Annotated in this window: 56 protein-coding genes (2 of these 56 running past the window's edge); 30 read left to right on the top strand and 26 right to left on the bottom strand. The window is 62.0% G+C overall.

What is annotated here, in order from left to right; translation table 11 throughout:
• The 6 genes in view from TR36_RS12595 to TR36_RS12570 are tightly spaced (at most 55 nt apart) and all read left to right on the top strand, a layout consistent with a single transcriptional unit that may run on beyond the window.
• A protein-coding gene (locus TR36_RS12595; protein WP_045392858.1) for an ABC transporter substrate-binding protein crosses the window boundary here: on the top strand, positions 1–782 show its 3' end. Its footprint begins 838 nt before the window's first position; the window shows 782 of its 1,620 coding nt (coding positions 839–1,620); its start codon lies off the left edge, out of view; the stop codon is at positions 780–782.
• A gap of 55 nt (positions 783–837) precedes the next feature.
• Complete coding sequence (locus TR36_RS12590; RefSeq protein ID WP_045392861.1) at positions 838–1,860, top strand: ABC transporter permease; 1,023 nt, start codon at positions 838–840, stop codon at positions 1,858–1,860.
• Complete coding sequence (locus tag TR36_RS12585; RefSeq protein ID WP_082714966.1) at positions 1,853–2,716, top strand: ABC transporter permease; 864 nt, start codon at positions 1,853–1,855, stop codon at positions 2,714–2,716. The genes TR36_RS12590 and TR36_RS12585 overlap by 8 nt, the downstream gene beginning before the upstream one ends.
• Positions 2,713–3,672 (top strand): ABC transporter ATP-binding protein, encoded by a 960-nt coding sequence (locus TR36_RS12580; RefSeq protein WP_045392864.1) that lies wholly within the window; start codon positions 2,713–2,715, stop codon positions 3,670–3,672. Before TR36_RS12585 ends, TR36_RS12580 begins: the two co-directional genes overlap by 4 nt.
• Positions 3,669–4,661: an ABC transporter ATP-binding protein gene (locus TR36_RS12575; RefSeq protein WP_045392867.1), complete on the top strand. Its 993-nt coding sequence runs from the start codon at positions 3,669–3,671 to the stop codon at positions 4,659–4,661. The genes TR36_RS12580 and TR36_RS12575 overlap by 4 nt, the downstream gene beginning before the upstream one ends.
• Positions 4,661–6,079 carry an amidase gene (locus TR36_RS12570; RefSeq protein WP_153010563.1) on the top strand — a complete coding sequence of 473 codons (1,419 nt, stop codon included), beginning with the start codon at positions 4,661–4,663 and terminating at the stop codon, positions 6,077–6,079. Before TR36_RS12575 ends, TR36_RS12570 begins: the two co-directional genes overlap by 1 nt.
• Positions 6,080–6,139: 60 nt before the next feature.
• On the opposite strand, the gene TR36_RS12565 is transcribed toward TR36_RS12570, so the two are convergent.
• From TR36_RS12565 to TR36_RS12525, 10 genes are all read right to left on the bottom strand, one after another.
• Positions 6,140–7,915 carry a chloride channel protein gene (locus TR36_RS12565; protein ID WP_062763392.1) on the bottom strand — a complete coding sequence of 592 codons (1,776 nt, stop codon included), beginning with the start codon at positions 7,913–7,915 and terminating at the stop codon, positions 6,140–6,142.
• Positions 7,916–8,018: 103 nt separating this feature from the next.
• Positions 8,019–9,497 carry a sulfatase-like hydrolase/transferase gene (locus TR36_RS12560; RefSeq protein ID WP_045392873.1) on the bottom strand — a complete coding sequence of 493 codons (1,479 nt, stop codon included), beginning with the start codon at positions 9,495–9,497 and terminating at the stop codon, positions 8,019–8,021.
• A gap of 11 nt (positions 9,498–9,508) precedes the next feature.
• A complete protein-coding gene (locus TR36_RS12555) occupies positions 9,509–10,717 on the bottom strand; it encodes a sulfatase (protein WP_045392876.1) in 1,209 nt (402 codons plus the stop codon).
• Between the two features lie 10 nt (positions 10,718–10,727).
• Positions 10,728–11,726, bottom strand: coding sequence for an ABC transporter ATP-binding protein (locus TR36_RS12550; RefSeq protein ID WP_045392879.1), 999 nt, complete (start codon positions 11,724–11,726; stop codon positions 10,728–10,730).
• Positions 11,727–11,741: 15 nt separating this feature from the next.
• A complete protein-coding gene (locus TR36_RS15945; protein WP_202814431.1) occupies positions 11,742–11,882 on the bottom strand; it encodes a hypothetical protein in 141 nt (46 codons plus the stop codon).
• A complete protein-coding gene (locus TR36_RS12545) occupies positions 11,879–13,186 on the bottom strand; it encodes a sulfatase (RefSeq protein WP_202814430.1) in 1,308 nt (435 codons plus the stop codon). Before TR36_RS12545 ends, TR36_RS15945 begins: the two co-directional genes overlap by 4 nt.
• A 4-nt stretch (positions 13,187–13,190) precedes the next feature.
• A complete protein-coding gene (locus tag TR36_RS12540; RefSeq protein ID WP_045392882.1) occupies positions 13,191–14,021 on the bottom strand; it encodes a carbohydrate ABC transporter permease in 831 nt (276 codons plus the stop codon).
• Entirely contained in the window at positions 14,014–14,907 is an 894-nt protein-coding gene (locus TR36_RS12535) for a carbohydrate ABC transporter permease (RefSeq protein ID WP_045392885.1), read from the bottom strand. Before TR36_RS12535 ends, TR36_RS12540 begins: the two co-directional genes overlap by 8 nt.
• A gap of 55 nt (positions 14,908–14,962) precedes the next feature.
• Entirely contained in the window at positions 14,963–16,246 is a 1,284-nt protein-coding gene (locus TR36_RS12530; protein ID WP_153010562.1) for a sugar ABC transporter substrate-binding protein, read from the bottom strand.
• A 50-nt stretch (positions 16,247–16,296) separates the two neighbouring features.
• Positions 16,297–17,121: a helix-turn-helix domain-containing protein gene (locus TR36_RS12525; RefSeq protein ID WP_192841355.1), complete on the bottom strand. Its 825-nt coding sequence runs from the start codon at positions 17,119–17,121 to the stop codon at positions 16,297–16,299.
• 880 nt (positions 17,122–18,001) lie between these two features.
• Here TR36_RS12525 and TR36_RS12520 point away from each other — a divergent pair.
• The 9 genes from TR36_RS12520 to TR36_RS15780 are packed head-to-tail and all read left to right on the top strand — an operon-like array spanning position 18,002 to position 25,631.
• Positions 18,002–18,811: a creatininase family protein gene (locus TR36_RS12520; protein ID WP_045392894.1), complete on the top strand. Its 810-nt coding sequence runs from the start codon at positions 18,002–18,004 to the stop codon at positions 18,809–18,811.
• Positions 18,808–19,581: an ABC transporter ATP-binding protein gene (locus TR36_RS12515; protein WP_045393183.1), complete on the top strand. Its 774-nt coding sequence runs from the start codon at positions 18,808–18,810 to the stop codon at positions 19,579–19,581. Before TR36_RS12520 ends, TR36_RS12515 begins: the two co-directional genes overlap by 4 nt.
• Positions 19,559–20,410, top strand: a complete 852-nt coding sequence (locus tag TR36_RS12510; protein ID WP_045392898.1) for an ABC transporter permease — start codon at positions 19,559–19,561, stop codon at positions 20,408–20,410. Before TR36_RS12515 ends, TR36_RS12510 begins: the two co-directional genes overlap by 23 nt.
• Positions 20,400–21,572: an amidohydrolase family protein gene (locus tag TR36_RS12505; RefSeq protein WP_045392900.1), complete on the top strand. Its 1,173-nt coding sequence runs from the start codon at positions 20,400–20,402 to the stop codon at positions 21,570–21,572. The genes TR36_RS12510 and TR36_RS12505 overlap by 11 nt, the downstream gene beginning before the upstream one ends.
• On the top strand, positions 21,569–22,936 hold the full coding sequence (locus tag TR36_RS12500) for an FAD-binding oxidoreductase (RefSeq protein WP_062763387.1): 1,368 nt from the start codon (positions 21,569–21,571) through the stop codon (positions 22,934–22,936). The genes TR36_RS12505 and TR36_RS12500 overlap by 4 nt, the downstream gene beginning before the upstream one ends.
• A gap of 20 nt (positions 22,937–22,956) precedes the next feature.
• Positions 22,957–23,946, top strand: a complete 990-nt coding sequence (locus tag TR36_RS12495) for an ABC transporter substrate-binding protein (protein WP_153010561.1) — start codon at positions 22,957–22,959, stop codon at positions 23,944–23,946.
• Positions 23,947–23,956: 10 nt separating this feature from the next.
• On the top strand, positions 23,957–24,550 hold the full coding sequence (locus tag TR36_RS12490; protein ID WP_045392906.1) for an NAD(P)H-dependent oxidoreductase: 594 nt from the start codon (positions 23,957–23,959) through the stop codon (positions 24,548–24,550).
• A gap of 8 nt (positions 24,551–24,558) precedes the next feature.
• Entirely contained in the window at positions 24,559–25,011 is a 453-nt protein-coding gene (locus TR36_RS12485) for a RidA family protein (RefSeq protein WP_045392909.1), read from the top strand.
• Positions 25,008–25,631: a TetR family transcriptional regulator C-terminal domain-containing protein gene (locus tag TR36_RS15780; protein WP_045392912.1), complete on the top strand. Its 624-nt coding sequence runs from the start codon at positions 25,008–25,010 to the stop codon at positions 25,629–25,631. The genes TR36_RS12485 and TR36_RS15780 overlap by 4 nt, the downstream gene beginning before the upstream one ends.
• Here TR36_RS15780 and TR36_RS12475 read toward each other — a convergent pair.
• Positions 25,628–26,758: an aromatic ring-hydroxylating dioxygenase subunit alpha gene (locus TR36_RS12475; protein ID WP_062763385.1), complete on the bottom strand. Its 1,131-nt coding sequence runs from the start codon at positions 26,756–26,758 to the stop codon at positions 25,628–25,630. The two genes, TR36_RS15780 and TR36_RS12475, sit on opposite strands and share 4 nt — an antisense overlap.
• A 262-nt stretch (positions 26,759–27,020) precedes the next feature.
• Between TR36_RS12475 and TR36_RS12470 the strand changes: the two genes are divergently transcribed.
• Positions 27,021–27,323 (top strand): type II toxin-antitoxin system RelE/ParE family toxin, encoded by a 303-nt coding sequence (locus TR36_RS12470; RefSeq protein ID WP_045392915.1) that lies wholly within the window; start codon positions 27,021–27,023, stop codon positions 27,321–27,323.
• A 53-nt stretch (positions 27,324–27,376) separates the two neighbouring features.
• Here TR36_RS12470 and TR36_RS12465 read toward each other — a convergent pair whose 3' ends face one another.
• Positions 27,377–28,513, bottom strand: a complete 1,137-nt coding sequence (locus TR36_RS12465) for an ROK family transcriptional regulator (protein WP_045392918.1) — start codon at positions 28,511–28,513, stop codon at positions 27,377–27,379.
• A 193-nt stretch (positions 28,514–28,706) separates the two neighbouring features.
• Between TR36_RS12465 and TR36_RS12460 the strand changes: the two genes are divergently transcribed.
• The 5 genes from TR36_RS12460 to TR36_RS15935 all read left to right on the top strand — a co-directional run bounded on the left by TR36_RS12460 (position 28,707) and on the right by TR36_RS15935 (position 33,454).
• Positions 28,707–29,684, top strand: a complete 978-nt coding sequence (locus TR36_RS12460; protein WP_045392921.1) for an extracellular solute-binding protein — start codon at positions 28,707–28,709, stop codon at positions 29,682–29,684.
• A 77-nt stretch (positions 29,685–29,761) separates the two neighbouring features.
• Positions 29,762–30,823 carry an ABC transporter ATP-binding protein gene (locus TR36_RS12455; protein WP_045392924.1) on the top strand — a complete coding sequence of 354 codons (1,062 nt, stop codon included), beginning with the start codon at positions 29,762–29,764 and terminating at the stop codon, positions 30,821–30,823.
• A complete protein-coding gene (locus TR36_RS12450; RefSeq protein ID WP_045392927.1) occupies positions 30,820–32,484 on the top strand; it encodes an iron ABC transporter permease in 1,665 nt (554 codons plus the stop codon). The genes TR36_RS12455 and TR36_RS12450 overlap by 4 nt, the downstream gene beginning before the upstream one ends.
• Before the next feature lie 11 nt (positions 32,485–32,495).
• Positions 32,496–32,810, top strand: a complete 315-nt coding sequence (locus TR36_RS15940) for a hypothetical protein (protein ID WP_062763383.1) — start codon at positions 32,496–32,498, stop codon at positions 32,808–32,810.
• Between the two features lie 26 nt (positions 32,811–32,836).
• Entirely contained in the window at positions 32,837–33,454 is a 618-nt protein-coding gene (locus TR36_RS15935; RefSeq protein WP_202814429.1) for a hypothetical protein, read from the top strand.
• A gap of 42 nt (positions 33,455–33,496) precedes the next feature.
• Here TR36_RS15935 and TR36_RS12435 read toward each other — a convergent pair whose 3' ends face one another.
• The 4 genes from TR36_RS12435 to TR36_RS12420 all read right to left on the bottom strand — a co-directional run bounded on the left by TR36_RS12435 (position 33,497) and on the right by TR36_RS12420 (position 37,151).
• The gene (locus tag TR36_RS12435) at positions 33,497–34,123 is read right to left on the bottom strand and encodes a TetR family transcriptional regulator C-terminal domain-containing protein (RefSeq protein WP_045393189.1); all 627 of its coding nucleotides are present in this window, start codon (positions 34,121–34,123) and stop codon (positions 33,497–33,499) included.
• 86 nt (positions 34,124–34,209) lie between these two features.
• Positions 34,210–34,890, bottom strand: coding sequence for an isochorismatase family protein (locus tag TR36_RS12430; protein WP_045392933.1), 681 nt, complete (start codon positions 34,888–34,890; stop codon positions 34,210–34,212).
• Positions 34,887–35,972, bottom strand: a complete 1,086-nt coding sequence (gene rutA, locus TR36_RS12425; RefSeq protein ID WP_045392936.1) for a pyrimidine utilization protein A — start codon at positions 35,970–35,972, stop codon at positions 34,887–34,889. Before rutA ends, TR36_RS12430 begins: the two co-directional genes overlap by 4 nt.
• 252 nt (positions 35,973–36,224) lie before the next feature.
• Positions 36,225–37,151 carry a nucleoside hydrolase gene (locus tag TR36_RS12420; RefSeq protein WP_045392938.1) on the bottom strand — a complete coding sequence of 309 codons (927 nt, stop codon included), beginning with the start codon at positions 37,149–37,151 and terminating at the stop codon, positions 36,225–36,227.
• 185 nt (positions 37,152–37,336) lie between these two features.
• Here TR36_RS12420 and TR36_RS12415 point away from each other — a divergent pair, with 185 nt between their 5' ends.
• The gene (locus TR36_RS12415; RefSeq protein WP_045393192.1) at positions 37,337–38,077 is read left to right on the top strand and encodes an SDR family oxidoreductase; all 741 of its coding nucleotides are present in this window, start codon (positions 37,337–37,339) and stop codon (positions 38,075–38,077) included.
• 79 nt (positions 38,078–38,156) lie between these two features.
• Here TR36_RS12415 and TR36_RS12410 read toward each other — a convergent pair whose 3' ends face one another.
• Together TR36_RS12410 and TR36_RS12405 are read right to left on the bottom strand one after the other, a co-directional pair.
• Positions 38,157–39,407: a GAF domain-containing sensor histidine kinase gene (locus TR36_RS12410; protein WP_045392941.1), complete on the bottom strand. Its 1,251-nt coding sequence runs from the start codon at positions 39,405–39,407 to the stop codon at positions 38,157–38,159.
• Between the two features lie 226 nt (positions 39,408–39,633).
• Positions 39,634–40,083, bottom strand: coding sequence for an RES family NAD+ phosphorylase (locus tag TR36_RS12405; RefSeq protein ID WP_052362663.1), 450 nt, complete (start codon positions 40,081–40,083; stop codon positions 39,634–39,636).
• A 225-nt stretch (positions 40,084–40,308) separates the two neighbouring features.
• Here TR36_RS12405 and TR36_RS12400 point away from each other — a divergent pair, with 225 nt between their 5' ends.
• The 5 genes from TR36_RS12400 to TR36_RS12380 all read left to right on the top strand — a co-directional run bounded on the left by TR36_RS12400 (position 40,309) and on the right by TR36_RS12380 (position 45,174).
• Complete coding sequence (locus TR36_RS12400) at positions 40,309–41,265, top strand: glycosyltransferase family 2 protein (RefSeq protein ID WP_082714964.1); 957 nt, start codon at positions 40,309–40,311, stop codon at positions 41,263–41,265.
• Positions 41,255–42,286, top strand: a complete 1,032-nt coding sequence (locus TR36_RS12395; protein WP_052362664.1) for an acyl-CoA dehydrogenase family protein — start codon at positions 41,255–41,257, stop codon at positions 42,284–42,286. Before TR36_RS12400 ends, TR36_RS12395 begins: the two co-directional genes overlap by 11 nt.
• Complete coding sequence (locus TR36_RS12390) at positions 42,286–42,966, top strand: PIG-L deacetylase family protein (RefSeq protein WP_045392947.1); 681 nt, start codon at positions 42,286–42,288, stop codon at positions 42,964–42,966. The genes TR36_RS12395 and TR36_RS12390 overlap by 1 nt, the downstream gene beginning before the upstream one ends.
• Positions 42,956–43,525, top strand: a complete 570-nt coding sequence (locus TR36_RS12385) for an SAM-dependent methyltransferase (RefSeq protein ID WP_045392949.1) — start codon at positions 42,956–42,958, stop codon at positions 43,523–43,525. The genes TR36_RS12390 and TR36_RS12385 overlap by 11 nt, the downstream gene beginning before the upstream one ends.
• 257 nt (positions 43,526–43,782) lie before the next feature.
• A complete protein-coding gene (locus TR36_RS12380; RefSeq protein WP_045392952.1) occupies positions 43,783–45,174 on the top strand; it encodes a M20 family metallopeptidase in 1,392 nt (463 codons plus the stop codon).
• Between the two features lie 47 nt (positions 45,175–45,221).
• On the opposite strand, the gene TR36_RS12375 is transcribed toward TR36_RS12380, so the two are convergent.
• From TR36_RS12375 to TR36_RS12350, 6 genes are all read right to left on the bottom strand, one after another.
• Positions 45,222–46,637 (bottom strand): amidohydrolase, encoded by a 1,416-nt coding sequence (locus TR36_RS12375; protein WP_045392956.1) that lies wholly within the window; start codon positions 46,635–46,637, stop codon positions 45,222–45,224.
• Between the two features lie 31 nt (positions 46,638–46,668).
• Positions 46,669–47,673, bottom strand: coding sequence for an ABC transporter ATP-binding protein (locus tag TR36_RS12370; protein ID WP_045392959.1), 1,005 nt, complete (start codon positions 47,671–47,673; stop codon positions 46,669–46,671).
• Positions 47,670–48,656, bottom strand: coding sequence for an ABC transporter ATP-binding protein (locus TR36_RS12365; RefSeq protein WP_045392962.1), 987 nt, complete (start codon positions 48,654–48,656; stop codon positions 47,670–47,672). Before TR36_RS12365 ends, TR36_RS12370 begins: the two co-directional genes overlap by 4 nt.
• The gene (locus TR36_RS12360; RefSeq protein ID WP_045392964.1) at positions 48,653–49,561 is read right to left on the bottom strand and encodes an ABC transporter permease; all 909 of its coding nucleotides are present in this window, start codon (positions 49,559–49,561) and stop codon (positions 48,653–48,655) included. The genes TR36_RS12365 and TR36_RS12360 overlap by 4 nt, the downstream gene beginning before the upstream one ends.
• Complete coding sequence (locus tag TR36_RS12355; RefSeq protein ID WP_045392966.1) at positions 49,558–50,535, bottom strand: ABC transporter permease; 978 nt, start codon at positions 50,533–50,535, stop codon at positions 49,558–49,560. Before TR36_RS12355 ends, TR36_RS12360 begins: the two co-directional genes overlap by 4 nt.
• Positions 50,536–50,608: 73 nt before the next feature.
• Positions 50,609–52,216, bottom strand: a complete 1,608-nt coding sequence (locus TR36_RS12350) for an ABC transporter substrate-binding protein (protein WP_202814428.1) — start codon at positions 52,214–52,216, stop codon at positions 50,609–50,611.
• 142 nt (positions 52,217–52,358) lie between these two features.
• Here TR36_RS12350 and TR36_RS12345 point away from each other — a divergent pair, with 142 nt between their 5' ends.
• Positions 52,359–53,318 (top strand): LysR substrate-binding domain-containing protein, encoded by a 960-nt coding sequence (locus TR36_RS12345; protein ID WP_045392968.1) that lies wholly within the window; start codon positions 52,359–52,361, stop codon positions 53,316–53,318.
• 10 nt (positions 53,319–53,328) lie between these two features.
• Positions 53,329–54,495: an acetylornithine deacetylase gene (gene argE / locus TR36_RS12340; RefSeq protein WP_062763377.1), complete on the top strand. Its 1,167-nt coding sequence runs from the start codon at positions 53,329–53,331 to the stop codon at positions 54,493–54,495.
• Between the two features lie 46 nt (positions 54,496–54,541).
• On the opposite strand, the gene TR36_RS12335 is transcribed toward argE, so the two are convergent.
• On the bottom strand, positions 54,542–55,510 hold the full coding sequence (locus TR36_RS12335; protein ID WP_052362665.1) for an NAD(P)-dependent oxidoreductase: 969 nt from the start codon (positions 55,508–55,510) through the stop codon (positions 54,542–54,544).
• Positions 55,511–55,733: 223 nt separating this feature from the next.
• On the bottom strand, positions 55,734–56,747 hold the full coding sequence (locus tag TR36_RS12330) for a zinc-binding alcohol dehydrogenase family protein (protein WP_045393206.1): 1,014 nt from the start codon (positions 56,745–56,747) through the stop codon (positions 55,734–55,736).
• 110 nt (positions 56,748–56,857) lie between these two features.
• Between TR36_RS12330 and TR36_RS12325 the strand changes: the two genes are divergently transcribed.
• Positions 56,858–57,182: the 5' portion of a helix-turn-helix domain-containing protein gene (locus TR36_RS12325; protein WP_045392973.1), read on the top strand. The gene runs 29 nt beyond the window's last position; the window shows 325 of its 354 coding nt (coding positions 1–325); it begins with the start codon at positions 56,858–56,860; its stop codon lies beyond the right edge, outside the window.

Here is a 57,182-nt window from a genome sequence, read left to right as displayed (position 1 = left end):
CCGAAATGGCCGAAGCTGGTCAGGTGAAGGTCATCGGCAGCCTGATGCAGAACGAGATGTTCTTCGTGGACATGAACACCAAGATCGCGCCGTTCGACAACAAGTTGGTGCGTCAGGCCGTGGCCTATGCCCTGCCCTATGACGCCATCATGTCGCAGGCGCTCTATGATCGTGGAGAGCCCATGTACGGCGCCGATGCCTCGTCGGGCTATGCCCCGGAATGGCCCGTCGCCTCGCCCTATGATACCGATCTGGACAAGGCAAGGGAACTGCTGGCAGAGGCGGGCCTTGCGGACGGTTTTGCCACCGATCTGTATATCGACATGAGCCAGACCACCATTCAGGAACCGATGGCCCTGCTGATCAAGGAACAGCTGGCCAAGATCGGGATCGACATCACCATCAACAAGGTGCCCGGTTCGGACTGGTTCGCGCGGATGGGGTCGCAGACCATGCCGATGGATATCAACTATTTCTACGGCTGGCTGGATTACCCCGAATATTTCTATTTCTGGACTTATGACGGGATCACCAATGCCGTGTTCAACACCCCGGCCTACAACAACCCCGAACTTGACGCGATGACACGTACCGCGCTCAGCCTTGATGGCGGGGCCGAGTATGACCAGACCATTTCCGCGATGAATGCGATCGTGATGGAGGATGTGCCCCGCGCACCAGTCGCGCATCTGTATTCCGACATCGCGATGCAACAGAATGTCGAGGGCTACGTCTACTGGTTCCACACCAACCTCGACTACCGCTTCATCACCAAGAACTAAGCCTGACGGCGGGGCCGGATACGACCGGCCCCGCCCCGTTTCGAAAGGCCGCGACATGACCATGCTGATCACCATCCTGCGCAGGCTGCTATCGGCCATTCCCAGTGTTCTGGGGGTGATTGTGGTCACCTTTCTGCTGGCCCGCGCGCTTCCCGGCGATCCGGCGGCCTTTTACGCAGGGGCCTCCGCCACCCCCGAATCCATCGCCGAGGTTCGCAGCCAGTTGGGGCTGGATCGCCCGCTTCTGCTGCAATTCGCCGATTATGTCGGGGATCTGCTGCACGGTGATCTTGGGCATTCGGTGTCCAGCGGTCAGGCCGTGCTCAGCGATCTGCTGACCCGCCTTCCCGCTTCGGTAGAGCTGACGCTGGCGGCGCTTGTCTTTGCACTGGTGGTCGGGATGCCGCTGGGGGTATGGGCGGCCACGCGGCCCGGTTCGTTCGTGGATCACGCCTGCCGTCTGCTGGTCACGCTCGGGGCTGCCTTTCCCACGTTCTTTACCGCACTGGTTTTCGTCTATGCCTTTTATTACCGGCTGGACATCGCGCCCGAACCCCTGGGCCGCCTGAACGAGATCTATTTCGTGGCTCCGCCTCAGGTGACAGGCTTCATGCTGATCGACACGCTGCTTGCCGGAGATATGGAGGCCTTTCGTTCGGCCTTCGGGCATCTGGTTCTGCCCTCCATCTCACTGGGCCTGTTCGCGCTGGCCCCGATTGCACGGGTCACGCGGGCCGCGATGCTGGAGGCGCTTGGCAGCGATTACTGCCGGACCGCCCGCGCGATGGGGTTGAGCGGTCGGCACATCCTGTTCACCACGGCGCTGCGCAATGCCACGCTGCCCATCCTGAATGTGCTGGGGATGGTGTTCTCCTTTCTGCTTGGGGCGAATGTGCTGATCGAAAAGGTGTTCGCTTGGCCCGGTATCGGGGCCTATGCCGTGAATGCCGTAATCTCGTCGGATTATGCCGCCGTGCAGGGGTTCGTTCTGATGATGGCGCTGTTGTTCATATTCCTCAACCTGGTGGTGGACCTTATGGCCTCCATTGCAGATCCGCGGGTGCGCTACGATGTCTGATCAAACCGTATCCTCCACATTCCTGTCCGACGCGCGCCACCTGATCGGCCAGAACCGGATCACCTTTGCGGCAGGCATCCTTTTGGTGCTGTTCGTGGTGCTGGCGATCATCGGGCCGCTGGTTGCGCCGTTCGATCCGACGGCAACCGATGCCTCCGCATCCCTTGCCGCGCCATCGTGGCGCCACCCTTTCGGAACCGATGCGCTTGGCCGCGACGTTCTCAGCCGCGTGATCGTGGCCACGCGGCTGGATCTGGGCATGGCCTTTGGTGCGGTGGCCCTGTCCTTTGCGGCAGGGCTGATCCTGGGGCCGATCGCGGGGTATTTCGGCGGTTGGATCGATACCGTCATCGGGCGGTTTATCGATACGCTGATGGCCTTTCCGCTGTTCGTTCTGGCAATGGGCATCGTGGCGGCGCTTGGCAACAGCGTGGCCAATATCGTCATCGCCACGGCGATCATCAACCTGCCGTTCTATGTCCGCACAGCGCGGGCCGAGGTGAACATGCGCCGTGATCTGACCTATGTGGAGGCGGCGCGCATGGGGGGAAACCGTCCATGGCGCGTGCTGGCGGTGCATGTCGTGCCGAACATCCTGCCCGCGATGGTGGTTCAGGCGTCGCTCAATTTCGGCTGGGCCATCCTGAATGCGGCCGGCCTGTCGTTCATCGGGTTGGGCGTGCGGCCACCTACTCCCGAATGGGGCATCATGGTGTCCGAAGGCGCGACCTACATCTTTTCGGGCGAATGGTGGACATTCACCTTCCCCGGCATTGCCCTTGTGCTGGCCGTTCTGTGCTTCAACCTGCTGGGTGACGGGCTGCGCGACATCCTCGACCCAAGGAGCCGGACATGAGACCACCCCTTTTATCGATCTCCGGGCTGGATCTGGATTTTCGCACCCGCAGCGGCACCGTAAAGGCGCTGGAAGGGATCGATCTGGATCTGGCGCGCGGCGAAATCCTCGGCATCGTGGGCGAAAGCGGGTCGGGCAAATCGGTACTGTCCTTTGCGATCATGGGGTTGCTGGATGGCGCAGCCGACCTCAGGGTGGCGAACATGACCTTTGGCGGCATGTCCCTTGATGCCGGAACCGTGGCCGAAATGCGCGGGCGCGAACTGTCGATGATCTTTCAGTCCCCCCGCACGGCATTGAACCCGATCCGCAAGATCGGCCGGCAGATAGAGGATGTTCTGGTCCGTCACGGCCCCGTTCCGCGCCGCAAGGCCCGCGCCGCTGCCATCGCGGCCCTGGCGCAGGTGCGCATTCCCGATCCGGAACGCCGCTATGATGCCTATCCGTTCGAACTGTCGGGCGGAATGTGCCAGCGGGTCATGATCGCGATGGCGCTTGCCTGCAATCCGACCATGCTGATTGCCGACGAACCGACGACCGGCCTGGATGTCACAACGCAGGCCGTGGTGATGGACCTGATCCGCGATATCGCGCGGGACCGGCAGATGTCCGTCATGCTGATCACACACGATCTTGCGCTGGCCGGGGAATATTGCGACCGCGTTCTGGTGATGCACGCAGGGCATATCGTGGAAACCGCAGGGGTGGCCGATATTGCCGCGGGTGATCTGCACCACCCCTATTCGCAGCGCCTGTTCGCGGCAACGCCCGCCTCCAGCGACAGTCTGGACGATCTTGCCGCGATCCCCGGAACGCTGCCCGATCTGCGGGGTACGCTGCCCGCCTGCCGCTACATGGGCCGCTGTGACCGCGCTCGACCCGATTGCGCCGAAGGGCCGCTGCCGTGCCACCGCCCCTCGGCCGATCACACCGTCCTTTGCAGGTATCCGCTATGACAGCAATTTTGAAAGCCACCGGATTGCGCAAGCTGTATCCCGTGGGCAAGATGTTCACCAAGGGCCTGCTGCATGCCGTGGACGGCGTGGATCTGACTGTGGCAGCGGGCGAATGCATCGGGCTGGTGGGGGAATCCGGATGCGGGAAATCCACGCTGGCCCGGCTGGTCGCGCGGCTTATTCCCGCCACCGACGGGGCCATCACCTTTCGCGGCAACGATATCGGCAGCCAGAGTCTGCGCCGCTTTGCCGCCGGACCGGAGCGTGCGCGCATCCAGGTGGTATTTCAGGATCCCCATGAATCTCTGAACCCAGGGTTCACCGCGCTGCGTATCGTGGCCGATCACATCCGAACGCTGATGCCGCAGCTTGATCATGGCCAGATCATGGCACGGGCCGAGGCCGCATTCGCGGATGTGGGTTTGCCCCCGGCCCTGTCCCGCCGCTATCCGCACCAGCTTTCGGGGGGGCAAAAGGCCCGCGTGGGCATCGCACGCGCCATCGCGGTGGACCCGGAATTGCTGATCCTGGACGAACCGACCTCGGCCCTGGACGTATCGGTCCAGGCCGTCATCCTGAAGCTGCTGGGAGAGCTGCGGGCAAAACGGGGGATGAGCTATATCTTCGTCTCGCATGATCTGGATGTGATCCGGCTGATATGCGACCGTGTAGCCGTCATGTATCTGGGGCGGATCATCGAAACGGGAACCACCGCACAGATTTTCGACACGCCCGCCCACCCTTACACGCGCGCGTTGATCGACGGCAGCCCAGACCCTGCGCGCCGTGGCATGTCCGTACAACGGCTGGAAGGGTCGGCCAGCAGCCCTGTCAACCCCGATCCGGCCCGCTGCAATTTCATGGGGCGATGCCCGATGTCGGCGCCGCTTTGTGCGGAACGCGCCCCGGCCCTGAAGGAAACCCGCGCCGGCCATCTGGCCGCCTGCCATTTTGCCAGCCCCGAAACAGCGATGCAGAAAGCCGAGTGATGATGGATACCGCAACCTACATATCCTTGGACGCCACCGAAATTGCGGCACGGGTCCGTTCGGGCGCCGTGACGGCCCGCGCGGTGACCGAGGCCGCACTGGCCCGCGTGGCCGAGACAGAGCCGCAGATCCATGCCTTCGCCACGCTGGATGCAGCCGGAGCACGGGCGGCTGCCGATGCGGTGGATGCCGCCATAGCTGCCGGAACATCGCCCGGCCCGCTGGCCGGCGTGCCCGTCGTGATCAAGGATCTGGTCATGACGAAGGGGCTGCGCACCACCTTCGGCTCCAAACTCTACGAGGATTTCATCCCCGAGGATGACGATATTTGCGTGGCCCGCCTGCGCGCAGCGGGGGCGATCATTCTTGGCAAAAGCAATGCCTCCGAATTCGGGTTCGGCGCGAACGGGTGCAATCTGCTTTTTGCCCAGACCCGCAATCCGCTGGACCTGTCACGCACACCCGGCGGTTCCAGCGCCGGATCTGCGGCGGCGGTTGCCGCGCGCATCTGCCCGCTGGCAATCGGCAGCGACGGCGGCGGGTCCATCCGCATTCCGGCCGCGTTTTGCGGCTTGTTCGGGTTCAAGGCCTCCATGGGGCGCGTGCCCGTATGGCCCGGCTGCCGGGATGAACGCTATCCGGGCGCGTCGGGGTGGGAATCCATCGAACATATCGGCCCGATCACCCGCACGGTGGCCGATGCCGCGCTGATGATGTCGGTTCTGGCCGGCCCCGATCCGCATGACCGGCTGTCGATCCCTGCCGATACGGATTGGCTGGGCACGCTGGCCGTACCGTTGCCGCAACGGCTGCGTGTGGCGTGGTGGCCGCGCTGGCATGACCAGCCGATCGATCCGCGCGTTCTGGCGCAGCAGGAGGCGGCGGTGCAGCGTCTGGCCGCACATTTCGGCTTTGATCTGGTGACCGAGGCGCCACCGGATGTGGATGTCGGGCGGGCCTTTCCGGCGATCATCGCCATGGATACGGATCTGACCGGCCTGCGCGCCCTGATCGCAGAAAAGGGCGTGCCCGTCGGCGATGCCCTGCGCGGAGTCCTGGCCCAGAACCTGCCGCTGGAGGCGGTGACGGATGCGATCACCCTGCGCAAGGCCTTTACCAACCGGATGGCCCGCAGGATGGCGGATTGTGACCTGATCCTGACCCCGACGGTCGGTATCCTGCCCTTTGCTTATGATGAAACCGGGCCTGCGGATATTGACGGCACTCCGGTCGGTCCCGAAGCATGGAGCCCGTTCACCTCACCTTTCAACCTGACCGGCCAGCCAGCGGCAAGCCTGCCCTGCGGTGCGGTGGATGGCCTGCCGGTGGGCCTGCAGATCGTGGGCCCCCATCTGGGGGATGCCGCCGTCCTGACGGCCAGCCTTGCGTTCGAACGGTTTCTGGGGGGCGGTGCATGACGCCCGGCCCATTCCCTCCGGCATCGCCACGCGCCTGATGCCTGCCGGTAGTGCGGGGGGTCAATCCCGCACGCCGGTAATATCGCGGCGCTGCTTGTCCAGCTCCTCGCTGTAACGGCGCAGGGTGTGAGCCTCGCTCAACGAACCCACGACACGCCGTTCTATCCGGTCGCTGACCACGGCAAGGGATTCCGCCTGCGTCGCCTCGAAGATACCTGCCGCCTGACGGGCGTTCATGCCGGGCAAAAGCACATCCCCCTGATGGGTAAAGAAATCCGACAGCGCCTGCCTCGGTTCGGCGGCGGCCAGATCGGCCTGCACCTCGGATACCTGCACGGTGGCGCAATAGGCCCCCTGATCATCCGTGACGATGACGCGCTGCGTCGACCCAAGGGGAAAAGCCTCACGGAATTGATCGGGCGTCATGTTGATGTTGGCGGTACGCACATCGCTGCGCATCAGGCGCCCGACGGTCAGGTTGCGGATCCATCCCACATCATGCGCACTGCGGATCGATTGTGCCCGCAGGTGGAACCGCCATGTGGTAAACGAATATCCGAAGGTTTGCCGCACGACCAGCGAGGAGGTGATGGAGGCCGCCAGTGCCAGGGCCGCGATGGGGAATTCGCCGCTGATCTCCATCGCCAGAAACGTCATGGTCAATGGCCCGCCGATCACCGCCACGCCGAACGCGCTCATCCCGATGACGGCCATCGCGGTGGGGGACAGCATTCCGGGCGCAAGCCATTCCAGCGGAACCGCCGCCGCCTTGCCCACAAGGGCCCCCAGCAGCAGCGAGGCAAAGAACAGACCGCCCCTGAATCCCGTCCCGATGGTCAGCGCGGAGGCCGCGGCCTTCAGGCAGAAAAGGCCCAGAAGGGCGGTCCAGGGAATGTCGTTCTCCAGATTGAAATGCATGGCCCCATGACCCGAAGACAGAACCTGCGGCGTGATAAGGGCCACCCCGCCCACAAGGATACCGCCCACCGCAGGCCGCAGCCATGCGGGAATGCCGCTGGCCGAGGCCAACCGCTCGGTCCGGACCACGGTCATCATGATCAGGATGCCAAGGCCCGCACAAATACCGCCCAGCACCAGCGCCGGCAGGAAATCCGGCGCGGTGATCGCACCGATGGGGCCGATCTCTATTTCGAACGACTTGCCGGACAGGCCTTGGGAAATCAGCGTGGCGGTAATGGCGGCGGCGATCACAGGCGCAAGCGATACGGTAGTGTAGCTGCCGATGATCAGCTCGAAGGCATAGAACGCGCCGGTCAGGGGCGCCCCGAAGGCCGCGGCGATCGCGCCTGCCGACCCGCAGCCGACCAGAACGCGAATATCCTCGCGGCGCAGCTTCAGCTTTATGCCAAGGGTAGAGGCGAGGCCCGAGGATAGCTGGGTATAGGCCGCCTCCAGCCCCGCCGACAGCCCGAAGCCGTTGGAGGCAAGGTTCTGTATCGACACCCAGAGGCTGTCCCCCAGCGACATGCGCCCACCATAAAGCGCATTCGCCTCAACCGGATCAACGATCCCGCCACGACGCCGCCGCAGATGCATGAACAGCGATGTCAGAAGCCCGCCCGCCACGGGCACCGCGATCAGCAACAGGCTGCGGGGCAGATCGGCCCCGCTTAGCCCCGCGTCCAGAGGAATTCCGTAAAACCGGTTGTGCAGGAACTGCGAGATGAAGCCGATGGCGCTGACCACGATGCCGGCCATCGCACCGATCAGGATGGCCAGCAGAACGAACCCGATTTCGCTGCCACGCGCGAACAGCCGGCGGCGCAGCCAGCCGATGCGTGCAGGAATGCTGATCCCGTGGCTTTTGTACGGCATTGCAGATGACTTTCGGGCAGAGAGGGTATGGGAAAGCGGGGATCGTCATGTCCAGAAGGGCCCCTGCGCGCAAATGGCGGCAGGGGCCGGATGCGCGGGCCGGTCAGGCCACAGCCGGGCGGTAGGCGCTGCGATCCTCGGTCTGGTGGTACACATCCAGCAGAGCGCGTTTCATCCGTCTTCGGGTTCCGGCATGTCCGGGGCTATCGAACAGGTTATTTAGTTCGGCAGGATCGGTCGCCAGATTGTACAACTCCCCCTCGGGCGGGCGGTCCGTATCGGGGTCACCATGCCACAGGACCAGTTTCCAATCGCCCTTGCGCAGCATCGTGGTCATGATTGCCGGATCCTCGGCAATGCCTGAATCGCGGTATTCGCACATCGCCCAATCACGCCAGCCGGCCGTATCCCCGCCCCTGGCCAGCGGCAGCAGCGATGCCCCCTGATGCTGGGCCATCCGGCCTGCCGCAGCGGCATCCAGACAGGTCGGGGCAATATCCACCCATTGCACGGGCGGCGCAACGACGGTGTCCGTCGCGATACGCAGGGGCCAACGCATAAGCAGCGGCACGCGAACGGCCGCATCATACATCATCGGCCCCTTCATCAACTGGCTGTGGTCGCCCAGCATCTCGCCATGATCAGAGGTGAAGATGACCAGCGTGTTGTCGGCCTGCCCCGATGCATCCAGCGCCGCCAGAATGCGCCCCACCTCATCATCGATGAAGGTGATCATCGCATAATAGATCGCGCGGATTTCACGGATCTCCTCGGCGGTGTAATCCTGAAAACCGGGGGCCTCGCCGCCATAAGAGGTACGCGAATATTTCTCCTGATCGGCGGGCTTTGTCCGCAATTCACCGGCAAAGCCGACGGGAAGCGGAATTTTGGCGGCATCGATACGGTCGCGGTATTCCTGCGGCACACCGAAGGGATGATGTGGATCGAAGAAATTCGCCATCATGAAGAACGGCTGGTCGCCCCGCGGGGTCCGGACGAAATCCACCACCCGCGTTGCAACCCAATGGGTATAATGGGCATGGGGTGGAACCGCATCGATCGGCGTGCCGGTGCGCGACATATTCGCGATATGGGTGTTCTCGTTCGCACCCTTTTCCGGAAAGGCAGCGGAATAGATATCGGGATAGGTCGCATGCAGCCATTTCAGATAGGCATTCTGCACCGACCGGTGGTTCTTGCCGTGCGACCAGTCCCAGACCCTGTAGCCATCATCGCGGCGGGGTTCGGTCTGCCAGCCGTCACAGGCGGCAAGATGCTGCTTGCCGACCATGCCGCAATCATATCCGGCATCGGCCAGTGTTCTGGTGAACATCTGCCGATCCTCGGGCAGGGAAACGCCATTCGCCCACAGCCCGTGATTTCGGACATACATGCCGGTGAACAGGGAGGCGCGCGATGGCCCGCAGATGGGGTTCTGGACATAGGCGTTTTCAAACCGCGCGCCCTGTGCCGCCAGCCTGTCCAGATTGGGGGTGACCGCGCCGATCGCGCCATAGCAGGACAGCGTATCGCGCCGCTGCTGGTCGGTACAGAGGATCAGGATATTGGGTCGGTCAGTCATATGGTTTCTCCTCAGAACCCGCCAAGACGGGGCTGGCTGCGATCCTCGCAGGCGATCAGGCAATCCATCATCCGGTCCATCATCCGTTCCACACGCCCGGCCTGTTCCGGCATGCTTGCCAGATCTGCCAGAAGCTCCGGATCATTCGCCACATCGTACAGCGCCGTGGCGCCGGTGCTATGGTCCAGCGCCAGCCACCACGGCCCTTCGCGATAGACGGAAACATCGGGCATACCTGCATCCGCCGCACCGCGCCGGATCGTGATGGCGAAATCGCGGGGCTGATCGGTCGTGCCGAACAATGCGCGTCCCTGATGGCGGCGACACGGGGGCAATCCGGCCGCCGCGCACAGCGTCGGGGCGATATCCACCGGCATGGCGCGATCCGCTGCGGGTACCGGATGGCCGGGCCAGCGCAGGATCAGCGGGACCCCGGTTCCCGAGGGGGTCAGGTGCTGGCCTTCCACCCCGTTCGAGGTCAGCACGACCAGCGTATCACCCGTCATTCCCCGTTCGTCCAATGCGTTCAGGATCCTCCCAAGCGAATCGTCCAGCCGGCGCAGGGCCGATTGCGGGTCCAGAAACCGCTCCATCTGCAAACCGGCCACCAGAAACCACGGCTGCCCCCTGCCCCGCGGCATGTCCAGAAATGCGGCCGCGCGATCGGCCACCCATGCGTTGAAGGAAAGGCCCGGGGAAAGCCGGGCAAGTTTGTCCAGCAGCTCGTGATCCGGCGCCGTGGCATCGGGATCACCATACCTGCCGAACAGATCCTGATGCACATCGGGCGCCGTCTTTTTCAGCCACGCCATCCATGCGTTCTGCCGCGCGCGATGGGTGGGCGAATGCGCCCATTCCCACAGCCGGTATCCATCATCATCGCGGCGTGCCTCGGTCCGCCAGCCATTGACAGGCGCAAGGTGGTTGCGCCCGATCAACCCGCAGAAATATCCGGCTGCCGCCAGTCTTTCCGACAAGAGCCTTTCGCGCAGGGGCAAAAAGGTCTCGTTCGTCCACAGGCCATGGGCCTGTGGCCAACGCCCTGTCATCAAAGTGGCCCGTGCGGGGCCGGACATCGGGTTGGCCGTCTGGCACGTCAGGGCCTTTCCCGCATCTGCCAGCCGCTGCAGGGCAGAGCCTGCCCCCGCAGCCACCAGCCCGTCGGCCCCCAGATCGGCACAATCGATCAGCAATATGTTCGGTCTGTCTATCGTCGGCATCTGCTGGCCCCTATTTCATCGTCAGGCCATCGGCATCGAACCGGTGCATGATGGCCTCGTTCGGGGTCAGCCAGACGGTATCGCCGTGATAGACGTCGATATCGCCCTGCAGGCGGGCATTCAGCTGGCCATGGTCGGTCTGCACATGCAGGAACGTGTCGGAGCCAAGATGCTCGGCCACCGTAACGCGCCCCTGCCACAGGCCCGCTTCGGTCGATACATCCAGATGTTCGGGACGAACCCCGATCGTATGCGCGCCATAGGCCGCAGCCGGTGCCCCGGAAATGAAGTTCATTTTCGGACTGCCGATGAAACCCGCCACGAACAGGTTGCGGGGGTTGTGATACAGGTCCAGCGGTGTGCCCACCTGCTCTATCCGGCCGGCATGAAGGATCACGATCTTGTCGGCCATGGTCATCGCCTCCACCTGATCATGCGTGACATAGATCATGGTCGATTCCAGCTTGGCATGCAGTTCGGTAATCTCCAGCCGCATGTTGACGCGCAGCGCGGCGTCCAGGTTCGACAGCGGTTCGTCGAACAGGAAGGCCTCGGGCTTCCGCACGATCGCGCGCCCGATTGCCACACGCTGCCGCTGCCCACCCGAAAGCTGGCCGGGCCGACGATCGAGGTAATCGGTCAGGTTCAGGACGCGGGCCGCATTCTCGACCAGACGGTCCTGTTCCTCGGCGGGCATTCCGGCCATGCGCAGCGGAAAGGCGATGTTCTTGGCAACGGTCATATGCGGGTAAAGCGCATAGCTCTGGAAAACCATCGCCAACCCGCGGCGGGCGGGTGGCAGCGCGCTTGCATCCTTGCCGTCAATCAGGATCTGTCCGCCGCTGATATCCTCCAGCCCCGCGATCATCCGCAGCAGCGTCGATTTCCCGCAGCCCGAAGGACCGACGAAAACGACAAACTCGCCGTCCTCGATCTCGAGCGACAAGGGGGGAATGACCTCGGTCGCGCCAAAGGACTTGCGAACTTCTCTAAGTGTAATCTGACCCATCTGGTCCTCCCTAATTCATGCAGGCGCGACGTTGGCACCCGAAAGTGCCTGACGGAATTGTTGTGTTTTCATATCGCTCTGGATGCGCCAGTTCAGGATCCTGTCCAGAAGATCCCGCTTTACGGATGCGCATTCGGCACTAGACCACAGGTTCACCCGTTCCCCGGATCATGGCGCAGGTCGAACAGTTGGCCTTCGGCGGAATCCACGAAATGGACCAGTTTCCATTCCTTTGACCGGACCATCGTCATGAAGGCGGTTTCGGTCAGGATCTTGTCACGGGCGTGTTCGGCAAAGACGCAGTCCCGTGCCGGAGGTGCCGTGTCCCGGAAATAGGGGCAAAGGGATTCCGCCTCCATCCATCCGGGGGGGGTGACCCCTGCTAGCTCCAGAACGGTCGGCCCCAGATCCATCAGGGAAACCAGATCATCGATGCGCCGCCCCCCGGGGATGCCAGCCCCCCAGACCACGGCAGGAACATGGACACTTTGTTCGTACATGTTCCATTTCTGCGAATGGCCGTGGTCGTTCAGGGAATCGCCATGGTCCGAGGTGAACACGATGATCGTATCCTCCAGCACGCCGCGGCGGGCCAACGCGTCGATGATCTTGCCTACCTGCGCATCGATCATGGTGACATTGGCGAAATAGTGTCGGCGCTGTCGGTCAAGCTGCGCCTCGGTCGGGTCGGTCAGGTGGACAACGGCGTCATGGTCGTTCTCCAGATGGTTCTGCCGCAAGGCCCGCAAAGGCGCAGGCTGGCTGTCCAGATCATAATCCAGAATGGCCTTCGGCATGGCAACATCATCATAACGCTCCAGATATTCCGCTGTGGGATCATAGGGCGGGTGCGGCCCCGGAATGCCGATCTGCAGAAAGAACGGCTCCTGCCCCGAATAGCGGTCCAGCCACATGCAGGCCAATTGCGGCACGAAAACATCCGAATGCAGATCCTCGGGCAGATCCCATGTGAAGGCCCCGAGGCTGTCGGCATAGGCCGCCCCCCGCCTGTGGGTCACCCGGCTGGGTTTTTCAAAGCCGCGTGTCCAGAATGCCTTGTCCCAATTGTCCAGATAGAAGGGCAGGTTCGGATGGGCGCGGTCCTTGTTTTCCACCACATGCCGTTCATGGTAGCCAAAGGCACCTTCCACAGGCCATGTGTGCATCTTGCCCACATTCACGCAGCGGTATCCTGCATCGTTCAGGTTCTGCACCCAGCAGGCCGACCACGTCTCGTCGTTCCGGAACACCCCGTTGGTATGCGGATAGGTGCCGGAAAACAGCGACGCCCGTGAGGGGGAGCAGGAGGGAGAGGTGACATAGGCACCGTCAAAGCTGGTCCCCTCTTGCACCAACCTGTCCAGATTGGGCGTTTCGACATGCGGAAAGCCAAGGGCGTTGATCGTGTCGTATCGCTGCTGATCGGTGATGATGAAAACGATATTCGGTTGTTTTTTCATGTTGTTAACCTTTCACCGCACCGCTGAGCGACTGGACAATATAGCGGTTGGCGATGACCATGACCGGGATGATGGGCAGGGTGACACAGATCGCGGCCACCGCGATGGAGCCCCAGTCCACACTGTCGGACGAAATGAAGTTCATGATCGACACAGGTGCGGTAACGGTGCTGCCGCGCGTGATGATCAGGGCAAAGAAGAAGTCGTTCCATGCGATCAGAAAGCCGAGGATCGCAGCCGCAACCACACCCGGACGGGCTGCGGGAATGACCACCAGCACCAGCGCCTTGGCCAGCGATGCACCGTCCATCAGCGCACTCTCGATCAGCTCGTTCGGGATCTGCGCGAATGTCGTCCACATCGACCACACCACCAGGGGCAGTGTCAGCGTCATATAGGCCATGATCAGGCCCGGATATGTATCGATCAGCCCCGCGTTGATATAGATCAGAAACAGCGGGATCACGAAGCCCACAGGTGGGGCCATCCGCAGCAGCAGCAGCACCCATGAGGCCACGAACTTGCCGCGCAGCCTGCTTTTGGCCAGTGCGAAGGCCGCAGGAACACCCACGATCATCGACAGGATCGTGGCGATGCCCGCCGTCAGAAAGCTGTTGAGCAATGCGCGCGGAAAGCCTGAATCGGCAATGCCCCTGAAATTGTCGAAGGTCAGGTTCGTGGGCGATTCCCAGATAGGCTCGAACAGGGCGGTGGCCGGGCGCAGCGACAGGATCAGCACCCACAGTATCGGCAGCACGGCAAAGGCCAGAAAGGCCAGCATCATCGCGATGCCCGAAGCCTTCTTGGCACGATAGGCGAAACTCTTGTCATCCATTGGTCAACCTCACGTTCAACCGGGCCACGTAAAAGCTGACGATCGCGGCGAATACGAAAAGGAACACCGCAATGGCAGCCCCGTAGGACACGTTCGAATTCTGGAATGTCTGGACATAGCCATAGAAGTTCGTGGCCTGCGTCGAACGCCCCGGACCGCCCTTTGTCATCACGAAGATCAGCGGGAAATGTTTGAGCGTGTCGATGAAGCGGAACAGGGTGACCATCAGCAGCGCAGGAAACAGCAGCGGCAGGGTAATGTAGAAAAAGCTCTGGATGCGGCTGGCACCATCAAGGGCGGATGCCTCGTCCAGATCATCGGAAATGCCGTTCAATGCGGCCAGGATCAGCAGCATCACGAACGGATAGGTGGCCCATGTGTCCGCGATCACGATTGCGGCGATGGCACCGTTCTGGGATGTCAGCATCGTGGGCACGGTAATGCCGAACAGATCGAAGAACGCATTGATGGGGGAAAGTGTGGGCGTGAAGATCGAGAGCCACACCAGTGCCACCGCGATATGCGGCACGGCATAGGGGGCCAGAAACAGGCTTCGGGCGAATTTCCACTTCGGCACGATCTTTTGCAGGCCCACCGCCACCGCCGTACCCAGCACCACCTGAAAGGCGACGCCGAGCAGGCTGAGGGCGGCCAGCACATAGACCGAGTTCACGAACCGGCGGTCCTGCCAAAGCCGGAAAAAGTTATCCAGACCGAAGTGGCCACTGGACCCCTTGATAAGATTGTAATCCGTCAACGACAGGGCAAACATCCCCATCAACGGGACAATCCCGAATGCCGTCACCGCAATCAGGGCAGGCAACAGCATGTTCCTGTAGGCGCGCGTGCTTTCAGCGCTGGCGCGACCAGCTGCTTTTGTTGTCATGATTTTATCCTGGATAATGACCTATGGGCGGTCTTTGCCCTGCAGGTGACAGGCGTCAGAAGCTCGCAAGCATCTCCATCTCGTCCTGCGCGGCTTCCAATGCATCTTCAGGTGAATACAGCCCGTTGAGCGCCCCGTTGACGTTCTCGCCGATGGCCGCACCGATTTCATCCCAGTTGGGCAGAAGCGGGCGGTAATGGCCGATCGTCTGTTCCAGCGCGGCGACCCGGACGTTCAGCAGATCCGGCTGGATATTGCCGTATTTGGTCACCAGATCCTTGTCCCGCGCAAGCGATCCGTTCACAAAATCGATGAAGGGTTCGTTTAGCGCGATCTTGCGGACGGTTTCGGTGCTTGTGGCCCAGCTGATGAAACGCGCGGCGCCGTCGGGGTTTCGGGAACTGGCGGGAATGCCCATGCCATGTACCGCGATCGCGGGCGATCTGCCGGCAGGACCGCCGGGCGGAACCGCAATGCCCATTTGGTCGGCGTACTTGCTGGTGGCCGGATCGATGATCAGGCTGACAACACCGCTGCCTTCGATCGTCATGGCCACCTGGCCGTTCTGCATGGAGGCGGTGATCTCGGGGAAATTGAAGGTGCCGACACCCTGCGGGCCGTAGTTGTTCAGAAGGTCGATGTAGATCTTCAGCGCTTCGAGGTTTTCCGGCGAATTCACGGCCGGTGTCAGATCACCCCCGACATAATCGGCAAAGAACTTGCCGCCATAAGCCCGCATGAACATCGGGAATATGAACATGTTGAAGCCCTGCCCCGGTGCCGCACGCAGGGCAACGGCGGCAACATCATCGGAGTGGATCTGTTTGGCAACGGCCAGCATATCGGCCCATGTATCGGGCGCGCCGCTGCCAACGCGGTCCAGCAGATCCTTGCGGTAGGCCATCATGCCGACGCCCGCCGCAAAGGGAACGCCCCATTGCTGCCCCGCCACCAGATAGGAATCCATCGGGCCCTTCAGCAGGTCGCTGCGGCTGGTCAGGGCATCAAGGTAATCGTCCACCGGCCTGATCCAGCTTGCCTCGCGCCATTTCTGGGCCTGGATCGCCGGGACATGCACCACATCCACCTCACCCGTGCCACCGGTGAAGGTCAGGTTGATCCGGCTTTCGAAAACATCCTGCCCCACGACATCGACATTCGCGCGAATGCCCGTTTCCTTTTCGAAATCGGCGGCGATGTTGCGCAATCCCTGCGTATAGGGCTGCGCAAACAGCATGACGTTGATTTCCCCGGTCGCAGCGCGGACCCGCATCGGTGCCGCCAGAACAGCCGCCGTCGCAGCCATACCTGACAGAGTGCCACGTCTGGTAAGCTTCATAATCGTCTCCTCCCTTTTTATTCGGGGCCTCCACCCCGTTGACCGGCCCGCTAACGCACGGGCAGACCTTCGAATGTCAGCCGCCCCTGATTGCGGGACAGCCGGTTTTCATCCGCCTCGCTTGCAAGCTGGGCCTGAAGCGTCTCCCCGACGGATAGAAGTTCGTTACGGTACAGTTCCAGCATCGCCGCCTCGTCCACCCCCTCGGCGACCTTGTCGGCAATGGACAGAAGATGCAGCAGGCTGCCATCGTGGTTGAACACGGGCATGGCAAAACGGCGGATGCCAAGGTGGTTCGGCGCGGGGTCAGACAGGAATGCTGCACCGCGGGCATCCTCGATCCGCGCGCACACCTCGGCCTCTCCCAGAATGCTGATCTTGCTGCCTTCGTCCTGCCCGGTTTGGAAAAACCCCTCAAGTGCGACCTGATCCTTCAGGTGATCCTGCGGCAGGCTGGCCAGATACAAGGTGGCCAGCGCATCCAGTTCATAGATCCCGCGCCGGAAACCGGCCTTCGCCCGGATGGAAATCTGCGGATCGGGGTGTTTCACACAGGAATGCCAAAGCAGTTCGTGCCCCACGATCACGATCACCTCCACCGAGGCGTTCACCTTCGTGGCAAGTTCGGCGATCCGTGTGTTCAGCACCGCCAGATAGCGGTCCGACATGGGCACGGTCAGCAGAAGCTGGAAGTTCGGAATGCAGTATTTCTCACTGGTCCGGAACAGGTAGCCCCGATCCGACATGGTCCGGATGATCCGGTTCAAGGTGGCCGATGACATGTCCAGATCCCGGGCGATATCCACCTGCTTCACGGGGCGGGACCCCGAAGCCATCAGATATTCCAGAATTTGCAGAGTACGCTCGGCAGACATCGACTCAAACTCCATATATGGATTTTACAAATATCATATTTGGAATTTATGTCAATTACGTAGGGTCACTTTTCGGCAGGGGTGCATGCAGATTGTGTCATACGTCAGAGATGTGGTGAATAAATGTTGATGATAAGTGCATGACATGAGGGTATTATTCATATTATTGCCCCCGACGAAATCTCTTGGCCTCTTACAGAATGGTATGTGGGTTGATGGTGTTCATAAGCCATCGGGATCAACAGGATGGCGCATGCCTCTATGTGCTTTTGACAGACGTGCCAGCGGAGCGACCGCGTCTGGCAACAGAAATCCGGCACAGCAGGAAATCGGCCCATAACGTGGCCTAAGTTTTTGTCAAATAGTATATTTTATCAGATGATCGTTATGCGGGAATGTTGACAGCCGTCAACTTTCCCGCATGACACGTCTTCTAAATTCTTTAAAAGTACTATTATTCATATAGTTATGCGCAAATCGTTTAATGCTCACAGATCGCGGGCCTCTATAGGGGTGAATAACCCAGAACATCGGCCACTGTTCGTACGAAATGCCCGCCTTGGGTAAGGTCAGTTGCCTCAACAAAGGCTGTGACGCTCCACGGTCCTAACCCTCACCAAAATGCATATATCGAATATATTTCGCCCATTTCCTGCGTTTTTCGCCCAAATAGTAACCTGAAATGACGCTCTGCCGGTTCAACAAACCATTTGGTTTGACTGATTGCACCGTTTGATGCCCCGCTCTGCTCAATCAACAGGGTTCGGATGGCATCCTTGGGGGCACAACAAGGCAACAATAGCGATCGCGCCGTGGCCACATCCGCACCCTTGGGGCCTTGGCGAACAAGGCAGTCAAACGGAATGGGGCGGGCACCGGCATGCAGCATCGATTTTGGGCAGATTATACGGCAAGGGATTTTGCAGCCCTGGACCGGCAGAACCTGATTGCGGTTCTGCCCATCGGGGCAACCGAACAGCACGGACCCCACCTGCCGCTGTCGGTGGATCAGGCGATAGTGGACGGGATCGTTGCGGCAACCGTGCCCCTGATCCCCGAAGATATTCCGGCCCTGTTCCTGCCCACGATGCCCGTTGGCAAATCGACCGAGCATACCGCCTGGCCGGGCACGCTCACGTTCTCTACCCGAACGCTGATCTCCATGTACATGGAGATCGGAGATTGCGTGGCGGCTGCGGGCGTTCGGAAGCTGGTCTTCCTGAATTCGCATGGTGGGCAGATCGCGATCATGGATATCGTCGCCCGTGATCTGCGTATCAAGCACGACATGCTGACGGTCGGTGCCAACTGGTTCGCCATGGGCACGCCCGAAGGCCTGCTGACGCCCGACGAACAGCGCTTTGGCATCCATGCGGGGGATATGGAAACATCCGTGATGCGCGCGCTGCACCCCGATCTGGTGCAGATGGATCATGCGCGCAATTTTCCGGCCTCTGTTGCCGGACTGCCCGGCCGGCATCTGGGGCTGTCACCCTCGGGCAAACTGGGATGGCAGGCGCAAGACATGAATGCCGCCGGTGCCTGCGGCGATGCCACGAAGGCGACGGCTGAAAAGGGGCAGGCATTCATCGATCATGCCGCCCGTGAAATCGTGGCGCTGCTGAGAGAGGTGCATGACACCCCGCTGTCTTTCCTTCAGACCAAAGCGGACCCGGAGGCCTATGCATGACCGCCCCCGTGATCCGGATGGACCGTGTCACGCGCCGGTTCGGGGCCAATGTTCTGGCCGTGGACAATATGACGCTGGATATCCAGCCGGGTGAATTCGTCAGTTTTCTCGGCCCGTCGGGATGCGGAAAATCGACGGCGTTGAAAATGATCGCAGGGCTGCTACCCGTCAGCGCAGGCACGATTGAAATCGCGAAATCCACCGGCGCGTCGGAACACGATCTGGCTTTCGTTTTTCAGGAGCCGACGCTGATGCCCTGGGCCACAGTGTTCGACAACGTCTTTCTGCCGCTTCGTCTGGCAGGGATGAAACGACGGGAGGCCGAGCCGCGCGTGATGGCGATCCTTGCCGAGGTGGGGCTGACCAAATTCGCGCAAAGCTATCCGCGCACCCTGTCGGGCGGGATGAAGATGCGCGTCTCCATCGCGCGGGCAATGGTTACGCGGCCGCGCATCCTGCTGATGGACGAGCCGTTTGCCGCGCTGGATGAAATGACACGGTCCAAACTGAACAACGATGTGGTCCGGCTGGCAAAGGAACTGGGGCTGACGGTCATTTTCGTCACCCATTCCGTGTTCGAGGCCGTCTATCTTTCCACCCGCATCATCGTCATGGCGGCCCGGCCGGGGCGCGTGGCGGCGGACATCCCGATGCAGACCCCGTGGCCGCGCGACGAGAACTGGCGCACCAGCCCCGCCTTTGCCACAGAAGCACAGCGCGTTTCCGATATTCTGAAAGGGACATTGCATGTCGACGACCTTGACCACTGAGGAAACAGGCGCCCCGATCAATACCGAGCAGGAGGCCCGCGAGCGGCGGGAGCGCCTGCTGTCGTGGCTGATGCCCATCGCCATGCTGGCGGCGGCCATCGGCTACTGGGAATGGGCGGTCTGGTATTTCGAGGTGCCCCGCTATCTGATCCCCGCCCCCAGCGTGATTGCGAAAACCCTGATCACGGACGGCCCGTCATTGATGGTTTCGGCGTGGTTCACGGTGAAACTCACCTTCATGTCGCTGCTGCTTGCAGTTATCGGCGGGGTCATTCTGGGCGGAATCTTTGCCCTGTCGCGCACGATCGAATTGAGCCTGTTTCCCTTTGCCGTGATCCTGCAGGTTACGCCGGTCGTGGCGATTGCCCCGCTGATCCTGATCTACGTGCATTCCACCTTTGCAGCCCTGCTGATCTGCGCCTGGATCGTCGCCTTCTTTCCTATTCTGTCGGGCACGGTGGTTGGCCTGCGCTCTGCGGATCATAACCTGCGCGATCTGTTTACCTTGTATCGCGCGACGCCGTGGCAGCGCCTGCGCTTTCTTCTGGCCCCTTCGGCGCTGCCGCAGTTCATGTCGGCGCTCAAGGTGGCGGGCGGTCTGTCGCTGATCGGTGCGGTTGTGGCCGAATTCGTGGCAGGGGCTGCGGGGCAGAATACGGGTCTGGCCAGCCGGATCATCGAATCCTCCTTTCGCAGTGAAATCCCGCGGATGTTTGCGGCCCTGGTGCTGGTGTCCCTGCTGGGGATCGTCATCTTCTTTCTGACGTCATGGGCGTCGCGCCGCGTTCTGGGGCATTGGCACGAAAGCGAGCTGCGCCGTGAGCATTGATCTTTCCCGTATCGACATTGGTGGCCGGACGGTGGCACTGACCATGGCCGGGGGGCGGATCGCCGCCATCACGCCCACCGCAGGGCCCGCCACCGCCGTCGCCATGCCCCTGCCCGTCGATCCGCATCTGCATCTGGACAAGACATTCACGATCCGCCGCTGCCCCACCATAAAGCCGGGCCTGTTCGGCGCGATCGAGGCCATCCGCGCCGATGCTGAGGGCTGGACCGCTGCGGATGTGTATGAACGGGCGGCGCGCGGCGTGGCCGAGGCCCGTTCCCACGGTCTGACCGCATTGCGCACCCATGTGGATTGGGTACAGCCTGCCGCCCCCGTGGCATGGAACGCGCTGGCCGACCTTGCAACGGATTGGACAGGGCGGATGACAATCCAGCGCGCGGTACTGGTTCCGCTCGATTTGCTGGGTGATCCCGAGGAAGGGCCGAAGATCGCGCGGCAAGTGGCCGATGGCGGCGGTGTTCTGGGATGCTTCGTCTATTGCAACGATGATCTTGCCGCAAAGGTGGAGCGTGTTTTCCGCCTTGCGGGTCAGTACGGCATGATGCTGGATTTCCATGTGGACGAAGGGCTGTCGGCGGATGCGTGCGGCTTTGATACCATCGTGGCGATGACGGCGAAATACGCCATGGCGGGCCGCGTGCTTTGCGGCCATGCCTGCTCGCTCTCGGTCAGGCCGGCAGAGGATGCGGCCCGTGCCATGGATGCTGCCGCACGCGCGGGGGTCATGCTGACCGTGCTGCCCACAACGAACCTGCACCTGCAGGATATGCAGCCCGGCCGCAGCCCGCGCCTGCGCGGCCTTGCCCCCATGCACGAACTGCGGGCGGCAGGGGTGACCGTGGTGCTGGGGGCCGACAACGTTGCCGATCCGTTCTACCCCCGCGGGTGCTATGATCCGGTCGAAACGCTCCGGCTGGCGTGTCTGGCGGGCCATTTGGAACCCGCGGAATGGGTGCGTGCCATTTCGACCGATGCCGCCCGTGCGATGGGGCTGCCCGAACCCGAACTGGCCGTCGGCGCCGCTGCGGATCTGCTGCTGATTGCAGGTGCCGATTGGGGCGAGGCCCTGCGCGCCCCCCACACAGAGCGCCGCATCATCAGGGCCGGCCAGAACCAGACCATAGCAAAGGACGCCGCATGACAGTTTCCCCAGACCGTATCGCGGCATTCCGCGCCGAAATTGGCGGTATTGCCTGTCAGGACCAAGAACGGGTTTTGCAGGTGAAGTCGAAGGATTATTACTGGTACTCCCAGATCCTGACCGAACAGCTTGACGGCAAACTGGGCCAGATCCTTGTCCTTCCCACCACCGAGGCAGAGGTGGTCACCATTGCCGCAGCCGCCGCAAAACACCGTATCCCGATCACCGTGCGCGGCGGTGGCACCGGCAATTACGGCCAATGCGTCCCGATGGAGGGGGGCATCATCCTTGACATGACCAAGCTGAACCGCGTGCTGGAAATCACCGATGGCCGCATGGTGTGCGAGGCGGGGGCACGGATCGAGGCGCTGGAAACTGCCGCGGCGGCCACGGGCCAGATGCTGACCATGTTCCCCTCGACCAAGCGGCTGGCCACGATCGGCGGCTTCATGTCCGGTGGGTCGGGCGGCATCGGATCATTGCGCAACGGCATGCTGCGCGACGGAGGCAATGTCACCTATGTGCGCGTCGTAACGGTCGAGGAAGAGCCGCAGCTCATCGACCTGCACGGGCCCGACATCCTGAAGGTGCAGCATGCCTATGGCACCAACGGCATCATCACGGCCATGGATTACGCGCTGATGCCCTTCGTGGACTGGCAGCACACGATCGCCCTGTTCGACGGGTATGACGCCGCCCTTTCCTGCGCTGCGGATGCACAGGAAAGCGGGATCGACGCCTATCTGATGACAGTGGTGGAGCGCCGTTTCGCGCGGTTCTACAAGCGGGTGGCGGAATATTTCCCTTCGGATCGCGATGCGGTCTTTGCCATGATCGCCCCCGCCGATGTGGAGGCCTTTGCCGCGAAGGTCGTGGCCCATGGCGGTCATGTGACCGTGTCGAAATCCCTGCCGGATCTGGAGGCGGCGAAGCTGCCCCCCACGTGGGAGTTCGGCTGGAACCACACCACATTGCAGGCGCTGAAACATGAACGCGGGGAATGGACCTATCTGCAGGTGGCCTATCCGCGCCCCTTTGACCCTGCGCTGGCCCTGCGACAGCAGCAACGCTATGGCGAAGAGCTGTATTTCCACCACGAGATGGCCCGCATGGACGGCGACATCCAGATTTTTGCCTTGCCGATCCTGCGGTGGACCAGCCGCGAACGCACCTACGAAATCATCGAGGAGATGGAGCGTCTGGACGGCTGCACGATCTTCGATCCGCATGCCATCACCATCGAGGACGGCGGAATGAAGGAAATCGATACGGCGCAGATCGATTTCAAGAAACGCGCCGACCCCCACGGATTGATGAACCCCGGAAAAACACGGGGATGGACCGCCGATATGGCAAAAGACTGATCCAACACAGGAAAACACAGATGATGAAGCACTGGACTATTACGGCCATTGCCGCCACCTTTGCCACAGGGGCCATGGCGCAGGACAAGGTGGTTTTCGCAACGAACTGGCTGGCACAGGGTGGCCAGGGCGGCTTTTATCAGGCGCTGGCCGATGGCACCTACGACAAATACGGGCTTGATGTCGAAATCCAGCAGGGCGGCCCGCAGGTGAACAACCGCCCGATGCTGGCAGCGGGCCGTATCGATTTTCTGATGACCGGCAACCTGCTGCTGTCCTTCGATAACGTGCGCAATGAAATCCCCACGATCGTCGTGGCCTCCTACTACGAAAAGGACCCGCAGGTTCTGATCGCGCACAAGGGCCAGTACGACGGCTGGGATGATCTGGCGAATGCGCCGGAGGTGCTGGTCAGCAAGGATGGCCAGTTCAGCTACTGGCAGTGGATGACCGCCACGCAGGGGTTCACCGACGAACAGCTTCGTCCCTATGGCTATAATCTTGCCGCCTTTCTGAACGATGAAAAGATGGTGCAGCAGGGTTACGCCACATCCGAACCGCTGTATGCCGAACAGCAGGGCGCACCGGTGGATACCTTCCTGCTGGCTGATTACGGCTGGAACACCTATGCCTCCACGGTCGAGGCGCGGGTGGATATGGTCGAGAACAACCCCGATCTGGTGCAGCGGTTCATCGATGCCTCGACCATCGGCTGGTACAATTACCTGTACAACGATCCGACGCTTGGCAATGAGGCGATCATGGCGGCCAACCCGGACATGACGGCCGAGGGGCTGGACGCCGAGGTGAAGCAGCTGCTGGCGATGGGCATCGTCGGATCCGGCTATCAGGCCGAGGTCGGTATCGGGGCGATCGACATGGACCGGGTGCAGAGCTTTTACGATACCGTGGTTGCAGCGGGCATTCTGGATGAGGGGTCGGTCGATATCTCCAAGGTCGCCACGGACCAATTCGTCAACCAAAAGGTTGGCATGGACCTGATGAAGTAACGGCCCCGACATGCGCCTGCTCGTCGTTTTTGCGCACCCCAGCCTTCAAAGCTATGGCGCTGCCCTTTATGAAACCGCCTGCCGCACCCTGCGTGCGGCGGGCCATGATCTGCGCTGCCACGATCTGTACCGGGAGGGGTTCAACCCCGTCCTGTCGGAAGAGGAATGGGCCGGATATCTGGACCGTACCGACAGGATCATCGCCAAGCACCCCGATCATGTGGCGGATGTGCAATGGGCCGAAGGGATCGTGGTGATCTATCCCACATGGTATTATGGCCCCCCCGCCATGCTGAAGGGATGGCTGGAACGCGTCTGGCTGCCGGGCATCACGTTCGAGATTGCCGAAGGCAAGCAGCGGCGGACCAAGCCGAAAATGTCCCATATCCGCCTGTTCGTGGGGATCACGACCTCGGGCAGTCCGTGGTGGTGGATCCGGCTGATCCGTGATCCCGGACGCAGCCTGTGGACGCGCGGGTTGCGCATCCTGTTCAATCGGCGGTGCAAGGTGGTGTGGCAACAGTTGTACAACATGAACCACACGACGGATGCCGATCGCGCGGCCTTCTTGACGAAAGTAGAACGCCGGTTGGCGGCATTGTAGGAACGATCATGTCAGATACAGCAAAACCCCTTGCCCGTTATTCCGCATGGACACGCCGCGGCGATTTCATCTTTCTGTCGGGGGTGATCGCCGTCGATCCGCAGGCGGGCAAGGTTGTCACCGGCTTTGCCGATCTGCCACCCCACATCGGCCCGACCATCGGGCAGACGGGCGAATTTTCCGTCGATGCCAAGGATGGTCCCATTCTGGCCCAAAGCTGGTATGTGTTCGACCGCATCCGCGCCACGATGGAAGAGGCGGGCGGCTCCATGGCCGATGTGTTCAAGCTGGTGCAATATTTCCGCAACCTGAACGATTTCCCCCGGTACAACAGCGTCCGCCGGATGTTCTTTCCCGATACGCCCCCCGTTTCGACTGTGGTAGAGGTCAGCGCGATGATGCCCTCGGACCAGATCGTCATCGAAGTCGAAGCCACAGCATATCTGCCGGAGAAGACGTGACACGTACCGACCTTGCCCAGAAGCGCGCAGACCTGAAGGCGCAGATCCGCGAGGCCGCGATCCTGGAATTTGCAGAGCACGGGCTTGCAGGCACCTCTACCCAAGGCATCGCGGATCGGGCCGGAATAACCAAGAACAAGCTGCATTATCATATCGAAAGCAAGGAAGAGCTGTACCAGCAGGCCCTGCACCACATCATCAGGATCTGGGAAGAACTGTTCGACAGTGTCGATCTGGACAGCAGTCCCGAGGCATTCCTGTCGGATTACATCCGCCGCAAGATCCGTTTTTCGCTGGATCATCCGGCAGAGGTGAAGATGTTCACCGGAGAGGTCATGCGCGGCGCCCCCCTGCTGCGGGAAAGCTGGGCCGGATCGCGTGAGGCCAGCCGCGCCGCCGCGGAACGGATACGCCAATGGGCCGAGGCCGGGCTGATCCGCCCTGTCAATCCGATGCTGCTGCAGTTCAACATCTGGGCCATGACCGAGGCCTATGCGATCCTTGGCCCCGAGCTGCGCTTCATGCTGGATATGGAGGATGGCGAAGCGCTGGACCAAGAGGCGATCTGTGCCGAAATGACGGCGCTGGTGCTACAGGGATTGCGCCCTGCCAACGCCTAGGCCGCCCCGGCGACACGGTTCGCGATCCAGCGCGCGAATTCGAAGTTCGGCCGTTCCAGATGCGAAAGGGCACCGGGCACGGCAAAGGCGCTTTGCATCCCTTTCCACACGCGTTCGGTGCAGCCACGATCCTCGTCGTTCACATCGTCCAGCAACGCCTTCAGCGCCACAAGCTGTTCGGCCACGTTTTCATCCTGCATGAAATCATTCGACATGCCGCCACCAAACAGGATCTTCACGTGGTCCGGCCCGTCAGGGCGTAGCGAAAGGTACCAGAAATACCCGGGCGTCAGCGTGATCAGCAGCGACGGGTAGATCGCCAGCAGCCATGTACGGTTACGTTCCTCCCCCTGCAGCCTTGTGTTGGAGGGGTGTGCAAGGGACAGCGGGATGCTGTCATCCTTCAGGATATGATGGTAGTTGAAGGCAGAATATCCTTCGGGGCACACCATATCCCGCAGATTCGCCGAGCCGCCGATCGTCCCCGCGTGGCACATCGGAAGATGATAGCTTTCCATGAAATTCTCGGCCAGAATTTTCCAGTTGGTGTTCCACCGATGCTCTTCGCGAAAGGTTTCGGTGTAATCCTTCATGTCCAGATAGGGGATCAACCGCTCGATATCGGCCAGCAGCATGGCGGGTTCAGGCGCGTCGGCGTCCAGCGTCAGCATGATCCAGCCGTTCCAGTCAACGCAGCGGATGGCGGGCAGGCTGTTATGCTCCTTGCAGAAGGAAGCGTTCATGTCCATCGCCGGTGCGCCCCGCAAGGTTCCGTCCAGATTGTAGGTCCATGCGTGATAGGGGCAGACGATAGAGCGGATATGCCCCCGCCCCTCCAGCAGCACCGACATCCGGTGGCGACACACGTTCGACATGGCCCGCAGGACACCGGAACGGTCACGAAGCACGATGACCGGTTCCTCCGCGATTTCAAAGGTCAGGTAATCGCCCGGGTTGGCCAATGTTTCCGCGCGCCCCGCGCAGACCCAGCTTTTGGCGAAAACCTCCGATTGTTCCAGTGCAAGAAATGCAGGGTCGGTATAAACGGATACCGGCATGGCCTGCGCCTGCCCGAACGGAACGGAGACGTTCTGCATCAGCTCTGCCTGCGGGGTCATCTTAGACATGGCACGTCCTTTGGGTCTGGCCCCGATCGGGCCGAAAAGCGGTTCCTTAACCTGCGCGGCACGGATCCGGCAGGGATATCCGCCCCGATAATGCAATGAAATTGCGCATAGTCCATTCCTATCGTGATGGCGACAGGACAGCCCGGCCGGATCATGCCCTCCGGCATATTTGTGAACATGGTGCAACGGCGAACACGGTCCGGTGCGGGAACAGAAGGCCCGTTTCGCAGTTTTTCCTGCATCGAAGGAAGGAGCCTCCAGAATGCCACGCGGTGACAAATCCAGCTATACCGACAAGCAGAAACGCAAGGCCGAACATATTGCCGACAGCTATGAGGATCGCGGCCTGTCCGAAAAGGAAGCCGAACGGCGCGCATGGGCCACGGTGAACAAGGATGACGGCGGCGGAAACAAAAGCGGCTCGGGGCGCGGAACGCATACCGGAAATCCTGCGGCCCATAATGGCGGCAAGGCCTCTGCCGCACGCCCGGCCGAGGAACGATCAAAATCCGCAAAGAAGGCCGCCGAAACCCGCAAGAAGAACCAGCAGGCCGATCAGGACTGATCTGTCGTTCACCGCGGCGACATGGCTTTTGCGCCCGGGATGCAGCGGCGACCCTACCGCCAGCCCTTCAGCGCCCGACCGGGATAGTGCCCCGGCGTCATCGTGCGGTACAGCGGAATGGTGGCCGCACCGCGATGCATGAGGGCGCTATGCGGTGTGACGGAAATTTCCGGCGCCTCGACCAGAAAATCCTCCCCCAGACTGCCTTCGAGAATGCGCATCCGCATCCGTTCCTGCAATACCACGGGCAGCGTGCCACCGATGACGATTTCGCCCGGATCCACCGTACGGGCCAGCATCAGGACCAGCATGCGCAACTGTTCGGCCGCCTGCTCGACCCATTCCTCCACCAGCGGATGATCGACATACTGTGTGCCGATCTCGGACAAACGCTCCACTGGCAGGCCGTTGCGGCGCAGGTGGTCGCACAGATCCTGCCCCGAGGGCCGCGGTCTGGATTTGGGAAAAATGCCCCCGAATTCCGCCGCGTTCCGGTGCGCGCCGCGATAGAGCGAGCGGCGCATCACGATGCCCCCGCCGATCCCGTAGGTCAGAAGGATCAGGACGAAAGTATCCCGCCGCTTGCCCACGCCATAATAAAGCTCGTTCAGCGCAGCCGCCTTGCCATCGTTTTCATGATGCACCGGCATGTTGAAATAGGGCTGGAAATCATCCGGCGCATTGATCGCTCGCCAATCGGCAAACTGCGGAATCCGCGTCAACCGGCCGGAGTCTTTTGAGAAATGACCGGGAAAGGACAGCCCGCAGCCCACCAACCGCTCCCGCTCCAGACCCGCTTCGGCCAACACATCCTCGGCGGCGGTAGAGGCCTGGGTCATCAGATCCGCGAATTGCCGCGATCCGATCGCCATCCTTCGTTCGGCGCGGATATTGCCCCGCAGATCCGACACGCAGACCGACATTTCATCGGGGTCGAAGAAGACCCCGACAGAATGCAGCCCGTCACCGTTCAGATCCACAATGGTCGAAGGCTTGCCCCTTCCCCTACCTTCCGGCGGATCTTCGGCCTGCGCCTCGCGGATCAGCCCGTGGTCGATCAGCGTTCCGGTCAGCCGCGTCATGGTCGGTGCCGATACCGACAAACGGCGCCCCAGCTCTACCCGGGGAATCGGCCCGTCGCTCCGAATGATCTCCAGCGCCCGGCGCTCGTTGTAACCCAAATCCAGCATCTATCCACTTCCCTGCTGCCCAACAGGTAGGCAGCCGCGTCGGCCCTTCCAGACCCATGATCAATTAATGGAGATGATGTAACAAAAAATCCGTGACAAGACCCCTTCGTTCTTGACTTATTATTTTATGTTAAGAAACTTAATCGGACCACGGTCGATCAAAGGCCGGGACAGATAACCAACGGGGACTGACATGACCTTTCTTTCGAAACTTTCCCTAACGACTGCGATTGCCCTTTTTGCCGCCTCGGCCCATGCGGAAACCGTCGTCGTTTATTCCGCCGCACCGCAGCAGATGATCGACGACCTGCTGCCGATGTTCGAAAAGGCCACGGGCAACGACGTCGAACTGATCAAGGCCGGCTCGGGTGAACTGCTGAACCGCCTGCGCGCGGAGCAGGGCCAGCAGACAGCGGATGTGATCTGGAGCGTGGACGGGTCCCTGCTGGATCTGAATTCCGAACTGTTCCAGCCCTATACCCCGGCCGATGCCGACAAGTTCTACGACATGTTCCGCACCAGCGACATCTGGACGCCGTTCACCGCCGTGGTGATGGCCTTTGCCGTGAACAAGGACGCACTTGGTGATTTGCCGGTGCCGACCTCATGGGCGGATCTGGCCAAGCCCGAATACAACGACATGATCTCTTCCTCCGCTGCCGACCGTTCAGGTTCTGCCTTCATCCAGCTTGCGCTGGTCCTGCAGAATGCCGAAACCGAAGAGGCGGGTTGGGAAACCTATAAGGGCATCATGCAGAACATGGTGATCTCCAGCTCCACCGGTGCCGTGCCGCGCTTTGTCAACGACGGCGAATTGGCCATCGGCCTGACGCTGGAGGATGCGGCATCGCGGTACCGTGACGGCGGCGGCCCAGTCGAGATCGTCTATCCGACCGATGGGACCGCCATTGTGCCCGATGCCATGGCGCTGATGGCGGATGCGCCGCACCCCGATGCCGGCAAGGCGTTCATCGATTTCATCGCCTCGCCCGAGGCGCAGGCCGTCGTGGCCGAAATCGGCCGCCGCCCGATCCGTTCGGACGTCCCGTCCAAGGATACGCTGATCCCGCTGGAAGAGGTTCCGGCTGGCAAATACGATTCCATCTGGGCCGCCGAAAACCGGGAGCGTCTCATTGAGAAGTGGCAGGACCTTTCGCTCGACCTGCTCTGAGATACGCACGCGAATGGCCCGCCGCCGTACCCGCGGGCCATTCATGCTCTCTTTCCCTTACAAGAAGAAACGACCCAATGGCTGACGTGCACCTGAAACGTGTCCGGAAGAGCTACGGCAACGTAATGGCCCTTTCCGAGATAAACATCGAAATTCCGACCGGAACCTTCTTTACCCTGCTTGGCCCCTCGGGCTGCGGCAAGACGACCCTGCTGCGGGCGATCGCCGGGTTCCATACCCATGACAGCGGCGAGATCGTGGTGAATGGTACCGATATCGGCAAGCTGCCCGCGCATCGCCGCAATGTCGGAATGGTGTTTCAGGATTACGCGATCTTTCCCCATGTGACCGTGCGCGAGAACGTTGCCTTCGGCCTGAAAGAGCGCAAGGTGCCGCGCGCCGAGATCACCCGGCGCGTCGATGATATCCTCGAAAAGGTGCAGCTTGCCGCCTATGCCGACCGGATGCCGCACGCGCTGTCCGGGGGTCAGCAGCAGCGTGTCGGTCTGGCACGGGCGCTGGTGGTTCAGCCCACACTGTTGCTGATGGACGAGCCGCTTTCGAACCTTGATGCCAAGCTGCGCGTAGACCTGCGCCGCGAACTGCGCGCCGTACAGCAGAGCATGGACATGACGACCGTCTATGTCACCCATGACCAGGAAGAGGCGCTGGCCATGTCCGACACGGTCTGCGTCATGTACGGGGGCGTCATCCAGCAGGCCGCCGCCCCGTGGGAGATCTATCACAGCCCGGCCAACCGCTTCGTTGCCGCCTTTGTCGGGTCGAACAATTTCATACCGCTGGTGAACGGCACCATCGCCGGGGTTCCCGTGCCCCTTGCGCCCGGCATTCCCGGCAACGGGGCCGAACTGGCCCTGCGCCCTGAAAACCTGCAGATCGTTACCGGCACCCCGCCGGAAGGGATGGTCACCCTGCCGGCCACGCTGGATCAGGTGGCCTTTACCGGCCGCGAGGTTTCGGTGGCGCTGCATCTGGAAAACGGTCAGGAAGTGCAGGCCATCTGCGCCCCCGATCCGGCGCTGCTTGGCCTGCCGCGCGGCGCGCGAACGCAACTGGCCTTCGATCCGTCCAGGGCGCAGGTCTTCGAATCCGGCGTAACCGGGCGGAGGCTCTCATGACCGGGGGATCCTTGCGCCTGTCTGCCCCTTCCTTCTGGACATGGATCATGATCGCCGCCTGCGTAATGCTTGGGGTGCTGTTGTTCTGGCCGATCCTGTCCGTCTTCATCATCAGCTTCGAGGATGCCGATACCGGCCGCTTCACGCTGGAGAACTACATCCAGATCTTTACCCGCCGCTATTATGTCTCGGCGCTGACCAATACGCTGATCGTCGGCGTGGCGGGAATGCTGGGGGCCTGTCTGCTGGGCGTCCCCCTTGCCTTCTGCATGTCACGCTTCCAGTTGCGGGGCCGGACACTGATTTCGACCATGGCCGTGCTTACGCTGGTTTCCCCGCCGTTCATCGGGGCCTATGCGTGGATCATGCTTCTGGGCAACAACGGTGCCATCACCAACGCGCTTGGGGCCATCGGCATCGATATTCCGTCAATTTACGGGATGGCCGGGATCATCCTGATTTTCAGCCTCAAATTCTTCCCCTTCATCTATCTGATGACGGAGAATGCCCTGAACGGGATCAACAAGAGCCTTGAGGATGCCGCAGAAAACCTTGGGTGCAGCGGTTGGCGCAGGTTCCGCAAGGTCACGTTGCCGCTGGTGTTTCCCGCCGTATCGACGGGGGCGATCATTTCCTTTGTGCTGTCGATCGCCGATTTCGGCACACCCGCAATCATCGGCCGCGGGGTGCGTACGCTCTCGACCATCGCCTATACGCAATACACATCAGAGATGGGCGGCACCCCGACGATGGCGGTGACCATCTCAATGGTGATGATCGCCATTTCCATGCTGGCCCTGCTGATCCAGCGCCGGATGCTGGCAAAACGCCGCTATGCCTCCTCCATGACGCACAAACGCCAGCGCGCCCCCTTGCACGGCGCCCGTTCGGTGCTGGTGCACGGCGTGTCCTATGGCATCGCACTGGCGGGAATGGTTCCGGCCTTCGTCGTCATCTGGACCTCGTTCCTTGCAACCAACGGGCCGGTCTTTTCCGGTGGCTTCGGCCTTGACAGTTATCGCCGCATCATGGCCGAGGCCCCCGACGCCGTGATGAACAGCTTCATCTTCGCGCTTTGTGCCGTGGCACTGATCGCGGTGGTGTCCAGCCTGCTCAGCTTTATCGTCGTGCGGCGGGAAAGCTTCATTTCGGGGCTTCTGGATCTGATCCTGATGGTGCCCTATCTGGTGCCCGGCGTGGTGATGGCGATCGGCTTCGTCACGACCTTCAACAGCGGCTGGTACAACCTTGTGGGCACGGCCACGATGATCATCCTGATCGTCTTTATACGCCGCCTGCCCTATGGGGTGCGCTCCACCAGTTCAGTGCTGCGCCAGGTCAAACCCTCGATCGAGGAGGCCGCCATCGCGCTCGGTGCCTCTCCGGCAAAGACATTCCTGAAAATCACCGTACCGCTCATCATGCCCGGTATCATCGTCGGATCATTGATGAGCTTCATCACCGCCATCAATGAACTGTCGTCCACATTGATCGTCTATACCGCAAGCACGGTGACCATGCCGGTCAAGATATACCTGTCGGTCGTCGACGGAGAGTTCGGGGTGGCCGCAGCGCTTTCAACGGTCCTGACGGTCAGCACCGGGCTTTGCGTCTTTCTCGTCTTCCGCCTGTCGGAAGATCGCGAAGCCAATTTCGTCTGAAGGACCAGACCATGCAGATCGAACTTTTCTCGCGCTCCAAGCGGCGCTTTTCCGATATGCCGGGCGATGACATCGCGCTGGTTCTGCCCGGGCTGGTGCATGCCGTTTTCGATGGCGCGACCGACCCCACGGGGCAGGTGTACAACGGCGAAACTTCGGGGCGGCTGGCGGCACGCACGGCAGCACAGGCACTGGTGACGCTGCTTCTGGCCGAGGGGCCGCAGGTCGATATCACCCGGATCGGCACCGCCCTGTCGCAGGCGGTTGCCGAGGCAGGCCACAAGGCCGGGGCGACCCACCCCCCTCCACGACGCTTGCCGCGGTGATCACCTGCCCCGACGGATTCCGCATCGTGCTGATCGGAGACAGCGGGGTCCGGATCAACGGCACGCGCCTGTTGCAGAACGACAAGATGATCGATGATGTCAGCGCCGCCGCCCGTATTGCCGTGCGTTCCCACATTGCGCAGCGGATCAACGATCCTGATACGCTGGAGCTGACGGGGCGCAGGGTCAGCTATGCCGGGCTGGATGCGGCGGTGGGTGACGGCATTCTTTCCACCGCCGAGGCCGACGCCGTCCTGGCCGGGATCATGGCACGATTTTCCCCGCAGATGGGCAGCTTCACGGACGATCTGGAAACATTCCTGCGGGGCGGTATCCGGGTGCAGCCTCGGTTTGCGAATGATGCCCGCCACCCCTTGGGCTTTGCCTCGATCAACGCCACGCCGCCGCAGGGGTTCGGCATTACCGACCATTTCGTCGATGCAGCCGGTTGCCAGTCGCTCGAGATTTTTTCCGACGGCTATTACGGCCTGCCGGAAGGAACGCGCGTGGCCGATTGGGAACGCCGGTTTGACGAGATAGAGGCGGAGGACCCGCATAAACTCCACGCCTTCCCCGAGGTGAAAGGCTCTTCCAGCACCGAGTTTTCCGATGACCGCACGGTGTTGTGCCTTTACCGGAACTAGCGCCATCCTGCGCCGCCTACGATTGCGTGGCGCAGGCCCCGTTCAGGGCGCGATCATCCGTGACACGGCTGCCACGGTAAATACCTCCGCCTCATCGAACCGCTGCTCGGCCCGCGCGGGCCCCAGCACCGCGCTGACCTGCGTATCGAAATCGGCATAATGCTGTGTCATTGCCCAGATAGAGAAGATCAGGTGATGCGGGTCCAGATCGGCGATCCTGCCCTCTGCCGCCCATTTCGCGAACAGGGCGGCCGTCTTGTCCACCAGATGGCGCAGCCCGCCCGTCAGTGTCTCCCCCAGAAGCGGCGCGCCTTGCAGCACCTCGGTGGCGAAAAGGCGGCTTTCGCGTGGCATATCGCGCGAGATCGCCAGCTTGCGGCGCACATAGGTCAGGATTTCGGTGGCGGGGTCACCCTCCGCGCGGATTTCGGCCATGGGCTGCAGCCATATGTCCAGCAGGCTTTGCAACAGGCCGGTGTAGATCGCTTCCTTTGTCGGAAAATAATAGATCAGGTTCTGCTTCGACAGTCCGGCCCTACGGGCAATCGCCTCCAGCGTTGCCCCGCGCAGCCCGTTCTCGGCAAAGACGTCAAGGGCGGCATCGTGAATCAGCTGCCGCTTGGCCTGTTGGTTGCGCGTGGTTTTTCGTTTGGGCGGTAATTCTGTCATCGGTGCATCTATGCGGCGCGCCCCGGCGGAGGCAAGAGCTGTTCCCCCGCCAAGGCGCAGATCCGGGCCCACCCCGGAGTACCCCCCTAACCGCCGGTCATGGCGGTGCAGTAATCCGCCGTTTCGCCAACCCAGCCGAAAAAGGTCTTTACGTTATAGACAGAGGCATCCCGGACGAACTGCGGGCCCAGATGGTGGGTCGCATCGTCCAGCATGAGGCAATGGTATTCCAGATGGAAACCGTCGCGCAGCGTGCTTTCGACACAGACGTTCGTGGCGATCCCGCAGAACACCAGATTGCGTATCCCCCGGGAGCGCAGCGCACTATCCAGCCACGTGTTGAAAAAGGCGGAATAGCGCGGCTTGGGCACCAGCAGATCGCCCTCCTGCGGCTCCAGCTCGTCGATGATGTCATAATCCCAGCCGCCCTTCGACAGCAGCTTGCCCCAGAGTTCGGGCTGACGGCGCATGGTTTTCATCGCGTTGGACTTGGTCAGGTTCGGCGAGGCCTTGCCCCCCGCCTCGGCATAGCCTGCATCCCAGCCGTTCTGCAGGAACACGACCTGCACCCCCGCAGCCCTGCTGGCAGCAACAGCCGCACCGATATTCTCGATGCAGGACCGCGCCCCCGTCAGATCGAAACCGGCCAGATCGACGTAGCCGCCCTTGCTGGCATAGCCGTTCTGCATATCGACCACGATCAGTGCCGTTTCCTCTGGCGCGAAATGGACGTTCTCCGGCTCGGACTTGATGGTTTTTCCGCTCATGCCGGTTCCGCCACCTTGGCCGGCATGCGTGACCGCATCAGCGGCTGGATACGTGTGCCGAAATCGTCAATGCCTTTGACGAAATCATCGAAGGTCAGCAGGACGCCACCGGTGCCGGGCACGGCCGCCACTTCGTCCAGCATCCGGGCCACATTTTCATAGGAGCCGACCAGCGTACCCATGTTGATGTTCACCGCCGAAACGGGGTCCGCCATCTGGCGCACATTCGTATCACTGCCCGATTTCGTATCCTTGCTGGCCTGCAGGCCCAGCCATTCCAGCGCCTCATGATCGGCCCCGGCCTTGTAATGCTCCCATTTCGCGCGGGCAGCCTCGTCGGTTTCATCGGCGATGATCATGAACAGGGCATAGGTCTTGACATCACGGCCCGTCTTGGCCGTTGCCGCCATCAGGCGCTCGGGGTTGCTTTTGAATGCGGCCGGCGTGTTCACGCCCTTGCCGAAGCAAAAGCTGTAATCGGCATATTCCGCGGAAAACGCCATGCCCGCATCGGACGATCCCGCACAGATGATCTTCATGTCGGCCTGTGGCTGCGGCGACAGGCGGCAATCGTTCATTGTGAAATGTTCACCCTGAAGATCGCTTGATCCGGTTTCCCACAAATCGCGCAGCACCTGCGCATATTCCTTCAGATAATCATAGCGGTTCTCGAAGAACTCATCCCCCGGCCACACGCCCATCTGTTCATATTCGGGCTTCTGCCAGCCCGTCACCAGATTGACGCCAAAGCGGCCGTTCGAGATCGAGTCGATGGTAGAGGCCATCCGGGCGACGATTGCGGGCGGCATCACCAGCGTGGCCGCTGTTGCATAGAGCTTGATTTTGGATGTGACCGAGGCCAGCCCGGCCATCAGGGTAAAGCTTTCAAGATTGTGGTCCCAGAACTCGGTCTTGCCGCCGAACCCCCGCAGCTTGATCATCGTCAGCACGAAATCCAGACCATGGGCCTCGGCCTTCAGGGTGATTTCCTTGTTCAGCTCGAAGCTGGGTTTGTACTGCGGGGCTGTCTCTGAGATCAGCCATCCGTTGTTTCCGATCGGGAGAAAGACGCCTATTTCCATCTAGAGACTCCGTGAATTGCCTTTTCTCCAGCATGAAAGTTTTTACGTTCGGTAAAAGTTTTACAGGGGGGCAAAGGGCCGTCTTTATTTCGACGCCGAAGAAATGGGCGGAAATTTTGTCCTTGGCGCGCAAATTGCGCCGCAAACAAAGATGACCGCACCTGTTTTCACAAAAAAACACGCCGCTTGGGGCGCGCGGGCCAAGGACCATCACCCCGCCCCTTGGCCCCCGCCGCAGTGCACAGCGCCACATCACCCGGCGGCGGGCATCATCCCTTCGGACCGCATGGTTTTAAAATACGCGGATTTGATCCTGTCCGGGTCACAGCCGAGGGCCACGTCGATCACCCGCCCGCCCGTCTTGCGCGCGGTCTGCCCCATGGCGGGCCCGTCAAGCACCACCTCCACAGGAATGGCCGATGTTTCTACCGCCGCAGGATCGATGCAGGCCATGACCGCCAAAGGGTCATGAAAGGCGCAGCCCGGATATCCCTTGGCATGATAGAACTCCAGATAGAAGCTGGCCATATCGCGCAGGAACGCCCCGTGGGACCGGTCGATGCGCGCGAGATCCGCGAAATCGCCCGCTGTCAGGATGACCTGCATGGTCACATCCAGACCGACCATCAGCATCGGTGCGCCACAATCCAGAACGATGGCAAGCGCGTGGGGGTCGTGGAATGTATTCGCCTCGGCACTGGGGGTTATATTGCCCGGCACATCCAGCGCCCCGCCCATAAACACGATCCGTCGCAGACGGCCGGCAAATGCCGGGTCCCGCTGGATGGCCAACGCAATATTGGTGATCGGCCCGATGGCACAGATCACAAGCTCTCCCGGATGCTGCCGTGCCATGCGGATCAGGAAATCTGCCGCATCCCCCTCGCACGCCACCTGCGTCGGAACCGGCGCGGGCAACAGGCCGAACCCTTCATCACCATGCACACCATGCGAGGGGGGATAGGCCGGAACACTGAGCGGCTGCGCCGCGCCCTGCGCCACCGGAATATCCAGCCCCGCCCGTTCTGCCAGATACAGCGCGTTCCGCGTCGCCTGCTCTATCGTGACATTGCCGTAAACCGTGGTCAGACCCAGAAGTTCTATGTCCGGATGCGCGGCCGCATAAAGGATCGCAAGCGCGTCGTCGATGCCGGGGTCGGTGTCAATAATCAGCTTCATGGGTTATCCGTATTTCAAATGCTGGCACGGGAGGGGCTATGGCCGCTGGCAGGACCTTAATTGGCCCTAAGGCGTGATTTCCGATGGTCTGCGCCTTCGTCTGAAGGCAATGCCGAAAAAGCTACAATTGCCAAGGCAACGCAATGCCCCATTTCTAGCCAGGCAATATACTGATGGAGACGAAGATGCCGGATCAAACCCAGAAAACCGCCCTTGTAACCGGCGCCTCCCGCGGGATCGGCGCAGCCATAGCCGAGCGCCTTGCCGCAGACGGATTCAGCGTGGTGGTCAATTATTCCGGTAACCAAAAGGCGGCCGACGAGGTGGTTGCCAAGATTGAGGCTGCGGGCGGGCGGGCCGTGGCGGCACAGGCGGATGTGAGCGATCCGGCGCAGGTCGCCCGGCTGTTCGACCAGACCGAGGCCGCGTTCGGGGTGCCGGATGTGCTGGTCAATTCCGCCGGTATCCTGCAGCTTTCCCCCCTTGCGGAAACCGAAGATGACGTGTTCGACCGGATCGTCGCGATAAACCTGAAGGGTACGTTCAATACGCTGCGCGAGGCGGCGCGGCGGATGCAGGACGGCGCGCGGATCATAAACCTGTCGACATCGGTCGTGGGCGCAAAACTCACGTCCTATAGCGTCTATGCCGCAACCAAGGCCGCGGTGGAGGTGATGGGCGACATTCTGGCCAAGGAACTGCGGGGGCGAAACATCACCGTCAATTCCGTGGCCCCCGGCCCGACAGCCACATCGCTGTTTCTGGAGGGAAAGACCGACGAACAGATCGAACGACTGTCCAAGGCCAACCCGCTGGAACGGCTGGCACAGCCGGTGGATATTGCCAATGCGGTGGCCTTTCTGGCCGGACCGGACGGTGCCTGGATCAACGGCCAGACGCTACGGGCAAACGGCGGCATGGTCTGACCCCGCCGCGTGACGGGCCTGCCCGTCACGCGGGACAGGCTGCGGCAGGACGGGACGCACCTGCCGCATGCCCGGTCCGTCACTGCAGCGCAACCGCCTGCGGCAGCAACGGCAGTTTGAAAATAAACGTCGTCAGCCCGTTTTCGCATGTCACCTCGATCCGGCCATTATGCGCCGTGGCGATGGAGGATGCGATATAAAGCCCGAGGCCAAGCCCTTCGCCTGCCGCATGGGCACCGCGCCGGAACGGATGGAACAGATCCTGCCGCAATTCATCCGGCACGGCGGCCCCTTTGTTGGCCACGCTGATCTCGATGCCGGATTCGCCGATCATTCCCTGCACACAGATCTGCGTGCCCGATGTGCCGTAGCGGACCGCATTCGACAGCAGGTTCGAAATTGCCTGCGCCACGCGGGGGGCATCACAGCTGACAGGCCGGTCAAAGCGAAGATCGAGCGTAATGTGCTGATCGGGCGAGGCCGCACGGACCTCCTCCACAACCTGCGTGATCGCCTCGGCCAAAGGGGCGTTCGCCTCGGATGAGATACGGATGCCACCGCCCAGACGGGCCTTGGCATGCAGCATGATATTCTCGATCAGGTCCTTCATGCGGCGCACCGAGGATTGCATCAGCGGCAATATCACCTGCGCCTTATCGGTCATCGGTTCCCGTGCCAACTGCCGCAACCCGGCATCCAGTGCCGCCACGGGGTTGCGCAGATCATGCCCCAGAACGGCCACGAACTCCTCTTGGATGCGGCTCAGCTCCCGCTCGTGGGCCACCATATGCTCATGCGCCTCAAGCCGCTCTTCGGTTTCAAGGCTGCGACCGATGATGTCGGCAAACATCTCCAGCATCGCAACGGCACGCGGGTGCTTCACATCCCGCGGTTCGGTATCGATCGCACAAAGCGTGCCAAAGAAGCTGCCGTCGCTGCGGTGGATGGGAATGGACGCATAGCTCACGATGCCGAACTTGTCCGCAATCGGGTGCCCCTTGTAGATCTCGTCGGTCGCCGCGTTGTTGAACATCACCTTCTGCGAGGTATCGCGCACCGACTGGCAGAAGGTTGACTGGATATCGATCTCATCACCTGAATTCAGGCCGAAGTTCACCTCATCCACCGTGCGACAGGCAACCCAGCGATCCGCGGTCACACGGGCCACGGCAGCAAACCGCATGTTCGTTGCCAGTATAACCGTTTCCAGAACCGTCCCGATCAGGGCACTGTTGGCCAGCATCTCGATATCGGCCTGAAAGCTGTGCTTTCCCTCCAGATAGGCGGCATGGTCCTGTATCACGGCCTGCCGCCCTGTCCCGTCGCCCATCCTGATCTCCTCGCGCTTGGCTTTGCGGCAATATATATCTGATTTGTCGTGAAAATAAGGGATGACCCGACGTCTTCCTCGACAGTATTCGACTTTGCCCCGAATGTATAACACATCGGACACGGCCCAGTCCCGACACCGAAAAGCTGACTTATAACATTGACTTAGAGGATATTACCACCATCGCGTTTTCAAGATGCCGCCCCGCAGGCCGCCAGACCCGTGCCTATGCCTTGAACGGGGTAATGGGGCCGACAAGGCCAAGACAGGAGGGTGCAAACACCACCACATGGGACAGATCCGGCCGTGATCTGGAGGAATAGAGCATCGCCTGCGCCCCCGCAGCGCGCGCCTTGTCCGAATACGCCCATGTTGGCGATACGGCCCCACCCGCCCGCATATCCTGCCAGACGACAGAGGCAGCGCTAACCTGACGCACATCCGCCACCAGACCGGAGCGGAGCCACATAGGCACCAACAGGCGCGCCACCCCATCGCCAAGATACCGCCTGATCGCCACATGCGCCCCCTCCGCACTGAGCGAGGCATAGGCCGCGATCTGGCCTGAATGGTGAAACCGTCCTTCCGGCGCACGTGCCGGCATCGCCGGATCATCTACCGCCCCTTCGGGCAGGATACGCCAGACCGGACCATCATACGTGCAAAGTGGCGTCATTGCAGGATCCGCTCCCCCAAGAAATACGTTTCCGGACATTCCCCTATGAATGACGGGTGGGCCGCGCATGTGCAACAACCAGCCCATGAGGAACGGTGCACACGATATTTTGAACGGCCGGGGGAACAGAACCTTGCGGATCTCGTTCGCCTCTCAGCCCTCAGGACAAGATGGATCACCGATGCTGCACCGCGCCGCCCCCCTGATTGACCGCCCCCTGTCGTTATCGCCATTCCGATCCGTAACGAGGCCGCCCGCATTCAGCGCCTGCTGCGCAGTCTGGATCGGGCAACCCGGCGATCCGGCCTGCAGGTGACAGCGGTTCTGCTGGTGAACAATACGACCGATTGCACCATTGCCCGTATCCATTCCGTGGCCCTCGCCATGACCATGACCGTTCAGGTGCATGAGGTGGTTCTGCCGCCCGGCCTTGCCAATGCCGGTAACGCGCGCAGGCTCTGCATGGATATGGCGGCGGCCGAGGCACCGGATGCGGTCCTGCTGACCACGGATGCCGATGCCGTGCCCCGCCCGGATTTCATCGCGGCGGCGGTGGCGGGCCTGCGCTCTGCGGATCTGGTGTGCGGGGCGATCCGGGTGCGCGATCTGAACCATTGGCTGACACCCGCCGCCTTGCACGCCGCCCGCACCGAGGCACGATATACCCATTTGATGCACGAGGTGCGCTGCGACATCGACCGGCTGCAGGGCCGTCTGGCCGCAGATGCGCTGCGCCCGCATTATATGGAATCCGGGGCGGCATTGGCCCTGACAGCGCGCAGCTATGATGCATTGGGGGGGCTTCCCGCCGTCGCCTCCAGCGAGGATCGGGCATTGGTGCATCGGGCAGAGCAGTGCGGCCTGCGCGTTACCTATTCGTCCGCCATGCAGACCTGGGTATCCGCCCGGCTGGATGGCCGCGCCGAAAACGGCATGTCGGCCTGCATCCGCGCACGCCAGCACGAAGCCGACCCTTGGGCCGATCAGGCCATGATGCGCCCCGCAGACATCGCGGCCCTGTGGCGTGCTGCCAAGGCCGGGGGCAAGGATCCGTTTCCCGACCGCTCCGTCCCCTTCGGCCAACGGCTGCGGATTTCGGATCTGGAGGCGGGGATGCCGGATCTGGCGCGCTTTGTCGGACAGACCGTGCTGATGGGACGGGGTCTTGCCAATGCAGGATGAGGTTCGCGCGACCGTGTCGCTGCTGCGCGCCCTGCCAGCGGACGGTGCGGATGGGCCGTGCGGGCCGTCGCTCGTCTCGGCGCTGCGCCGGGGTGGGCTTTTGTCCGACGTGCCTTCGGGCCCTTTGCCGCTGATGGAGGCGCTGGCCGCCGTGGGCGAGGTCAGCTTGTCGGCGGGGCGGCTGTTCGAGGGACATGTCAACGCCCTGAAACTGGTCCGCCTGTTCGGTGCAGAAGCGCTGTTCAGCCGTGATATTGCCAAAGGGCAGCTTTTCGGTATCTGGGGTGCGGACGGGCCTGCGCCGGCCCGTCTGGACGGGGATCACCTGCGCGGTGCGAAGCTGTTCGCCAGCGGTGCCGATACCGTGGACCGGATGATCATCTCTGTCCGCGCGGGCGATCTGCCGCAACTTCTTTTGTTCCGCCGTGACCAGCTGGAGGGCCGCCTGTTTCCCGCGGAATGGGCCGTGTCCGGCATGATGGCCACCGCATCGGGGCGCTGCGATCTGGAGGGGCTGAAGGTTGCCGATGCCATCGCCCTGGGTGGCCCCGGTGACTACCTGACCGAGCCGTATTTCCAAGGTGGCGTATGGCGTTATGCCGCCGTGCAGATGGGGGCCATGCGCGCCCTGACGCGGATCACGGCCGATCAGCTGCGCGCGCGCGGGCAGGCAGAGGCCCCCCTGCAATCCCTGCGCCTCCGCCGGATGCTGACCGCGTGCGAAACGGCCCGCCTGTGGTTGACCCGCGCCGCGACCGAGGTGGAGGCCCCGGCGGCCCGCCCCGAAACGGCGGATGTGTCCATCCTTGCGCGGCTGGTCGTGGCCGAGGAGGCAGAGGTGCTGATGCGCGAAATGGATCACGCCCTCGGGGCCGCCTCGTTCGCGCGGGCGCATCCGGCTGATCGTATCCGGCGGGACCTGTCCTTTTACCTGCGGCAGGCGAACCCCGACGGGCTGTCGCAGGGTGTCATGGATCGCATCCTTGCCGATCCGGTGCGCAGCCGGACGTGGGGGCTGTGATGCAATTTCAGGATACAAGCGGTTTCACACCCGTCACAACCGCCGATCTGCTGGCCGGACGGACATTGACCGTACTGGCCCCCCACCCCGATGATGAAACACTGGGCTGCGGCAATCTTCTGGCAACAGCCAGTGCCATGGGCGTGCCCTGCCGCATCATCTGCGTGACGGACGGCACACGTTCCCACCCGAACTCTGCCCGCTGGCCCAAGGACGCGCTGGCAAGCCTGCGCCATCAGGAAATGCTGGCCGCCCTTGCCGTTCTGGGTCATATGGAGCTGCATATGATGGGCTATCCCGATTGCAGCGCCCCGGCCGACGGGCCGGCGGTCAGACGGCTGGATGCCCTCATACCCGAAGGGGCGCTGCTCCTTTCGGCATGGGCGGGGGATCCGCATATCGACCACCAGCAAAGCGCACGACTGGCCGCAACCGTGGTCCGCAACCGTCCCGATCTGCACCATCTTGCCTATCCGGTCTGGGGGCGGGTCACGCCCGATCTGCCCTTTCCTGCCCAAGGCTGGTACCTGACCGACCGCAGCCCCCTGAAACAGCCTGCGCTTGCCTGCCACCGCAGCCAGATGACCCCGCTGATCGATGACGATCCGGACGGGTTCGTCATGGACCCGGCGCTGCAGACGCTGTTCCTGTCCCAGCCGGAGGTGTTCCTTGCCCCGTAAGGAAACGTTGCGCCATCTGTCCGGCCTCTATGCCGCAACCGATGATCCCTGGAACCATCGCACCAGCCCCTATGAGGCCGCGAAATATGCCGCCACACTGGATGCGATTGGCCCCGGCCCTTTTGACAATGCGCTGGAGATCGGCTGCGGCAACGGCACGCTTCTTGCACGCCTTGCGCCGCGGTGCCGGCGGCTGACGGGCATCGACTGTGTGCGGGCCGCAGCCCTTGCCGCCCGCGCGGCCGTTGCTGGTCTGCCCCATGTTCAGGTGCTGGAGGGCAGCGTCCCGGAGGACCTGCCGGATCTGGTGCCGGATCTGGTGCTGCTGTCGGAAGTGATGTATTTCCTGACACATGCCGATATTCACGCACTGTGCGGCTGGCTGCGCGGCACCCGCGCCCGTGTTGTCTGCGTCAACTGGCTTGGCCCCACGGATGAGGAGCTGGACGGCCAATCCGCCCTTGATACATTCCGGCAGGCATTGGGACAGAGCGGCACCGGACAGGCATTCGGAAAATTCCGCATCGATATGTTCCGGCTGGATGGCACAATGCCCTGATTGCAGGCAAAGGGGTTCTGAATAGCGCACCACGGGCAGGATTCCGGCCTCGGGCCATTGACAGCCCGCCCCCGCAGGATGACCCTGATCCGATGCGGGCATATAAGCTATACCTATGGAATATCATGGAAACACCATGCCCGGATAGGGGCCGTGCGGTTTCATGCTGCAACCGTGCGATGGGCCAAAGACGGGCGGAAGTCCGCGCGCGCTTGCCTGCCCGACTTCCGTAAATGCGCAGCAAAGGACACGCCCCTATGACACGCCAGACTGTAATCTCTGCCGCCGGTGCCTATGTGGACAGCGGGGATTTCCTGCGGGAACTGCAGGCACGAATTGCCATCCGCTCCGAAAGCCCGCGGGAGGACAGCGCCGCCGACCACCTTTGCTATCTGATGGAGGAAATGCGCCCGGCATTGGAGGCGATGGGCTTCACCTGCCGCATTCTGGATAATCCGGTTCTGCCGCGCCTTCCGGCACTTTATGCCGAACGGATAGAGGATGCGGCCCTGCCGACGGTGCTTGGCTACGGGCATGGCGATGTCTTGTGGGGAATGGCGGGCGACTGGAAGGAAAACCGCGATCCATGGGCCGCCACCCTGGCAGAGGACCGGATTTTCGGGCGGGGCACGGTGGACAACAAGGGCCAGCATACCATCAATCTGGCGGCAATGCGGATCGTGCTGCAAACGCGCGGCACATTGGGGTTCAATACCAAGATCCTGATCGAGATGGGCGAGGAATCCGGTTCACCCGGGCTGGCCGAGATGGTGCGGACCCATGCGGATCTGCTTTCGGCGGACGTGCTTATCGCATCGGACGGGCCGCGGGTGTCTGCGAATACACCGACGGTCTTTCTCGGGGCGCGGGGCGGACACGGGTTCCACCTGATCTGCGATCTGCGCGCGGGCGCCCATCATTCCGGCAACTGGGGCGGTCTGCTGCCGAACGCGGGCATCCGGCTGGCCCATGCGCTTGCCACCATCACGGATGCCAAAGGGCGCATCGCCATTCCGGAATGGACACCGGGAACTATTCCGGAAAACGTGCATGACGCCCTGCGCAGGATCGACATGGACTATGGCCCCGAAGATCCGGAAACAGACCCCGATTGGGGCGAACCGGGCCTGACCGGTGCCGAACAGGTGTACGGATGGTGCAATTTCGAGGTGCTGGCCTTTATCTGCGGCCGTCCCGAGGCACCCGTGAATGCAATTCCGGGCCTAGCCCGCGCAACCTGCCAGCTGCGCTATGTCGTGGGGGTTGACCGTGACCGCATCATCCCCGCCCTGCGTGAGCATCTGGATACCCATGGCTTTGCCGATATCCGGATAGAGTTGATGGACCGCGGCTTTTTCCACGCCACGCGCACCGATCCCGACAATCCATGGACGCGGCTGGCCGTGGACTCTATCCGGCAGACAACGGGTAAGGAGCCTGCGGTTCAGCCGAACTTTGGCGGCTCCCTGCCCAATGAGGTATTTGCAGAGATTTTGGGGCTGCCGACAATCTGGGTCCCGCATTCCCATCCGTCCTGTTCCCAGCACGCCCCCGACGAACATATCATGGTGGCCGTCGCACGGGAGGCGACGCAGATGATGGGCGGATTGTTCTGGGATATCGGCGCAGGCCGGCTGAAGACGGACTGACGCGGCGAAACCGCCCCCGGCCATCCGACCGGGGGGCGAAAATGCCCTCAGGCGGTGCCGCGGGGCGGCATGGTTTCGGGCGGGATCGGGCAGCAATAGGGCGATTCAGCCATGGTTTCGGCATGGGCCTTTTTCGCCTCGGCAATAAGCGCCTTATCCACGATCGCGGCCCGTGCCGTTGCCGCCATCACCTTGGCCGCATGCAGCATTCCCTTATGTGCGGCGGGTGCCTTGCCCTGGGCCGTCTGCTGCCAGCTGTGCAGTGCCGTGCCGACCGCACAAGTTGCAACCCGCGCCTGAACCGTGGGAACGGCCCAGCTGACATCGCCCACATCCGTCGATCCGGTGCCCCCCATGAACACCCGGTCCAAAGGCGCCACGCGGTCAAATAACGGCAGGTCATAATCCGGCTTCATCGCCAGACGTTTGAAGGTGTCGGCAATATCCTCGCGCGAGAATGTCTTGCGGATCTCGTTTGCAAAAGCGGCATCCTCGGCATCGAACTCCACCGGCCCGAGGGCGTCGAATTCGGCCTGCATGGCCAGGCACAGCGGCTCATTGCGGACAAGGTTGGAAACCGCAGAAAACACCTGCGAGGTCACCTTGGTCCCGGACATCAGCGCCGCCCCGTCTGCAATGTCACGCACACGCTTGATCAGGGATTGCAGGCCGACCAGATCGGGGCTGCGGATCAACTGGCGCACCGTTGCCTTCGACTGCACAACGTTCGGGGCAATGCCGCCCGCGTCGATATAGGCGTAATGCACCCGTGCGGCATCGGGCATATGCTCTCGCATGTAGTTGATGCCGATGTTCATCAGCTCTACCGAATCCAGGGCCGAGCGGCCCAGCTCCGGCGCGCCTGCCGCGTGGGCGGCCTTGCCGTGAAAGGTGAAATCGATCCGCGTGTTTGCCAGGGACCGCATGTCATCAACCGCGTTGAAGCTGCCCGGATGCCATGTGATCGCGATATCCACATCATCGAACTGCCCGTCACGGACCATATACGTCTTGGCCGCGCCGCCCTCTTCGGCGGGGCAACCGAAGTAACGGACACGCCCCTCGATCCCCTCGGCCTCCAGCCAGTCCTTTACCGCCGTCGCCGCGGACAAGGCGGCAGAGCCGAGCAGATTGTGCCCGCAGCCATGCCCGAACCCGTGATCGGCGATCTGCTTCGGTTCGGCCAGCCCCGGTTCCTGCGACAGCCCCGGCAGTGCATCATATTCCCCCAGAATCGCGATGACGGGGCCGCCCGATCCGGCCTCTCCCATCACGGCCGTCGGAATACCCGCGATATTCTGCGTGACCCGGAATCCCTGATCGCGCAGCATCTGCGTATGCGCGGCACAGCTTTCCTTTTCGCCATAGGCCAGTTCGGGCGTATCGAAAACGCGGTCGGCCAGTCCGCAGAACTCCTCTCCTTTCGCATCGACATAGGACCAGATCGGGTTGTCATTTCGCATTGGAAATCTCCTAGGGGGGTAATGGCAGTGGTCAGGCTGCGCTGTCGTTCAGATGGCAGGCCGACATCCGGCCGGCGGCAACCTGTTTCAATACGGGCACCTCGGACCGGCAACGGTCGTGGGCAAAGGGGCAGCGCGGATGGAAATGGCAGCCCGGCGGTGGGTTCATGGGCGACGGTATTTCCCCCTTGATCGCCTGATAGGTCTTCTTGCCGGTCTCGAACGTCGGGATCTGGCTGACCAGCGCCTGCGTATAGGGGTGGTTCGGCCGCGCGATCAGATCCTCGGCATCGCCCAGTTCCACCAGACGGCCCAGATACATCACTGCAATCCGGTCCGAGATATGTTCCACCACGCCCAGATCATGGCTGACGAACATGTAGGTCAGATCGAAATCCTGCCGCAGCTTGACGAACAGGTTCAGCACCTGCGCCTGAATGGACACATCCAGCGCCGCCACCGATTCATCACACACCAGAAAATCGGGCTTGACCGCCAATGCCCGCGCAATTCCCACGCGCGCCCGCTGTCCACCGGAAAACTGGTGCGGATAGCGTTTGCCGGTGCTCGGGTCCAGACCGACCTGCGCAAGGATATCCTCGACATAGCCCGCCATTTCCCGGCGCCCCACAATGCCGTGGACACGCGGCGCCTCGCCGATGATGTCACGCACCTGCAAACGGGGGTTCAGCGAGGACATCGGATCCTGGAATATCATCTGGATCCGCAGCGCGGCATCCCGTGCGGCAGTCCCCTTCAGTTCGGCAACATTTTGCCCCTTGTACAGGATCCGGCCGTCTGTCGGCGGGGTCAGCCCCGCCACCATCCGGCCCAGTGTGGATTTGCCGCAGCCGGATTCCCCCACAAGGCCCAGAACCTCGCCCTTGCGGACATCCAGCGTGATGCCGTCCACGGCATGGACCGTCACGGGTTCGATCTTTGCCCCCAGTTTGCGGGCGGTCCTTTCGGCAATGTCCAGATCGTTGGAGAAGCGCTTGGTCACGCCGTCGATCTTGAGAATACAGTCTTCGGTCACGGCTGAAGAACCTCTTCGGCATCATCATGTGGGTGGAAACAGCGCACGCTCCGTTCGGAGGTCAGGGGCACAAGCGAGGGTTCAGCCTCGCACACGCGATCGGCGCGCGGGCAGCGTGGCATGAACTTGCAGCCTTTTGGCAGCTTCAGAAGCGAGGGGGTCATCCCCTTGATCTGCGTCAGCATCGCGCCGTGGCGTTTGCCCCGCGGCACACTGTCGATCAGGCCGCGCGTATAGGGATGGCGCGGCCGGGCAATCACCTCTGCGGTCGGCCCCTCCTCGATGATCCGGCCCGCGTACATCACGGCCAGACGGTCGGCCAGACCGGACACGACGGCCAGATCATGGGTGATCCAGATCAGCGCGGTGCCGGACGTGGCACAAAGCGTCTGCAATTCCGACAGGATCTGGGCCTGAATGGTCACATCCAGTGCAGTCGTCGGTTCATCCGCGATGATCAGATCGGGCTTGTGCAGCAATGCGATGGCAATGGCGACACGCTGGCGCATCCCCCCCGAGAACTGGTGCGGATAGCTCTTCAACCGCTCGTCCGGTGGTGAGATGCCCACCTGAACCAGGGCCTCCCGCGCGCGGCGCAGCGCCTCGGCATGGGACACATCCTCATGCGCGCGGACGGTTTCGACCATCTGCGTGTCGATCCGCAGCACGGGATTGAGCGTCATCATCGGATCCTGAAAGATCATAGCGATCCGCTTGCCACGAAGGTGCCGCAGCGCGGGTTCGCCCCCCGCCACCAGATCGGTGCCGTCAAACAGGATCTGGCCGCCCGTAATCCGGCCCGGCGGGTCCACCAGCCCCAGAATGGAGAATCCGGTGACCGATTTGCCGGAGCCGGATTCCCCCACCAGGCCCAGCACCTGCCCTTTTTCAAGGGTAAAGCTGACGCCATCGACCGCCTTGGCCACACCATCGCGGGTGAAGAAATGCGTCTGCAGATCCGTGACTTGAAGAAGTGGATTCATTTCTGCAACCTCGGGTTCAGAACATCGCGAAGGCGGTCACCCACCAGATTGATGGCAACGATCGTCACCACCAGCGCAATGCCGGGAAACAGGCTGATCCAGTAAACGCCCGACAAAAGGTAATCGTAGCCATTGGCGATCAGCAGCCCCAGCGACGGTTCGGTGATCGGCACACCCACACCCAGAAAGGACAGCGTCGCCTCCAGCGCGATGGCCTGTGCGATCTGTACGGTTGCCACCACGATCAGCGGCGGCAAGCAGTTCGGCAGCAGGTGGCGGAACATGATCCTGCGGTCCGACAGCGCAAGGCAACGCGCGGCATCGATGTAATCCTTGCGGCGTTCAACAATGGCCGAGCTGCGGACCGTGCGCGCATAATAGGCCCATTGCACGATCACCAGCGCAAGGATCACCTTGTCCACCCCGCGCCCCAGAAGGGCCAGCAGGATCAGCGCGATCAGGATGGCGGGAAAGGACAGCTGCAGATCGACCACCCGCATGACGAAACTGTCCAGCCGCCCGCCGAAATAGGCGGCAGCCACCCCGACGATCGTGCCGATCGTGATGGCCAACCCCAAGGAGATGGATGCGACCAGCAGGCTGATCCGCAGGCCGTACATGATGGCCGAAAGCATGTCGCGGCCCTGCTGGTCGGTTCCCAGCCAATAGATCTGTCCGGTCATGAAATTGGATTCACCCGGCGCCAGAGAGCTGTCCATGATATCAAGCTGGGCCAGATCATAGGGGTTCTGCGGGGCGATCCATGGCGCGGCCACGGCGATCAGCGCCACCAGAACGAACAGCACCAGACCGACAACGGCAACCGGATCCTCAATGAACTGCTTGACGATACGACGCCCGGGGCTGTCGATACGAACGGGGGTGTTGGAGGTGCTGAGGGTCAACCTTTCATCTCCGATAGGCGGATGCGGGGATCCAGCAGGGAATAAATGACGTCTACCATCAGGTTGATGCTGACAATGATCAGCACCGTCAGCATGAGGTAGGCAACGATGACCGGACGATCCAGCAGGTTGATGCTGTCGATCAGCAGCTTGCCCATGCCGGGCCATGCAAAGACCGTTTCGGTGACGATGGCAAAGGCGATCATGGAGCCGAGCTCCAGCCCGATGATCGTGACGACGGGGATCATGATGTTCTTCAGCACATGCACCAGAACGATGCGGCGGCCCGCCAGCCCTTTGGCACGCGCAAACTTCACGTAATCCTGCAGGCAGACCTCACGCGTGTTCGCCCGTGTCAGGCGGATGATCAGCGACATCTTGAACAGCGCCAGATTGATGGCGGGCAGAAGCAGATGGCTCAGCCCGTCCCACGTCAGAAAGCTGACCTGCATGCCCAGAAACGCGCGCGTTTCCCCGCGGCCACCGGCCGGCAACCAGCCCAACAGCACCGCGAAAATCAGGATCAGCAGCATCCCTTGCCAGAAATTCGGCAGCGAGAAGCCCAGAATGGAGCCCCCCATGATCGTCTTTCCGGACAGGCTGTTCGGACGCAGCCCGGCCCAGATCCCCAGCGGAATGCCAATCCCTACCGACAGGATCAGCGCCACCACCGCCAGCTCCATCGTGGCGGGCAGACGCTCCAGAATGATTTCAAGCGCGGGGCGGCCATAGACGAATGACGTGCCAAGATCGCCGTGCAGCGCATTCCAGATGAATATTCCGAACTGCTCGTACAGCGGCTTGTCCAGCCCGAGGCGTTGGGTGGTGGCAAGGATTTCCGCTTGGGTGGCCTCGGGGTTGATCAGCACATCGACGGGGTTGCCGATGAAATAGACGCCGGCAAAAACCAGCACGGCCATCGCGATGATCGCGAGGATGCTCTGCCCCAGACGGCGAACGAGATAGACAATCATGAAAGGGTCCTTGTGGGCCGGAAGTCAGCGAAACTCCGGCACCCGTCCCACGGACGGATGCCGGAAAACCGGATCACTCGGTGGTGGTGGGCTTGACCTCGCGGGCCATGGTGTATTGGTCCATGCGCGGCTCGTAGGTCAGTTCGGGTTTCATGGCCCAGACGGTCTGTTCGTAATGCAGCGGGATGATGCCGTAATCATCAAGGGCGATGGTCTCGGCCTTTTGCAGCAACTCGTCACGCTGACCTTCGTCGATCGTCGACATCGCCTCGATCAGGACCTTGTCCATCTCGGGGTTGGAATAGCGGCCCGCGTTCGTGGCCCCCATGCCGGTGTCGGCGTCGAATGTCGCAACCAGCGCCTTCAGCGGAGAAGACATCTCACCCGATGCGGCACCCCAGCCCGCCATGTAGATGGGGAATTCCAGCGCATTGCGGCGGCTGAAGAACTGGCTGGCAGTGGTGGCATCCACGGTGGTGTTGATGCCGATGCGCGCCATCATCTGCGCCACGGCCTGCGCCACCTGTTCGTCGTTGATGTAGCGATCGTTCGGCGTTCCGAGATTGAGGGTGAACCCGTCGGGGTAACCTGCCTCGGCCAGCAGTTCCTTGGCCCGCTCGGGGTCATAGGGGTCCACCGCACGGCCGGATGTGCCGAACATCGGCGGGGGCAGCAGTTCGCCCGCAGGTTCGGCATAGCCGCCCATGATACGCTCCGCGATGGCGTCGCGGTTGATCGACAGCGAGATCGCTTCGCGGACACGTTTGTCCATCAGGGGGTTCTTGCCGTCGGTGCCGCCGATCCCCGGCGCATCCGCAAGCTGCTGCAGGTGCAGATAGATGACGCGGTTCGACAGGGCATCGACAATGTTGAACCCGGCATCATCGATGCGCGAGATATCCTGAATGGGCGGCGATTCAATCATGTCAACGTCGCCTGCCAGCAGGGCCGCAACACGGGGGCCGTTGCTGGTGATCGGTCGCATCACGACACGTTCCCAATCCGGCGTTCCGCCCCAGTAATCATCGAACCGCGACAGGACCAGCTCGGCCCCGCGGGTGTAATTTTCCAGCTTGTAGGGGCCGGTGCCCACCGCAATGTCCGGGTCGTTGAACGCGGGCGCCTGCGGCACCTCGCCCATACCCTCGCAGGTACCTTCGGGGCCGTAGGTGACCGTATCCTCGGCACCCAGGGCATCGGCCGATACGATGGCAAGCGGCCACAGGTTCACGGGCAGCAGCGGATTCTTGTCAACCGTGCGGATCAGCAGCGTATGGTCGTCCTCGGCCTCCATATCCGCGATGTCGCCGGTATAGATCGTGTAGGAGGAAGGTGAATTCTGCACCAGCGGAACGCGGCAGAAGGAATAGATCACATCGCGCGCCGTGAAATCGCTGCCGTTGTGGAACTTCACCCCTTGGCGCAGCTTGAAGCGCCACGTCGTATCATCCACCGCTTCCCAGCTTTCGGCCAGACCGGGGGTGATCTTCTGGACAGAGCTTTGCGTCGTCAGCGATTCAAAGATGTTCTTGTTGACCTGAGTGTTGGTCGCAAGGTTGTGGAACTGCGGGTCCATCGACGTGGCCTCGGATTTGAGGCCAATCGACAGTTCCTGTGCGGCGACGGGGGCCATGCCGGCCACGAGCAGCCCGACGGCAAGCGACAGTCTGTTTGCTTTCATCATCCGTTTTCCCTGTTGCAGATATTCTGAACGATTGCTTCGGGGTTGATCCCTGCTGCTGCAATCCAGCTTGGCAGTCACGCTATTATGCGATAAAGAGAAGTCAATACAAAATATCAATGCGTTTTTCTCATAGGTTAGCATGGAACCTGTCAGCCCCGCCGATGGCGAAGACCGTCGCGCAGGCATCACGTTACGGGAATTGGAGGTGCTGCAGGCCATCGTGGCGGCGGGCACATCCATCAATGCCGCACGCCGTCTGAACATCTCGCAATCCGCGGTCAGCCGTCGGCTGACACAGCTGGAGGACCGTCTGGGATTTCAGCTGTTCCGGCGTGAAGGGGGGCGGCTGGTGCCAACCGTCGAAGCCCTGTCCATCAACGAACAATTGACGTCGGTCTTCGACACTTTGGCCCGCATCGCGAACCATTCGTCAGAGCCGCCGAAATCACTTGCCGGGCGCCTTTCCATCGTGGCGCCACCCACCATTGCGCATCGCTTCCTGCCTGCCCGGATCGCAGCCTTCAATCGCCGGAATCCGGGTCTGCATATCAGCTTCGACGTGCTGGCCAGCGACAGCCTTTATGCCGGAATTGCCGAGGGGCATGTGGACGTAGGCATAACCGACAGCGCCGTATCACATGATGGCATCCAGATAGAGCCGTTGCTGGAAACGCAGGCGATCTGCATATTTCCTAAGCATCACCGGTTTGCATCCCTTGATGTGATTCGGCCCGAGGATCTGCGGAACGAACCCTTCATCGCCCTGTCCCGCCGCCATTCGGGGCGGGCCGTGATCGACAGGCTGTTTGATCGCGCGGGGGTGGCGCTGAACCGGGTGATGGAGGCCTCCACCAACGTATCCGTGTCCGAGTTCGTGCGCGAGGGCGTGGGGGTATCGCTGCTGAACCCCTTTCCGCTCGTGCACCAGATGGGCGACCAGATCGTGATGCGTCCCTTCCTGCCTGCCATCACCTACACCACCAGCTTTCTGATGCCCGCGTCCCGCGCACCCTCGGCCGCGACGCTGTCGTTCATGCAGTTCATCCGTTCCGGCATCGATCGCGAAACCTATCCGCTGCCGCCCCTGCAAACCCGATAAAGGACCACCGATGCCCCCCTCGACCAGCCGTGACATTCTTGCCCAGCTCATCGCCTTCGATACGACAAGCCGCAATTCGAACCTGCCCCTGATGGATTTTGTCCGGGAGTACCTGGCCTCTCATGGTGTGGACAGCCAGCTGGTCATGGACAGCACGGGCCAGAAGGCGAACCTCTGGGCAACCATCGGCCCCGCTGACCGACCCGGTATCATCCTGTCCGGCCATACCGATACGGTGCCCGTGGACAACCAGAACTGGGCAAGCGATCCGTTCGTGCTGGACGCGCGGGAGGGCCGGCTTTACGGGCGCGGATCATGCGACATGAAGGGCTTTCTGGCCTGCGCACTGGCTGCCGTTCCCGATCTTGTCCGCCGCAAGCTGCACCGCCCTGTCCATCTGGCCTTTTCCTATGATGAGGAGGTCGGCTGCCTGGGCGTCATCGGCCTGCTGGAGATGTTGCAGGCCGAACAGCTGAAGCCCGCGCTCTGCGTCGTCGGTGAACCCACGTCGATGCAGGTGGTGATCGGGCACAAGGCAAAACGGTCCATGATGGTGACGGTCCGGGGCCGCAGCTGCCATTCGTCGCTGGCGCCATTGGGGGTGAACGCGGTGAACTATGCCGCGCTGCTGGTGGTAAAGATGCAGGAGATTGCCCAACGCATGGCCACCGAAGGCCTGCGCGACGCCGATTACGACATCACCCATAGCACCGCCCATACCGGCACCATGCACGGCGGCACCGCCCTCAACATCGTGCCCGAACGGTGCACGGTCAATTGCGAGTTCCGGGTGCTGCCTTCCGAGGATGCCGATGCATTCGTGCAGGAATTGTGCGATTACGCCCGGACCCAGCTGGAGCCGATGATGCACAGCATCGATCCTGATACCGGCATCGATATCGAGGTTTACGCCCAGTTTCCGGGGCTGGATACGCCCCCCGAATCCGACATGGTCACGCGCATGAAGGGCTTTGTCGGCAGCAACAGCCATTCCAAGGTGGCCTACGGCACGGAGGGTGGGCGTTTTCACGAAATGCTGGGCGTGCCCACCGTGATCTGCGGGCCGGGATCCATCACACAGGCGCATAAGCCTGATGAATTCATCGAACAATCACAACTGGATCAATGCGATCTGTTCCTGAGGAAACTGACGGACTGGGCGGAAACGCCGGTCTGATCACGCGGCGGGGGGCACGATGGTACGTGCCGCCCCCGGGTCCTTGTTAATATCCGTTGCCGCGATCAACCCGCCCTTTCGGTGGCTGGCCTGCCCGGTAGAGCTCGCAGTTTTCCACAAGCTGCCGCATGATCTCGCCATGGCTGGAATCGGACGCCTTATGCGGGGTCATCAGCACCTCCTTGCGGGTCCAGTACGGATGGCCCGCAGGCAGCGGTTCCTGCCGGAATACATCCAGGGTGGCCGAACGGATGCGCCCCGCATCCAGCGCGGCCAGAAGGTCGGCATCCACCAGCTGCTCTCCCCGCCCGATCTGCACCAGCGACGCACCCATCGGCATCCGCGCGAACAGATCCGCATTCAGGATATCGCGCGTGGCATCTGTCAGGGGCAGCACGTTCACCAGAATATCGGCCCGCGCCGCAACCTCGTTTATGGCCGAGGGGCCGGACAGGATTTCCACACCCTCTGCGGTTCCGCCCGCGGAATTGCGCGCCGCGATGACGCGGTAGCCCAGTGCCGCGATCGCCCGCGCACAGGCCCGCCCCATCAGACCGAACCCCAGAATTCCCACCGTCACGTCCGAGGACATCGGCGGGCGGAAACTGCGTTCCCACAGGCCCTCGGCCTGGGCGCGGGTATGATCTGCCATGCGGCGGTGGTGCCAGACCACATGGGCCGCAGCGAAACCGGCCATCATCATCGCCTGCGCATCATCCCGCACACGGGCCACAACCGCATCGGCGGGCAGGCTGGGGCAGCCCACGATGCTGTCCACCCCCGCTGCAATGGAATGCACCATCCGGACATTGGGAAACCGGTCAAACGCATCATCCTGCGGTTTCCACGCCAGGGCCATATCGATCGCCATAGGGTCCGCCACCTCTTCGGGGCGCAGCAGCACCAGACGCGGATCGCGCACCTTGGCAAACACATTCACCAGATCGAAGGTGGAGGAGAGCGCCACGACACGCATCGGTTCGGCGCGCATCGGTTCGGCAGGTTCGTAAGTCATGGGCAATTCCTTGGCATCGCGATGGCGACACGCTGCCCGCCCCGGATGCAGGGATCAACCGTCTGCGCAAAGATCGCGGCAATGGCGCATGAATGTGCAGAAAATGCGGACCTGCAGGATGCATCCTGCCTATTTAATAACCCGCCATGATCCGCGCAGCCCCGATCATCTGCGGGGAACGGGGGGAAACGGCACGGCGGTGGCCATGCCGTTTCCCGTTTTCTCAGAACCCTTCCAGGACCAGTTTGCCCTTGGCCTTGTTCGTCTCAAGGATCTGATGCGCGCGTTTCAGCGTGGCGGCATCGATCTTGCCCAAGGTTTCGGTCGCGGTGGATCTGATCGCCCCTTCGTCCAGCAGACGGGCCACCTCGGTCAGGATGTCGTGCTGGTTCTGCATATCGGCCGTTCCGAACAGAGAGCGCGTGTACATGAACTCCCAATGGGTCGAAACGGATTTGCTCTTGAACGGCTTGATGTCCAGGATTTCCGGATCGTCGATCAGGCCGAAATGCCCCTGCGGTGCAATGAATTCGGCCACAGCCTCGATATACTGATGCGAATGGGTGGTGGAAAACACCCAACCCGGCTGTCCGATCCCCAAAGCCTCGATCTGGGGTGCCAAAGGTTTGGAGTGGTCGATCACATGATGCGCGCCCAGTTCCCGGACCCATTCCTGCGTTTCAGGGCGCGAGGCGGTGGCGATCACCGTCAGATCCGTTTTCGCGCGCAGCAGCTGGATCGCGATGGAGCCGACGCCGCCCGAACCGCCGATGATGACCACGGCCGGTGCCGCCCCCGGAACAGGGTCGGTCACGCGCAAACGGTCGAACAGCATTTCATGGGCCGTCAGCGCGGTCAGCGGCAGGGCCGCGGCCTCGGCTGCGCTGACCGAGGCAGGCGTTTTGCCCACGATCCGCTCATCCACGAGGTGGTATTCCGAATTGGTGCCGGCGCGGTCAATCGCCCCCGCATACCAGACCATATCGCCAACCCTGAACAAGGAAGTGTCGCTGCCCGTTTCCACAACCTCCCCCACGGCATCCCAGCCCAGAATGGCCGGACCCGTGCCTTCGGGCGGACGGGCCTGCCGGATTTTCACATCCACCGGATTGACCGACACTGCCCGCACACGCACCAGAAGGTCACGCCCCTTGGGTTTCGGCCGCACGATTTCCACATCGATCAGCGCATCAGGGCGGTCCAGCGGACCCGCGTTCATATATCCAACAGCCTTCATCATCATGTCTCATACCCCTTGGGCGATTTCGTGAATTTCCTTCGTGCCCAAGAGATGCCGCCTTGCTATAATAAATGCAATTACGCACAAATAATGCATATAGGTACATAATGGATACTGTGATTGCCGACAGCCCGAACCGGTTCACGGAATATGACTGCAGCGAAGGCTGCCCCGTCGAGGCGGCGCTGGAACAGATTGCCGGAAAATGGAAAGGGCTGATCCTGTACCATCTGCTGGACGGCACCCTGCGTTTCAACGAGTTGGCCCGCCGCGTCGGCAATGTCACCCAACGCAGCCTGACCAAACAGCTGCGCGAAATGGAGGCCGACGGGATCATCCAGCGGAAAATCCATGCCGTCGTGCCCCCGCGCGTGGATTACAGCCTGACAGACAAGGGGCAGCAACTACGCGGCGTGATCGAGGCCCTGCACC

Origin of the sequence: Falsirhodobacter sp. alg1 (assembly GCF_000739715.2) — a bacterium.
Lineage (GTDB): Bacteria > Pseudomonadota > Alphaproteobacteria > Rhodobacterales > Rhodobacteraceae > Falsirhodobacter.
Note: the sequence above shows the minus strand (reverse complement) of the source record. Positions and strands in the feature narration are given on the sequence as shown.

What these genes read in the sequence shown, in the direction of transcription:
- TR36_RS12420 (WP_045392938.1), bottom strand. Translation starts at nt 37,151, where the DNA reads ATGAAGCTGATTATTGACACCGACCCCGGCATCGACGACGCGCTTGCG.
- TR36_RS12470 (WP_045392915.1), top strand. Translation starts at nt 27,021, where the DNA reads ATGCCACGCGGTGACAAATCCAGCTATACCGACAAGCAGAAACGCAAG.
- TR36_RS12560 (WP_045392873.1), bottom strand. Translation starts at nt 9,497, where the DNA reads ATGACTGACCGACCCAATATCCTGATCCTCTGTACCGACCAGCAGCGG.
- TR36_RS12565 (WP_062763392.1), bottom strand. Translation starts at nt 7,915, where the DNA reads ATGCCGTACAAAAGCCACGGGATCAGCATTCCTGCACGCATCGGCTGG.
- TR36_RS12520 (WP_045392894.1), top strand. Translation starts at nt 18,002, where the DNA reads ATGCAGCATCGATTTTGGGCAGATTATACGGCAAGGGATTTTGCAGCC.
- TR36_RS12550 (WP_045392879.1), bottom strand. Translation starts at nt 11,726, where the DNA reads ATGGGTCAGATTACACTTAGAGAAGTTCGCAAGTCCTTTGGCGCGACC.
- TR36_RS12555 (WP_045392876.1), bottom strand. Translation starts at nt 10,717, where the DNA reads ATGCCGACGATAGACAGACCGAACATATTGCTGATCGATTGTGCCGAT.
- TR36_RS12405 (WP_052362663.1), bottom strand. Translation starts at nt 40,083, where the DNA reads ATGACGCCACTTTGCACGTATGATGGTCCGGTCTGGCGTATCCTGCCC.
- TR36_RS12415 (WP_045393192.1), top strand. Translation starts at nt 37,337, where the DNA reads ATGCCGGATCAAACCCAGAAAACCGCCCTTGTAACCGGCGCCTCCCGC.
- TR36_RS12345 (WP_045392968.1), top strand. Translation starts at nt 52,359, where the DNA reads ATGGAACCTGTCAGCCCCGCCGATGGCGAAGACCGTCGCGCAGGCATC.
- TR36_RS12540 (WP_045392882.1), bottom strand. Translation starts at nt 14,021, where the DNA reads ATGGATGACAAGAGTTTCGCCTATCGTGCCAAGAAGGCTTCGGGCATC.
- TR36_RS12460 (WP_045392921.1), top strand. Translation starts at nt 28,707, where the DNA reads ATGACCTTTCTTTCGAAACTTTCCCTAACGACTGCGATTGCCCTTTTT.
- TR36_RS12500 (WP_062763387.1), top strand. Translation starts at nt 21,569, where the DNA reads ATGACAGTTTCCCCAGACCGTATCGCGGCATTCCGCGCCGAAATTGGC.
- TR36_RS12450 (WP_045392927.1), top strand. Translation starts at nt 30,820, where the DNA reads ATGACCGGGGGATCCTTGCGCCTGTCTGCCCCTTCCTTCTGGACATGG.
- argE (WP_062763377.1), top strand. Translation starts at nt 53,329, where the DNA reads ATGCCCCCCTCGACCAGCCGTGACATTCTTGCCCAGCTCATCGCCTTC.
- rutA (WP_045392936.1), bottom strand. Translation starts at nt 35,972, where the DNA reads ATGGAAATAGGCGTCTTTCTCCCGATCGGAAACAACGGATGGCTGATC.
- TR36_RS12330 (WP_045393206.1), bottom strand. Translation starts at nt 56,747, where the DNA reads ATGAAGGCTGTTGGATATATGAACGCGGGTCCGCTGGACCGCCCTGAT.
- TR36_RS12490 (WP_045392906.1), top strand. Translation starts at nt 23,957, where the DNA reads ATGCGCCTGCTCGTCGTTTTTGCGCACCCCAGCCTTCAAAGCTATGGC.
- TR36_RS12590 (WP_045392861.1), top strand. Translation starts at nt 838, where the DNA reads ATGACCATGCTGATCACCATCCTGCGCAGGCTGCTATCGGCCATTCCC.
- TR36_RS12485 (WP_045392909.1), top strand. Translation starts at nt 24,559, where the DNA reads ATGTCAGATACAGCAAAACCCCTTGCCCGTTATTCCGCATGGACACGC.
- TR36_RS15940 (WP_062763383.1), top strand. Translation starts at nt 32,496, where the DNA reads ATGCAGATCGAACTTTTCTCGCGCTCCAAGCGGCGCTTTTCCGATATG.
- TR36_RS12375 (WP_045392956.1), bottom strand. Translation starts at nt 46,637, where the DNA reads ATGCGAAATGACAACCCGATCTGGTCCTATGTCGATGCGAAAGGAGAG.
- TR36_RS12515 (WP_045393183.1), top strand. Translation starts at nt 18,808, where the DNA reads ATGACCGCCCCCGTGATCCGGATGGACCGTGTCACGCGCCGGTTCGGG.
- TR36_RS12585 (WP_082714966.1), top strand. Translation starts at nt 1,853, where the DNA reads ATGTCTGATCAAACCGTATCCTCCACATTCCTGTCCGACGCGCGCCAC.
- TR36_RS12390 (WP_045392947.1), top strand. Translation starts at nt 42,286, where the DNA reads ATGCAATTTCAGGATACAAGCGGTTTCACACCCGTCACAACCGCCGAT.
- TR36_RS12465 (WP_045392918.1), bottom strand. Translation starts at nt 28,513, where the DNA reads ATGCTGGATTTGGGTTACAACGAGCGCCGGGCGCTGGAGATCATTCGG.
- TR36_RS12510 (WP_045392898.1), top strand. Translation starts at nt 19,559, where the DNA reads ATGTCGACGACCTTGACCACTGAGGAAACAGGCGCCCCGATCAATACC.
- TR36_RS12575 (WP_045392867.1), top strand. Translation starts at nt 3,669, where the DNA reads ATGACAGCAATTTTGAAAGCCACCGGATTGCGCAAGCTGTATCCCGTG.
- TR36_RS12410 (WP_045392941.1), bottom strand. Translation starts at nt 39,407, where the DNA reads ATGGGCGACGGGACAGGGCGGCAGGCCGTGATACAGGACCATGCCGCC.
- TR36_RS12525 (WP_192841355.1), bottom strand. Translation starts at nt 17,121, where the DNA reads ATGTCTGCCGAGCGTACTCTGCAAATTCTGGAATATCTGATGGCTTCG.
- TR36_RS12475 (WP_062763385.1), bottom strand. Translation starts at nt 26,758, where the DNA reads ATGTCTAAGATGACCCCGCAGGCAGAGCTGATGCAGAACGTCTCCGTT.
- TR36_RS12350 (WP_202814428.1), bottom strand. Translation starts at nt 52,216, where the DNA reads ATGAAAGCAAACAGACTGTCGCTTGCCGTCGGGCTGCTCGTGGCCGGC.
- TR36_RS12580 (WP_045392864.1), top strand. Translation starts at nt 2,713, where the DNA reads ATGAGACCACCCCTTTTATCGATCTCCGGGCTGGATCTGGATTTTCGC.
- TR36_RS12495 (WP_153010561.1), top strand. Translation starts at nt 22,957, where the DNA reads ATGATGAAGCACTGGACTATTACGGCCATTGCCGCCACCTTTGCCACA.
- TR36_RS12380 (WP_045392952.1), top strand. Translation starts at nt 43,783, where the DNA reads ATGACACGCCAGACTGTAATCTCTGCCGCCGGTGCCTATGTGGACAGC.
- TR36_RS12545 (WP_202814430.1), bottom strand. Translation starts at nt 13,186, where the DNA reads ATGAAAAAACAACCGAATATCGTTTTCATCATCACCGATCAGCAGCGA.
- TR36_RS12530 (WP_153010562.1), bottom strand. Translation starts at nt 16,246, where the DNA reads ATGAAGCTTACCAGACGTGGCACTCTGTCAGGTATGGCTGCGACGGCG.
- TR36_RS12435 (WP_045393189.1), bottom strand. Translation starts at nt 34,123, where the DNA reads ATGACAGAATTACCGCCCAAACGAAAAACCACGCGCAACCAACAGGCC.
- TR36_RS12430 (WP_045392933.1), bottom strand. Translation starts at nt 34,890, where the DNA reads ATGAGCGGAAAAACCATCAAGTCCGAGCCGGAGAACGTCCATTTCGCG.
- TR36_RS12335 (WP_052362665.1), bottom strand. Translation starts at nt 55,510, where the DNA reads ATGACTTACGAACCTGCCGAACCGATGCGCGCCGAACCGATGCGTGTC.
- TR36_RS12395 (WP_052362664.1), top strand. Translation starts at nt 41,255, where the DNA reads ATGCAGGATGAGGTTCGCGCGACCGTGTCGCTGCTGCGCGCCCTGCCA.
- TR36_RS12570 (WP_153010563.1), top strand. Translation starts at nt 4,661, where the DNA reads ATGATGGATACCGCAACCTACATATCCTTGGACGCCACCGAAATTGCG.
- TR36_RS12535 (WP_045392885.1), bottom strand. Translation starts at nt 14,907, where the DNA reads ATGACAACAAAAGCAGCTGGTCGCGCCAGCGCTGAAAGCACGCGCGCC.
- TR36_RS12365 (WP_045392962.1), bottom strand. Translation starts at nt 48,656, where the DNA reads ATGAATCCACTTCTTCAAGTCACGGATCTGCAGACGCATTTCTTCACC.
- TR36_RS12455 (WP_045392924.1), top strand. Translation starts at nt 29,762, where the DNA reads ATGGCTGACGTGCACCTGAAACGTGTCCGGAAGAGCTACGGCAACGTA.
- TR36_RS12355 (WP_045392966.1), bottom strand. Translation starts at nt 50,535, where the DNA reads ATGATTGTCTATCTCGTTCGCCGTCTGGGGCAGAGCATCCTCGCGATC.